Below are 51,824 nucleotides of genomic sequence, written 5' to 3'. Positions count from 1 at the left end.
AGAAAGCAATCTCAAATCAGTAAAAAGTTTTAGGCCTGTTGTTACAAAACAAACGCTAAAACAACTGTTTCCTACTTCTCTTCTCCCGTAAACAACCGTTCCAACTGTGAATCGGTGTAGTCTTCCACAAACCCGATGATGTTGTCATAGTCAGGGAACTCGTCTTTGGGGTGCATGGTGGTGATGACCAGACAATCCATACCAGCGTTCAGAGCGGCTTCCACGCCTTTGGGCGCATCTTCCAACACCAGGCAATCTTTGGGGGCAATGCCTAACTGCTCAGCGGCTTTCAGGAAGGTCTCAGGGTGGGGTTTGCTTTTGGTCACGTCATCGGCGCTCACCAAGGCGTTGAAGTAATGCCGTATATTCAGGTTGTCTACCACGAAATCAATGTTGAACGTGATGGCAGCGGTGGCAATGGCCATCTGGATGTTCTGCTCGGCGGCTCTTTTCAGGAAGGTGTCCAGGCCTTTGATGAGTCTGAGGTGCGAGATGTATGCTTTCTGGTAAATTTTCTCTTTTTGCACCGATAACCGGTCGGCTTCGTCCTGAGTGAAGCGGTCTTCCCCGAAGAAGCGGGCCAGAACTTCGCTGTTCTTGCCGTACATCTGGGCCGCTACCTCTTCGCGGCTAAAGGAGCCTTGTAAATCATTGTTCAGGATCTGGTGCCAAGCTTCAGTATGGAAGTCCATGTCGTCAATCATGGTGCCGTTCATGTCAAACAGAAACGCTTTGTAGGGGAGAGTATGCATGTAGGTGAGAATTTTAAGTTCTAGTAGGGGTACGAAGATTACAAAAAAGCGGGCCCTGTAAGAGCCCGCCTTCCTGCATTATCCTTTTCTGATTCTGCCCTGTTCTCCCGAAAGAGAGGCAGAATCAGCGGCTTATTTCGCTAACGCTTGCTTGCGCTCCATCACTTTTTGCACCGCTTTGATAATGTGCTCATCATCCAAACCGTACTTCTTCATCAATTGCTCTGGGGTACCGCTCTCGCCAAAAGAATCGTTCACAGCCACGTACTCCATAGGTAGCGGCGTAGTTTTTGCCAGTAATTGCGCGATGCTGTCGCCCAAACCACCCAAGCGGTTGTGCTCTTCGGCGCTTACCACGCAACCTGTTTTCGCCACAGATTTCAGAATAGCTTCTTCGTCCAGTGGTTTAATGGTGTGAATGTTGATGATTTCTGCGGAGATACCCATCTCGGCCAGTTTCTCCCCGGCTTTAATCGCTTCCCATACTAAATGACCCGTGGCGAAAATGCTCACATCAGTACCTTCGTTCACCATCCAGGCTTTGCCAATCACAAATTCCTGGTCGGCGGGCGTGAATACCGGAATCACCGGCCGGCCGAAGCGCAGGTACACCGGACCTTCGTACTCGGCGATAGCCACCGTGGCAGCTTTGGTCTGGTTGTAGTCACACGGGTTGATGACGGTCATGCCGGGCAGCATTTTCATCATGCCAATGTCTTCCAGAATCTGGTGCGTAGCACCGTCTTCGCCCAGCGTTAAACCGGCGTGTGAAGCGCAGATCTTCACGTTTTTGTCTGAATAGGCAATAGACTGGCGAATCTGGTCATACACCCGGCCGGTAGAGAAGTTCGCGAAGGTGCCCGTAAACGGAATCTTGCCGCCAATGGTCATACCCGCCGCAATGCCCATCATGTTGGCCTCGGCAATACCCACTTGCACAAAACGCTCAGGGAATTCCTTGATGAAATCGCCCATTTTCAAAGAGCCCACCAAGTCGGCGCAAAGGGCTACTACGTTTTCATTTTTCCGGCCGGCTTCCACCAGCCCCGCCCCGAAACCAGAGCGCGTGTCTTTAGATTCTGTATAAGTATATTTTTTCATTTTGATGTTTTCAGTTGAAGCCCCATGTAACAGGGCAATTAAAAGAGGAAGCTTTTCAGGCTGTTTTTAGAAAAGGAGCCCGAAAAACAGCGTTCTTACTCTAAAAAGCAGACTAGTAATCCTGCATGTTGCTGGTCAATTGACCGAGCGCAAGGGAAAGCTGCTCATCATTAGGTGCCACGCCGTGCCATTTGTGCGAGCCCATCATGAAGTCCACACCGTGGCCCATGTTGGTTTGCATCAAGATCATAATAGGTTTGCCTTTGTAGGCTTTGGCTTTGGCCAGTTCCAGGGTTTGGATCACATTGCCCAGGTCATTGCCATTCATTTCCATGACATCCCAGCCGAAAGCTTCCCACTTGGCGCGCAGATTCCCTAGATCCAGGACTTTGTTAGTAGGGCCATCAATCTGCTGGCCGTTCACGTCTATGGTAGAGATGAGGTTGTCTACTTTGTTGTGCGGCGCGAACAAGGCAGCTTCCCAAATTTGGCCTTCCTGCAACTCGCCATCGCCGTGCAACGTGAATACCAGCCCGGGATCATTGTTCAGTTTCTTGGTTAAGGCTGCGCCGATGGCTACCGACAAACCCTGTCCCAGTGAGCCTGAGGCGATACGTACGCCTGGCAGTTCTTCATGCGTGGTGGGGTGGCCCTGCAGGCGGGAGTCCAGCTTGCGGAAGGTCTTCAGCTCGCTCACGTCAAAGTAGCCGGAACGGGCCAGCACGCTGTACCAAACCGGCGAAATGTGCCCGTTGGAAAGGAAGAACAGGTCTTCGCCCTCGCCGTTCATGTTGAACTCAGGGGAGTGGGTCATGACCTTGAAGTAAAGGGCCACCAGAAAATCGGTGCAGCCCAGTGAACCGCCCGGGTGCCCCGACTGGCAACCGTGGACCATTCTTACAATGTCGCGGCGCACTTGTTTGGCCACCTGTTCCAGCTTGTCTAGCTGCATTGTTGCATTTTCTTCTGTTTGCATATCGTTTTAGTTGTCAAATTTTTCTGAGCCTCGGGCTGTGTTGTAGTACCGGGAGTAAGAATCTTTAAGCCTATAGTAAAGAGGTAAACTTGAATTGGTTACTAAAATAAGTGTAATAATAACAATTATTTTATTTAGGAGGTAATATCCGCTCCCAAATAAAGGTATAAACTTTTATGCAAACGTTGGCATAAATCACATATTTTCTGAAATCGGGACAAGAACGAACGTTGCACTCTCCTATAATTTGCGCTTTGGCGCCGAAGCTTTAGTTTAGCGGTATGACGGAATTTAGAATTATCACGAAAGCCTTTGCCGAGCTGTCTCCGCAGGAACTCTATGATTTGCTGCAACTGAGAAGCGCCGTGTTTGTGGTGGAACAGAACTGCGTTTTCCTGGACCCCGACGGGTTAGACGCGCCCTGCCATCATTTGCTTTTTTACCGAGGCGAGACCCTGGAGGCATATGCCCGTCTGGTACCAGCTGGAGTTTCTTACCCTGAACTATCTATTGGGAGAATTATCACCAGCGCTGCCGTGCGTGGTTCGGGTGTAGGGCAGCAGTTGGTGCAGAAAGCCATTGAAGAAACGTACCGGCTGTTCGGCCAAGGGCCGATTAAGATTGGCGCGCAGCTGTACGCAAAGAAGTTTTATGAACGCTTCGGGTTTGTGCAGTCCAGTGAGGTGTATGACGAAGATGGCATTGACCACATCAAAATGATTAAACCGTACCAGGCATAGTGCTGGCAAAACAGAGGGGGTTTGATTGGTTTTGAACTGTTTTCTGGCAAAGAAGGCTTAAACAGATGTCTTTGTGCTTTCTGACCTAGTCTGCTTGCCAGAATAGTAAAAATCAGTTTTAGGGCTATTTTTGCGGAAACAGCTTCAACGCGGAAGCAACAAGAAAGTTTTGGTTAATTGTCGGGCACTTTTTGAAACAGACACGTAAAAAGGAGACCGACGTAAACCAGGGCAAATCACATTTTTGACAGCTTTAAAGAAAAACAATATGGCACCACGCGGCAGTTTCGATGATGAATATGGTTACGATGAGGACGACCTCAAGGGTAATCACTTTGACGATGAGTTTTCCTTGGATGATGATGACGATGATCTGTTGGGAGACAGGGGCGGTTTCGGCGCAGACGATGACGAGGAGGTGAATCTTCCCTATGAGGGCGAACTCTTCAACGAGATGCTCAGCAAATTGCACGGCACGCTCATCATGTACGGCGAAGATGACCCTAAACTGATGGATCTACAAGCCGAGCTCCTGCAAATTGACGCTGACAAACTGGGCACCGCCACCGATGATATGTTTTATCTGGAGGAAGCCAGCCATATTGCCAAAATACTCAAGAAGCACGTGGGCGAATCGCCTAAAATCAAGGAGATCCATGACAACTTCATGAAAGACATTGTCCGTTTTAGTGATGAGTCTGCCGAAGGCCATTCTGGGGATTATTACCTGGAAGACGAAGAGTAGAAGGTAGGAATTTAAAAGAGAAAGCCCTTGCGAGCAAGGGCTTTCTCTTTTCTGAATAAAAAAGCAGGGCATCTGCATTTCAGCTTGTGGCGGTAGAGGCACCTTCCTGAAAGATTAGCTTGTTTTGACGCTCTTTTTCAAAAGTACCCTTAAAAAGGAAGAGGCACCTACTTGGTGCCTCTTCCTTTTTACATTTAGCTTTGGTTATTGCTTCACAATGCGGAGTACTGTCACCACATCATTTTCCCGTATTTTCACTAGATACGTGCCTACGGCTGCGTCTGACAGGTCTAGCTTCTGTACGGCGCCTCCTGTCATGGTTAATGTTTTTACCAGTTTTCCGTTTAGGGCATAGATTGTGATTTGCACGTCAGAAACAGACATTGGCGTCAGGTCCAGGTTGAGCACGTCTGTGGTTGGGTTGGGGTACGCTTTCACTACCACCGGGGCATTGTTGCTTTTGGTTTCCACGGCAATGGTCTTGCTGTACTCAAACTTTCCGTTGAAATCTACTTGCTTCAGACGATAGTAGGTGGTACCGGTGGCGGTTTTGCTGTCCAGGAAGTTGTAATCCCGGCGTACGTTGCTGTTTCCGGCCCCGGCCACTTTGCCAATGGCCTGGAAGTTCTTGCTGTCTGCGCTTCTTTCTACCTGGAAATACTCGTTCTCTTTCTCTGAGGCGGTTGCCCACTTCAGTTCTGTGCCGCCTTTCTGCGCCTTGGCGGTAAAGGTGAGCAAGGTTACCGGAAGCGGGGTCACCACCGCCGCTGAACGATAAGAGTATTCATCATTGGTGGTTTGTAAGGAGGCAGCTCGTCCTCCGTTGTCTGTATCGAATAAGTCAATCAAACCATCTTTATCTGTGTCATGGTAATAGATGCTGGTCTTGGTGAGGTAAGCAGGATAGCCATTGATCAATTGCAGCCAATAAGGTGTACCTGAAGCATCTTTTTCTGAATTCACGTACCAGCCTTTGGAATTAGCTTCCTCAAACAGGCGGGCGCGCTCCATCAGGTCGTCCTGGGAGACGCCATCGGCATTATCATCAAAGGCTTCTACGTAGTCCAGGGAAAAGTCTCCGTCGCTGTCCCGGTCCAGATAGTCTGGAATGCCATCTTTGTCTGTATCTACGGGAGAAATGGCTTGTCCGCCCGGGGTGGTGGGGTCATACCCGTCGCTTAGGCCGTCAAAGTCACTGTCTGTTCCCAGCCCGTTTATGTAGTTGTTGGTGGGTTGCGCTTCGTAGTTGTCTAAGATACCGTCATTATCAGAATCAATGTCTGTCTGGTCAACAAAGCCGTCGCCGTCAGTGTCAGGGTTGGGGAAGATGGAGATGCCATTGTTGGGGCCAGTTTGAGCCGCAATTGGCATTCCGTTCGCGCTTACAGGGCCTATGAAAATACCTTGGGCCGCGTTGTAATAAGGGCTGGTAGGTACTTTCCCTCCGTTTGCTTCTACCGCGTTCGGAATTCCATCTCCGTCCTTGTCAATGTCATAGCCTCTCATCAATCCGTCTAAATCCAAATCAAACACATCATTGATGTCATCATTGTTTTTGTCAACGAAAGCGCCATACACGGGGTGTACCAGATCTTTGTCTAAGAAGTTGGGAATGCCATCACCGTCATTGTCACCAAGTACGTTGAAGCCGGCATCTGTGGCCTCTGCCAGTACCCCGTCATTGTTGACATCTATGTCATCTTTGTCTGGCACTCCGTCGTTGTCCCAGTCACCTGAAATAGAATAGGTGAAGGTGCTCTGAGAGATACCGCCTACCACATCAGTAGTTTCAATGGTAAGGGTGTACGTGCCTGGTACCAGGGAATACTTATAGTCAACGGCTAGCTCGCCGTTGTTGCCCAGGCGAACTCCGGCAGGTAAGGTGCCATTGATTACGGTTGCGTTGGCAATAGGGCCATCTGGGTCTGTTATTGCCGCAAGAACTTCTCCTTCTTGCAACCTGAACATGTGTTTGTTGGCTTGTAATACTTGCGGTGTTGCCTCGCGGTCTACAGAGGTAATATATACCAGCGTAGTGTTGTTGCCGTTTTTACTGTTGCCGCCGTTAGGGTCAAACTCATTAGCCGCATATTTATAGGCTATGCTGTTCAATACGCCTATGGCGGTGGGCTGTGCCAGCAGGGTCAGATTTTTAGACTCATTGCTGCCCAGGTTCCCTATAGTCCAGATACCGGTGGCTGGGTTGATGCTGGTACCGGCGTCTGGTACTCCACTGCCAGGGACCAAGGTAAGACCTTCGGCTACTCCGGCGGCTATGACTACACCGGTAGCGGCGTCTGGGCCAGTGTTGGTAGCCGTGATGGTTACTTTATATTGACCACCTACATAATACGGACCGCTCACAATGGTGCTGCTCAAGGCAATGTCTGCCGAAGCTACGCCCTGGATGCTGGCTGTCTGGCTGTTGTTAGAAATGATGTTGTCATACTGGCCAGAGGCAACAACAGAGGCAGTGGTATTGAAAGTGGCGGCACTTTGTGATTTTACTTTGATTACCAATGTCTCAGCGTTCTCAGCGCCCGGTAGTATGTCAGAATCAAAGGTCCAACGGCCAGTGGCCGGATTGTACGTACCAGAGGAGGCGGTGGCGCTCACAAAAGTAAGACCGGCGGGAAGCTTATCTTCAATGACTACTCCGGTGGCGGCATCAGCGCTGTTGTTCTGTACCTTCACCGTGAACGTGGTTTCCTGACCGTTGTAGAACGTGGGACTAGCCGCTGTGTTTGTTACCGCCAGTTCGGCCACAGGTACTACATTGAGCAAAGCAACGGCCGTATTGTTTTCTGTTACGCCATCATATTCGTTCTGACCTGTGACGCCGCCGCCCAAGTGCAGCTCGCCCGTCTTGTTAGGAACGCCTTTTACTTCCAGGGTCTTAGATTCTCCCACGGCTAAGGTTCCCACTGTCCAAACACCAGTCATGAGATCGTAAGCCGTTCCGGCTGGAGCTACCAAACTACTAGGGATGAAGTTAAGGTTACCGGTGCGGGTGTCTTGCCCCACTAAGTTGGTGACTGCATCTGGTCCGTTGTTGGTTACCGTGATTCTGAAGGTAGCTTCTGTTAGGTTATGGTAGTACTTTCCTTCGGGATCATTGCTGGCGACTGTGATAGAAGTAGCCACCTCTGCCTTCTTGTGTACTAGAACAGCGGTAGTGGAAGTGTTGTTAGAAGTTACATTGTCTGCTTGCTCCGGTGTTCCTGTTCTGGTGGCGGTAAAGTTGTAGTTTTTGTCCCCGACAGCATTCAAGTCTACCATAGGTATACCTGTTAGGAACAATTCTGTAGAAGCGCCTGCTGCGAGCATGGGAATGGTCCATACTCCGTTGGAATAGGTTCCTACTTTAGGATTCACATTGTCTAACGTAAAGCCAACCGGCACTAGCGCACTTATGTTTACATTGGTAGCATTATCTGGGCCGGAGTTGGTTAATAATACCCTGAAAGGGACTGCATCTTTGGTGTAGTATTCAGGTTTAGGGGTGGAAACTGCCACGGCAATGTCTGCTGTGATCACACCAGAGCCAGCTTGTATGGAGTTAGAGGCACTGTTGTTGCCCATTACGTTGTCATACTCATCATGGGTCTGCGTGGCAGTGGTAGTGATGACCGCGCTTTCTTTGATAGTACCATTCACGGTCAAGGTAGCGGTTGCGCCGCTGGCTAAAGTGCCTACTGTCCAGACCAAGTCGCCGGAAACGGTATTGATGCTACCAGATCCCATAGAGACGTTTCCATTGCTAAAGGTCATAGCCGTAGGGAAATGGTCGGTGACCACTAGATTGGTGGCAGGGCTTGGTCCGTTGTTAGTCACTTTTACGGTATAAGTAACCGTTTCGCCATTCACGTAAGTAGGACCGGCAGAGGGAGAAACCGTGTTGGTGACGGCTACATCTGCGGTGGCTTTTACGGTAATGGTGCTGGCTGCGGTATTGTTGCTGCTTTGGCCATCATACTCTGTGTGGGTCTGGCTAGAGTTTAAGGTATAGCTTCCAGTAGCAGCGGCTCTAGCCGTTATGGTAAGTGTTTGAGAGGCGCCAGAGCCCATGGTGCCTACCGTCCAGGTACCGGTGCTAGCGTTGAAAGTTCCTAAGCTGGCAGTAGAACCCACAATCACCAAACCTGCCGGAATCTGATTAGCTACAGAAACATTGGAAGCATTGTCTGGTCCATTGTTTACCGCTTTGATGGTGTAGGTTACCAGTTCGCTTTGGCCTGGAGTAGGAGTAGACACCGCGCTGGTAACCGCTACATCTGCTGCCGGAGCCACTGTGATGGTATTGGAAGCAATGTTATTGTTGGCATTCTCGTCCAGTTCTGTCGTGCGGGTGTTCAATGAGGCCGTGGTGGTGATCGCTCCCAGAGAAGATGCTTTGGCAAGCAAGGTCAATGTTCTGGTTTCGTTCACGGCCAGGGCGCCTATTGTCCAGGCGCCGGTAGTAACATTATAACCCGTTGGTACGGTGCCTTGCAGTGTCAGACCGGTAGGTAGTTTGTCTGTAACTACTACGCCTGTGGCAGCGTTAGGCCCCAGGTTTCTGGCGGTAACGGTATAGGTTACAAGATCTCCGTTGGTATAAGTGGTCTTGTCGCTTACGTTCTTTACTTCAATATCAGCGGCAGCCTGAACGGTGATGGAAGCAGTGGCGCTGTTGTTGGTAGCCACATTGTCTGCTTCTGTATGGGTTTGGGTGGCAGTAGTGGTAATAGTGCCCAAAACTAGAGGTTTGGCTGTAAGAGTCAACGTTTTAGAAGCACCCACCGCTAATGAGCCCACATTCCATGCGCCTGTGCTGCTGTTGTAGTTGGTGGCATCTGATGAACTCACAAATTCTAGTTTGGTGAGGTCTAATTTGTCTGTTACCACTACATTGCTGGCGGCAATGGGGCCGTTGTTGGTAGCTGTAACGGTAAAAGTAAAAGGTTTGCCTATGGTGTATGGAGCGGTAGCAACTGTGTTGCTGACGGCCACATCTGCGCTACAGTCATAGGTGAAGGTGGCGCTTTGGGTAGTTGAAGCCGTGTAGCCGTACGTCCAGGTATTGACGGTTTTCAAGTCACCGGCCGTGGTGGTGGCAGAGCCCCACCGGTGTGCACCCGCGGAGGAGGAAACCCCAAACAACTCTGACTGAGGTGAAGGGAAGGAAGCTACAGGAAGATTGGAATCATCCCAGAAAAGGAGACCGTCATAGTTGGTGCCTGCCATTGGCCTAACATCCTGTACTCTGAAACCATCGGCATTCGCTTCGGCATCCCACACCGGGAAATGGATAGGGGCACTGTTGTTGCGGAAAAAGTAGTTAAGCGTAGTGTTTTTGGCTACCACCTGGTTCAATCCATTCAAGCCATTCCACTCAACCGTACGGGTGCCTTTGCCCCCGGTAGACTCTAGGAGTACATCGGCGGTGCCAGGCTGAAAGCCAGCTACTCCGTTCAGGTTAATCAAAACCAGGAAAGTGCTGCTTTCAGAAGTGTTTAGATTGAAGGTCGATTTACCGCCACTGGTAGAGGTGTTACAGCTAGAAGTTACGTCTACTTCAAACGTAGGAGCGGTGGCACTTGGCCAGATAGTAGGGTCTGGGTCATTCACGAAGTTGAATAACTCTGGATAATCTGTTTGGGCATTTTGGCTTTTTCTTCTTTCGGTGTCAGTTGTTCTGCCGGTTGTAGAGGTAGAACCAAAACGGTTGGTCACAAACCGGAAAAAGTTTTGCGGAGCAATACCTGCCAATTCTACTTTCTTAACAAAATATCTGTTTGCCTGATCCTCGCTGGGGATCAAAGGGTACATGTTGAAGTTCTTGGAAAATACGTTGGCAGTGCCACCCGCTGAGAAAGACCATAGTTTACTGCGCATACGTCCGGGTTTCTCAGTGCCTGTTGCGTCAATAACTGTGAAATCCCACAGATCATATACTGAGAAAAGCTGGCCGTCTGTCATGTTGGCTTCACCTACCTGGGTAAACTCTACCCAATAGTCTTGGTCGCTACCTGTACTATTGGTGAACCATAATGGCGTATATCCACCCGTGTTACGGGTAGTTGTGCCTTGTGTAAAGCTAGGGCCAATATTTGCTTGGGTGGGAGTGGCTATTACACCTGCCTGTCCGGTATTTAGCAACATTTGCCTAGTAGAACTCTGGTTACGCGTAAGCGTAGTGGTCTGCACAACAGTACCCACCTGATCAGAGCTGGAAGCTGCCCTTCTGATGGTGATGATTAAATCACCTTGATTGGCAGTGGTTTGGTCATGAAGAGCTCTACGGACGCCATACATTAAGCGCTCTCCATTCTTTACTCTAATATAGAGTCTATGATCTGCAGAGAAGCTAGCTCCGTTGCGGCTAAACGTAGAAGGCTTCAGGAAGCTCAAGGAAGTGATGGCAACCCCAGACGCACTAGGGAAGTTGGCGTCATGGGCCAGATAACCGGCCTTGTCATTGGCGGGATCTGTGAGGGGAGCCGTAGACGTGTTGGGGGTAAGTTGCTTTGATCCTTCACCGTGCATGGTGAGGGGAAGTAGAATCAAGGCGAAGACCAAAAGACGTAAAGTTTGGACCATAAAACTAATTTGAATTGGATAATCTATGTCTGTTTCTTCTTTGTTTGAAGGGAGAAAATGAAACAAAATATAGATTTGGTTAATGTTTTTGTCTCTTTATTTTTTGTTAGTGACGCAAATTTATGCAATTCATTTTAGTGTCTCTTCTTTTTCGATGAATTATATAAATTTAACGATGAATTGATTTTCAGCACTTTGTGAAGTATGAGGGTAATATTGGTGCTTATTTATGTGTTCTTTAAATATATAATAACTACAATATTTAAAATATAGGTTCTATTTTGGGCTGTAATTTATTTATATGATATTTTTTATTTTTAGAATAATTATATTAAATGTGTGATATTGAATAATATAAATCTGGTATGTTCTTGTGAGTGTTGTAATTGTGTTTTTAGGGCTTTGTCAAGTGCTTAGGAGTTTTCGGCCTGTTTTATGGAAAAGGAACCAAAAAGGAGCTGCTAGGCTGCGGCTATTTTTATGTCTTCTGCTTTTCCTGCGTTTTCTGGAAAACCACTCCGAAACAGAAAATCAACGGAAACTTATAAGTGACGTATTTGGAAAGATCTACTTAGTGGCTAGTGGGTTGCGGAAGCAGTCCTAGGCTAACTGCCTCGCTTGAGCCTACTCTACTGTCTAGATGAAGCTATGAAAGCATTCTATACCATTTTGCTGCTCTGTCTTTCTAATCTGTTCATGACCTTTGCCTGGTACGGGCACCTGTACTTCAGGAAATTTTCTGCCCTGCAGAAACTAGGCCTACTGAGCGTTATACTGATTAGCTGGGGATTGGCGTTCTTTGAGTATATTTTTCAGGTTCCGGCTAATAAACTGGGCTACTACGAGAACGGAGGCCCCTTTTCGCTGTTCGAGCTGAAGACCATGCAGGAGGTCATCTCCCTAACCGTTTTCACGCTGGTGACCGTGTATGTTTTCCGGACCGAGAAGCTGGCGTGGAACCATTTGGTAGGATTCGCACTGTTGATACTGGCAGTTTTCTTTGTCTTCAAAAAGTGGTAGACCAAGAGTGTCCCGTAGAATGGTTACCTTAGCCCATTCCTAATTGAAAGAGTACATGCAGACCGAAGAAATCTCATATCAGGAAAAAATTCGTGAACACCAGCTCAAGATAAAGCAGGTGTTCAGAGAGATGAGCAAAGTGGTGGTGGGGCAGCAATACATGGTCAATCGGCTGTTGATTGGCCTTTTTACCAACGGGCACATCTTGTTGGAAGGGGTGCCGGGGCTGGCCAAGACCTTGACCATCAACACGCTGGCCAAAGTATTGCACCTCAACTTTCAGCGTATTCAGTTTACCCCAGACCTGTTGCCGTCAGACTTGGTGGGCACCATGATCTATAACCAGAGTTCCTCAGAGTTTGAAGTAAAGAAAGGCCCTATCTTCGCTAATTTGATCTTGGCAGATGAAGTAAACCGCTCGCCCGCTAAGGTGCAGAGTGCGTTGCTGGAGGCCATGCAGGAGAAACAGGTGACCATTGGCGAGAAAACCTACCGTCTGGATTTGCCTTTCCTGGTATTGGCCACCCAAAACCCGGTAGAGCAGGAGGGGACTTACCCGCTGCCCGAGGCTCAGGTAGACCGTTTCATGATGAAGGTGTACGTGGACTATCTCTCCAAAGCCGATGAGCTGGAGGTTATGCGCCGCATGTCTAACCTGTCTTACAGCAGCACGGTGAACACCATCCTCACCAAGCAAGACATCTTTGACATCCGGAACGAAATCAACCAGGTGCAGATCTCGGAGACCCTGGAGCGCTACATCATAGAACTGGTGTTCGCTACCCGCCGCCCCGCCGATTATGACCTGACCGACTTCGCACAATACCTGCAGTATGGCGTATCGCCGAGGGCGAGCATTGCGTTGAACCTGGCCGCCAAAGCAGTGGCCTTCTTTGATGAACGGGATTATGTGCTGCCCGAGGATATTAAGGAAATTGCTTCAGATGTGCTTAGTCACCGCGTCATCCTGAACTATGAGGCTGAGGCAGACAATGTGCAAACTAAAGATTTCATTGAAGCTATTCTTAGAACGGTGCCCATTAGTTAAAGCGGTAGAGCGAAGCAAGACATTTTATAGAAAACGGAAAGAGCAGCCCTTTAGAGCTGCTCTTTCTGGTTTTAGGTTGTTTTCATGAAAGAAGGTTTAAAACAAAAAAAGCCCGCCATTACTGACGGGCCCTTTGCGCACGGGAGACTAAGCCGGGCGCAAAGTGATTGACTATCTCTATTATCTCACCCATATAGATAGTCAACCTTGTCTTTAAACTGATTAATAGTCTGTATTCTGTGGGTCAAAGTTGGTCCAGCCGGTAGTCCAGTTGGTGGTTCCGAAAGCTCCGATGTAAGCGGTGTTCTCAAAGCCAGTAGTGCCAGCGAAAGAAGCGCCGGTTAAGACCAGGGAGCCAGTTTGTGGTAAGTAAGGGGCAGTAGTAGCGAATCCAAGATCTGCCGTAGATCTGATGCTGTTTCCGTTTGAGGTGGTGTTGAACCAGGTGGTAGCATCAAAAGCTGAAGTAGAAGAAGAGGCTTTGTTGACCGCCGTAGTAGCGCCTGCACCTGCAATGACGGTGTTCATGATCTTAATGCCACCGGCTTGCGCGTATCCTTCTACTACAGGACCATCTAACGTTATTCCTTTGTTAAATCCACTGATCACCGAATTACGGATAGAAAGGCTGGTGCCTTTTTTCAGGTGAGCACCTTGTCCAAACTGGGCTCCTGTTGGCAGGTTGTTGCCCGGTCCTATAATGGTCACGTTAGAGAATGTAGCTGTAGTCAGGGGCGTTCTGACAGAGCCGTCTCCGTCATTGTCAGACTCAAAGCCATTAGAAGCTCCGCCAGTTGCCACGTCCCACATATTAGGATCGCTAATACCTAAGGCGTACTGTACTTTTCCGCTGAAACCATAGTCAGTATCAAACATATCATCGGTATTGCGGTAAGCAATCAGGTGTGTTGCTTTCACCGTGCCGCCAAACCACTCAAAGGCATCATCGCCCCCAAAGGAAACCTGTACGTGGTCAATCTTGGTGCCAGAGCCTACTGACCCCATGGTTAAGCCATTCAACTCTTTGTTTGGCTGCAAAGGATAGCCGGCGTATTCAATGCGTACATAACTGAAAACACCTGAGTTATCTGTGTCATCTTCCCCGCCGTAGTAAGCTAATGGGCCGCCTTCTACCTGTACGTTCTGTGACTGGTTGTTTTTTGCTTTCCCTAAGATTACCACGCCGCCCCAGTCACCAGGGGCACGGCTTCCTTTGGCTTGGTTAGAGGTAAACACAATGGGTTTCTCGGCCGTACCCTGCGCCATGATTTTGGCGCCACGCTGAATCAACAGGGTGCCTTGGGTTGCTTTTTCACCTTTGATAATAGTGCCCGGTTCTATGGTTAAGGTTGCATTGTTGTCTACATACACAAAGCCCTTTAAGGTGTAAACCGTGTCAGCATCCAGAGTTCTGTTAGCACCTATGGTGCCCTGCAGGTTTGCTGACCCTTTTACAGTTGGCGTGGGGGTGTCATCATCCTCGCTGTCATTGCACGAGGTAAAACCCAAAGCCAGGCCTGCTAAAAGCATAAGTGATAATTTACCTAAGTCTTTCATACTTGTTTTCTGAAAAGTGTTTAATTGGAATTAGTGAAAGGTAAGTCTTGGTTAGAAAGTGTAGCCCAGCGTGATAGTGCTGTACACCCCTCTGTTGAAGAGATAGATGGGCAGGTCTGAGGAACCTATTTTGCCATCTTGGTTTGTGTCTTCTTTGAAGCGGAATTTCTGGTTGAACAAGTCAGACGCCCCAACTTTCAGTTGCATTCTGTTTTTGAAGTTCTTGGTGACCGTTAGGTCTACCACATGGCGAGGCAGTTCATAGATGCTAGGGTTCCGCTCATCGCCTACCCGGTAGATTCTGGTGCCCAGAACGTTGTACATGAGGGAGTACTGCCAACCAGTTTCCTCATCTTGGAAGTAAAGACCTGTGTTCACAATGAATGGAGATTGCCCCATCATTTGTCTGTCCTGCACTTCATCGCCAGAGGCTTCATCTCCTACGTTCACCCGGCTGTGGATCAAGGAGGCATTCAGGACCAGGGAGTGATTCTGGATGAACTTGCTACCAGACAACTCTCTGAAAGACTTGCGTGCTTCTGCTTCAATTCCAAGGCTATTGGCGTAATTTCCATTCACGAAGGTGTAGTTGGTACCGGTGCCCGCCTCCAGTTTAGTCTCTATCGGGTTGATGAAGCGTTTGTAGAAAACACCCAGGGAGAGAAGTTCGCTAGCCGATGGGTAGAATTCATAGCGCATGTCCAGGTTGTGGATGGTAGCGGTTTTGAGCTCGTTATTTCCTCGTACCGAGGCGTTCTCGTTGAAGTCATAGAAGCTGAAACGAGCTTGCTCTCTAAATTCCGGGCGGTTCACGGTCATGCCGTAGGCTACCCGAAGTAAAGAGCGTAAACTGAAGTTATAGGCCACGTTCACAGATGGCAGGAAGTACAGCTTTTTCTCGTCTACCTCATAAGTGCCTGACTGGTCTGAAGTGGTTACCTGGCGCCAGTTGTACTCTGCCCGTACGCCGCCGTAGAAGTTGATCTTGTCAAAGAATTTCTTCGCGATGCCCGCGTAAGCAGCCCCTAGCGTGTTAGAAGCATCATACTTGTCGGCAATGGTGGTTCCTTCGTCAAAAATTAATCCGCTAGGGAAGGAGATGTTGCCAGGGGCAAAGATTTGATCCAATGGCAAATTAAGAATGCTCTCATCGGTTCTGCCACCAATGCCGGCGTTGCGCTTGTAGTTGAGGGTGCGGGCATTGAAATCACGGTCTTTCCTCTCGGCGTAAAACCCGATGTTCAGTTTGGGGGCATTCTCTACATCGGTAGAATCTGCGGCTTTGAAGAGGTGCTGCCATTGACCTTCGGCAATGTAGGCGCTTTCATTCAGGTCAGAGAAGAAGCGGGCGGCATCATACGGGGTAGACAAGGTGGACACTTGAACCCGGAACGGAGCTTCTGAACCAGCATCGCGTTGGGTGCGCACTCTGCGTAAGTCTGGCTCCTGACGGTTGATGAAGTTGTACCCTGCCGACCAGGTAAAAGTGTTCTTTTGGTCTGAAGTAGCGTGCGTGCCTTGTAACTGGCCGGTGTAGATGCTGCGGCTCTCGTAACGTAAGGCGTAATTCTGTTCTTCTTTCACGCTTCCAGTCTCGTAGTTGAATCCTTGGCGCACCGTGGTCTGGCTAATGCCTATTTGGTTGAACAAATTCCGGAATTCTATCTTGTTGTTCTCGTTTAAGCGGAGGGAGAAGTTCTGCAGCAAGCCAACCCGCACAGAATTACCGGATAATTGGTCGGTGTAGCTCCAGTTGGTGTCCACCTCGCCGTTAGCCTGTTGCTGCTGGTAGTCGTTGCGGATAGTGTTTTGGCGCAGGCGGGTGTTGCTGTACGTGATGGCAGAAATACTGGAAACCCGGTTGCCCGCCACATCAAAGACCCGGTTCAATCCAAGGTTCAGACGTAAATCTGGGGCGGCAGTGACTTTCTCCGGTTTCCAGGTGTTAGGCAAATCCAGGTTCTGGCCATATTGTGCCCGTTCTGCATAACTTAAGCTTTGGAACTTGGCGGTAGAAGGGAAGTTGCCAGGTAATTGACGAGTACCATTGTCAAATCCCAGAAAGTCGGTTTTGCTGCCCTTGTACGAGTAGTAGTTGTTGTTAAAGGTGGTACCGGTACGGTAGCCGGTTCCAATGCTGAAGGTGGTACTGTTTTCAGTTACCGCGTTTCTGGTAGTTACTTTGATTGCCCCGCCAGCAAAATCACCAGGTAATTCTGGGGCTGGTGACTTATAGATCAGAATTCTGTCTATGACGCTGGTGGGAAGTACATCAAATGAAAAGGCGCGTACATCTACTTCAGAACTTGGGGTGAGCACGTTGTTCAGCATCACAGAATTGTAGCGCTCACTCAAGCCCCGTACAATAATAAAGCGATTATCCTGAATGGTCACGCCGGGGATTCTTCTCACGGCCTCGGCGGCATCACGGTCCTGTGCCTTTACAATCTGCTCATTAGACATCCCGCTTACTACTATGTTGCTTTGCTTGAGGTCTTTGATGAGTGAAATATCATTGTTCACCTGGCGCTCGGCCACCACGGTTACTTCGCCCAGGCTATGGGCGTCATCCTCTAAAGCAGGATTGAGGGTGGTGGTTTTGCCGTCCTCAATGTTTACCCCCTCAAACGTCAGGGGCTTGTAAGAAACGTAGGTGATAGTGATTTTATAAGTGCCTGGAGCTAGTTTGAGGGAGTAGTTTCCGTCTATGTCAGTAGCGGCCACGTTTGCGGTAGTGGCAGATACGGTGGCTCCAATAATAGCCTCCCCGGTTTTCCTGTCTTTTACTTTTCCAGTGAGTGTGCCTGTTTGTGCGAAACCCGCCAAGGCAGTGCAAAGAAGAGAAAGGGTGAGTAAAAACGATTTCATGTCAGTAGTATTAGTCTCGCTGCAAAACTAGAGCGACCACTTTACCCCATGATTAACCCGTTGTTACCCTATTGTTACGTTTAGAAGCGAAATATTAAGTAGATGTTATGAAGGTTCCTTAAGGATATGGAAGAGGTGAATAGCAGCCCAGAAGCCTATTTTAAGGCTGTTTTTAAGTAAAGGGCTCCAAAAGGAAGAGGCTTGGATTTGGGAATAGTTAGCTGAGGCTTTCGCCTCACTGCAGTTACAAACTGCAGACCATGGCAGTCCAAGTCACAGACTTGAACCATGTTTTTGGGGAGTAATCTCTGAAGAAGAAAGGAATGCGTTAAAGACAAGGTATGCCTTGTCTCTACATTTTTACCAACACCATATTCCGCTTCTTTCCCTGTTCCAGTCTTTCCCGAGCACGCCTCGCTTTTGGCCCTGGAAAGGCAAAACTAAGCGCAAAGGACAAGGCAGGCCGAAAGGGCAGTGCGCGAGGGGAAGACGGGGCCTCGCGGCCGTGAGCGCTTACCACCAAAGATGAAACAAAACAGCACTTGCACCCACGCAAAAGACAGCCAAGCCAAGGGAACAGCAAACTGCATGCACCAGTCGCCACGCCAGCAGCAAACAAAATGCGTGCATCAACCACGCCCAAGAAGCAGATAACCAACAGGAACAACATAAGGCATACATCACAAAAAGAGACACGAAAATCCATGTGGCGCTCCAGTTTTCTCTTTACTTTCTCCAAAGTAACCCCAAATCATTCCACCCCAACGGGAATAATGACACAAATCATCCATCAGCATTCATTTGTGTTGTACCTTTGCCCCAAAATAAGAAGAAGTGCTGCTGAAAGAGGTTATCTACCTGATGCAAAAGGATTTTGTGCTGGAATGGCGGCAGAAGTATGCGTTCAACGGCATGCTCCTGTACGTAGGCAGCACGGTGTTCATCTGCTATCTCAGCTTCAGTTTGCGCTTTGGAGGACTGGAGGTGCCGGTCTGGAACGCCCTGTATTGGATCATTCTGCTGTTCACTGCGGTGAACGCCATTGCGAAGGGATTTGCTCAGGATAGCCGCGGACGCCTGCTCTATTATTATAGTGTGGTGAGTCCGCAGGGCGTGATTCTGGCGAAGATGATCTACAACGCGGCGCTCATGTTGGTGTTGTCGCTGCTGTGCTTCGGATTTTACACCATTGTGATCGGGAATCCGGTGCAGGACGTGGGGATGTTCCTGGTGACGATTGTCTTAGGAGCGATTGGGTTTGCCTCGTCATTGACCATGATCTCGGGCATTGCGGCCAAGGCAGCAAATACCGGTACGTTGATGGCGGTGCTGAGCTTTCCGGTAATGGTGCCCATGCTGCTCATGCTCATGAAGATGTCCAAAAACGCCATTGACGGACTGGACCCTTCGGTGAGTCTGGACGAGGCGCTGACTTTACTGGCGATAAACATGATTGTGGTCACCGTGTCTTATATTCTGTTCCCGTACTTGTGGCGCAGTTAAAGGCGTTAAAATAGAAAACTAAGGTAAAAACGAATGAAGCTTACTTGGTGGAAATGGCTGACGATTGCCCTGCTGCTGTACACAGTAGTGATGGGTATGCTGAGCGAAGTGCCCCGTCTGGCTATTCTGAACGAAACCATCCGGAACCTGTACTTCCACGTGCCCATGTGGTTCGGGATGATTTTGATCTTGCTCGTTTCCGTGGTGTATTCCATAAAATACCTCAGAAACCCGCTTAGCAGAAATGACATCATCGCTTATGAGGCGGCGAAGGTGGGCATCTTGTTTGGTGTGCTGGGCATTGTGACCGGCATGGAGTGGGCACGTTTCACGTGGGGCGAATTTTGGAGCAATGACCCCAAGCAGAATGCCTCGGCCATCGGGCTCTTGATTTATTTCGCCTATCTTATTTTGCGGGGTTCTTTCCAAGATCATCAGCAGCGCGCGCGCATTAGTGCCGTGTACAACATCTTCGCGTTTGCGGCGCTTATTCCGCTTTTGTTTATTCTGCCGCGCCTCACAGATTCTCTGCACCCAGGCAACGGCGGAAATCCTGGTTTCAACTCCTATGACTTGGACAGCCGTCTGCGGGCCGTGTTTTATCCGGCCGTGATTGGGTGGACTTTATTAGGAGTTTGGGTGGTGCACCTTCGCACCCGTTTGGAAGTTTTAAAGCAACGATTCTATGAAAATGCATAAATGGCTCCTGATGCTGCTCCTGACGTGGGCGGCTGGTTTCTCAATGCCTGCTTCGGCGCAAAACGCAAATGAGGGAGGTTCCACCATTGAATACACGTCAGCAGACAAAGCTGCTTCCTCTCCAGAGATGGCCGATGTGATGCGCCGTGACGGCAAGATCTACATTGTAGTGGCGGTGTTGGTGAGCGTGTTGCTGGGAATTCTCTTCTACTTAATCAGCTTAGATAAAAAGATTGGCAAGTTAGAGCGTGAACTTCGGCAATAAAACCTGTTCTACGCCTGTTTTTATGGAAACGGCTTTAAAACAGAACGCCGGTTTGCAGAAACATAAAAGACCTGTAAGCGGATTTAATTTTAAATAAGTGTTGTTAAAGAGGCGGGAAAACTCGCCTATGCTTGAATAACCTATGAAAAGAATACACATCATCGGGATTTTAGTGATTGCGGTGGCTATCATGATCATCATGTCTACCGCCTCAGACGCCAGTGTTTATGTTCCTTTCTCTGAAGCCCAGGCGCGGGCCAAAGAAGGAGATGACACCAAAGTACACGTAGTGGGTCGCCTGAAGAAAGACGAAAAAGGCCACATCATAGGCATGAAGTATGACCCCACGCTGGACCCCAACTACTTCTCCTTCGTGCTGGTAGACACCAACCGCGTGGAGCAACAGGTAGTGTACTACAGCCCTAAACCCCAGGATTTTGACCGCTCTGAGCAGGTGGTAATTACCGGTAACATGCAGAAAGATGTTTTTGTAGCCGATAAGATTTTGCTTAAGTGCCCTTCTAAATACACCGAGAACGAGGTGAAAGTAGAAACGGCAAGCCTTTAACTATAGTCCTGAGTGCTGAGTCTTGAGTCCTGAGTTAAGATATCATTCAAGCCAAGCCTGTACTCATTTGTGTTATTGTTTATTTATCAGAGTGAATCGTTCCGGTTTTAGGTATTTCAGACTCAAGACTCAGAACTCAAGACTCAAGACTCAAGACTCTTTATAATGGTTAATACTTTAATTGGTGATTTAGGTCACTACAGTGTCATTCTTGCTTTCGTGACGGCGCTGGTTTCCGCTATTGCGTTTGCGTTTGCTGCCAACGCCAAAGAGCTTACCCCTGAGCAGAAAGATTGGAAGAAATTGGGCCGAGGCGCTTTCTTTGTGCACGTGGCCGCTGTTTTCGGCATCATTTTCTGTCTTTTCAATATCATTTACGCGCACCGCTACGAGTACCACTACGCGTGGAGTCACTCTAGTAACCATTTGCCGGTGCATTACATGATTTCCTGTTTCTGGGAAGGCCAGGAAGGTTCTTTCCTGCTCTGGATTTTCTGGCATGCCATGCTGGGCTTGGTGCTCATCAAGTTTGCCGGTAAAAAGTGGGAGAGCCCGGTTATGGCGGTTTTCTCCTTCGTGCAGTTGTTCCTGGCGTCCATGATTCTGGGCGTGGTGATTGGTGATCTGAAAATCGGGTCTTCACCGTTCATCCTGATGCGGGACTTCATGACCGATGCCCCGGTGTTCCAGATGGACCCTAACTTTGTTCCCAAAGACGGTACCGGTTTGAACCCGCTTCTGCAGAATTACTGGATGGTGATTCACCCACCGGTGTTGTTCCTGGGCTTCGCTGCTACGTTGGTGCCGTTTGCCTTCGCTATAGCCGGTCTCTGGAAAAAAGACTTCTCTACTTGGACCAAACCCGCTTTGCCTTGGGGCTTGTTCGCTGCCGTAGTATTGGGCGTGGGCATTATGATGGGTGCTTACTGGGCTTATGAAACCCTGAACTTTGGCGGTTACTGGAACTGGGATCCGGTAGAAAATGCCGTGTACATTCCGTGGCTGGTTTTGGTAGGCGCTATTCACACCTTGCTGGCGTACCGCAAGAGCAGAACTGCGTTACGTGCTACCTTCATCCTGTTCATCACTTCTTTCCTGCTGGTGTTGTACGCTACGTTCTTAACCAGAAGCGGTATTCTGGGGAACGCCTCGGTGCACTCCTTTACTGACCTTGGTCTGTCTGGCCAGTTGTTCACGTACTTGGCGGCCTTTGTGGTCTTGGCCATTGGTTTGCTGGCATACCGCTGGAAAAACATTCCGGCTACGGAGAAAGAAATCGCAACGTATTCTGGTGAGTTCTGGGTATTTATCGGCGCAGCCGTGTTGTGCTTGGGTGCCTTCCAGGTACTGGTGACTACCTCTATTCCGGTGTACAATGCTTTCATGGGCTTCATTGGCGTGAAAACCAACGTGGCGCTGCCCGCCGACCAGATTGCGCACTACACCAAATTCCAGATGTGGATGGGCATTGCCATTGCCCTGCTCACGGGTACCGGCCAGTTGCTTTGGTGGCGGAAGAACAGCGAGGGAAACAAGTTCTCTGAGCTGTTCATGGTGCCATTGATGCTGACCGCTTTGTTTGCTGCCCTTATCCTGTTGGTGAGTAAAATGGGCTACATTGAGCGCATTGACAACCCAGTCTACATTCTGTTGCTGCTGGCCTCTCTATACGCGGTATTCAGTAACCTGGGTATTCTCCTGGGCGTGCTCCGGAAGAACGTTTCTATTGCGGGTGGTGCCGTGGCGCATATTGGCGTGGCCTTGATGCTCATCGGGATTCTGTTCTCTTCTGGCTATTCTAATATTATCTCCAAGAACATGTCTGGCATGGTGTACGCCCGTGAGTTTGGCGATGACATTAACCGCGATAACGTACTGTTGTGGCGCAACGCTGGTACAGACATGGGGCCATACAAGGTAACCTACAAAGGACAGTACTTAGAGGTAGATGGCCTGCCAGATTATGTAAACAAACAACAACTGTTCCGGATAGAAGATGAATACAAGGCCATTGCCCGCGGGCCGCTGAAGGACGGCGACAAAGTGCTGTACACCTCCGGCGATACCGTGAATATCTATCCGGAGAACACGTACTACGAAGTTGAATTCAAGAACCGGGAATCTGGTGAGGTGTTTACCTTGTACCCAAGAGCCCAAGTAAACCCAGAGATGGGCTTGCTGGCTTCACCGGATATCAAGATGTTTGGGACCAAAGACCTGTACACGCACGTTTCCACCATTCCAGACCCGAACGAGGAGAAGGAGTGGGGCGAGCTGAAAGAGTACCAGGTAAAGATTGGCGATACCATTTTCGTGAATGATTATGTAGCGGTGCTGCACGGCATTGAGCAAGCCAAAGACACCCTGCTCCTGAACCTGAAACCCGGTGACATAGCCGTTCAAGCCGATATGCAGGTATTGGGCGAGCGCCGCACGTACCACGCGCACCCAATCTATGCCATCAGAGACCGCATGGTGGGCCGCGTACCCGAAGAGATTGAAGACCTGGGCCTCCGGATTATGCTCATGAGCATTGACCCAGAAAAAGGTGCGTTTACCATCGGCATCAACTCTACCCAGAAAGACTACATTATCCTGAAAGCGATGGAAAAACCGTTCATCAGCGTGCTCTGGATTGGTACCTTGATCATGAGCCTCGGGTTTGTGATGGCCATTGTGCGACACTACAAAGACGGAAAAGGTGGCAATGCCCCCACGCCTAAAGGCCCCGCCGGAAAAGTAGCCGTAAAACGCGAAAAGCAACTGGCATAAGTTTCTCAACAGATAAAAAAGCCGCGAAAGAAAACTTTCGCGGCTTTTTTATGTCCTGCTTTTTGCCTGTTTTGGTGAAAGTAACCCTAAAAGGGAGTTCCATAGAAAAGGTAGTGGGCAGAAGAGAAAAGCCTTCCGCAGAAACCTGTTAACTTAGAACCTTTAGCACAGCAGTAGAAAATGAAAGTCGGAATTATAGGCACGGGCAACGTAGCTACCCATCTGGTGAAAGGCTTGGTCAACGTAGGCATAGACATCCCCGTTATTTACAGTCGAACACTGGCCTCAGCGGAGGTTCTCGCGCAACACGCACCCCAGGCTACAGTGACCAATGCAACAGATTTCCGGGAGTTGCCGCCCGCGGAGGTGTATCTGTTGGCAATTCCAGACCAGGCGCTTTCCTCTTTTCTGCTAAATGGCCTCTTTCCGGAAAACGTGCTGGTGGCTCATACATCCGGCACGCAGTCTTTGGAGTTGTTGTCTTCTTTGCCGGGAGTGGAGAGAGGTGTTTTCTATCCCTTGCAGACCTTCAGCAAAGAAAAAGACGTAGACTGGAAGCTGATTCCCATCTGCGTGGAAGCTTCTTCTACAACGGCAGAGCAAACATTGTTACAGTTGGCAACGGTGTTGAGCGAGCAAGTGGTACCTATGAACGGCGAGGCCAGACGGAAACTGCACGTAGCGGCGGTGTTTGCCTGTAATTTCACCAATCACTTATGGGGCGTGGCGCAGGACCTGTTGCTGAAAGCTGAATTGCCCGTAAACCTGCTAGAACCCTTGGTACAGGAGACCGTGCAGAAAGCGTTTCAGTTTCCGCCGTTTACAGTGCAAACCGGCCCGGCCCAGCGCGGTGATTTAAACACGATTGAGGCGCACCTGGAGTTATTGCAAGAGGAGCCGCTTTACCGGCAGCTTTACCAGATACTCACAAAAAGCATTCAAACCGTAGCTCAAAATGAGCCGTTTTCAGGAAAACAGGCGTAAAACGGATGGTGTCTTGGAAGGAACTGCTTCAAACCGTTCAGGTTTTGTTTAGGGCGGTTGTATGCCTACCTTTGCACTTTAATAATCCACAGGAATGAAAGTAGTAAATATCACATATAAGTTCATGGACGGCAAGCCCGACGAAACCCACTTGGGGGCCGAAGGCGAATCTGTGCTGGACGTTGCCTTGAATAACGGGATTCAGTTACAGCACAACTGCGGCGGCGTGTGCGGTTGCAGTACGTGCCACATCTACGTAGAAACCGGCATGGATGACCTCCCTGAGATCACTGATGCTGAGGAAGATTTCATTGACCGTGCCGTAAATCCCCGTATCAACTCCCGGTTAGCCTGCCAGTGCGTGGTGCAGGGCGGTCAGGATCTGGTCATTACCATACCCAAACAAGATTTCTTAGGCCATTAATCTGTATAGTTATTAGTTGTCAGGAGTAGAGAGAAAACCCAAACATGGCTTCTCTACTAGCTAACCACTGACAACTAACAACCAACAACTAACAACTATAAAAAGAATGAGTAATCTATACGAACCACCTATGAAGTGGGGCGACCATGAAGACATTGCCATGGCGCTATATGAGAAATTTGGAGATGAGTTTGGCGAAAACAAAATCTACCGCATCCGGTTCACAGATCTGCTGGAATGGGTGTTGAGTCTGCCCAACTTTGAAGGAACCCGCGAGCAAGCCACTGAAGGTCACCTGGAGCAAATTCAGGCCAAGTGGGTGTATGAGTGGCGCGATAACCAATAACCCCACGCATTTCCGCCTTATTTTTGCTAAAATAGCGTAATAACCTAGTTTGAGTTTCTCTTTCTGATGTCCTAACCATGCAAGCACTTCCTGACTTCAAGAATATCACCACGTTTATCTTTGACGTGGATGGCGTTTTGACAGACGGCAGCCTGCTGTGCTTCTCTACCGGAGAGCAGGCGCGGGCGTTCAACATCAAAGACGGCTACGCCATCAGGCACGCCCTCAAGAAAGGCTACCGCGTGGCCATCATTTCGGGCCGCAATGAGCCGGGTGTACGCAAACGGCTGGAATCTCTGGATGTGAAAGACATTTACCTGGGCTCAGAAAACAAGCTGGATACTTTTCAGAATTACGTCTATTATTACGGAATTGATCCCGAAACGGTAGTGTTCATGGGCGATGACATGCCAGACCTGGAAGTGATGCAACACTGCGGCATTTCGGCTTGCCCCGCCGATGCGGCCATAGACATCTGTGACATTTCGCAGTACGTGGCTACCGCCGAGGGCGGTAAAGGAGCAGTGCGCGAATTGATAGAGATGGTCATGAAGCTGCAGAAACGTTGGTAATAGAAACCGTATTTATACGCCTGTTTTTCAAAAATTTATAAATAAAGTTTGCTTTTTGTATAATAATCCTATATTTACAGAATCATTCATTATTTCAATTTTTAAATTTTTATGAAAACAGGAACTGTTAAATTCTTCAACGAATCCAAAGGCTACGGCTTTATCACAGAAGAAGCCACCAACGAGGACTTTTTTGTTCACATTACCGGCCTCAATGGTGTCCAGATCCAACAGCACGACAAAGTAGAGTTCGACACCAAAGAAGGTAAGAAAGGTATCAACGCGGTAAACGTGAAGAAAATCTAACACTTCTACGCATCATACTCATTTTGCATTCTCATTGAAAAGCCCCTGGAACAGGGGCTTTTTTTATAGGTGGATTTTTAACCGTAACTTCCGCTTTCTATCAATCCCTGTGAAGCAATTTTTAGCTCTTATTCGGTTTCCCAACCTGATTATCATGCTGTTGGCTCAACTCATGGTGCGTAAGTTCCTGGTCTTTCCGGAACGGTCGTTTCTGGAGGCGCTGTCCTGGCCATTCGCTATTCTGGTGGTGGCCACCCTTTGCATTGCGGCCGCGGGGTACATTATCAATGACTATTATGATGTCAAGATTGACCTGATCAACAAGCCAGAGAGGGTAGTGGTGGGCAAAGCCCTATCCCGCCGCAAGGCCATGATGATTCACCTGTATCTGTCTGCGGCGGGCGTGTTGCTGGGCGTGTTGATAGGGTGGCGCATTGGGGCGGTGCTGCTGGGCGTGGCATTGCTGCTGTGGGGGTATTCGGCGCAGTTTAAGAAACGTCCGTTCATTGGAAACCTCACCATTGCGCTGCTGTCGGCGGTGATGGTGTTGGTGGTGCCGTTGCAGGCCGGGCAACCATCACTGGCGGCCTGGGCTTACGGCGTTTTTGCCTTCCTTATCTCATTAGTGCGCGAAATCATCAAAGACATGGAAGACGTGCCCGGCGATGCCTCTTTCCGGTGCCGCACGCTTCCCATTGTCTTGGGTTTGCCGCAGACCAAGTGGATCTTGTATCTCCTAATAGGGCTATTCCTGATCTATACTGGCTTCGTCATGCTCCATCGTTTGCAGGAGCCGTTGTTTCTGGTTTATCTTTTTGTGGGGGTGGTGCTGCCCACGTTCGTCCTGCTCCGGCAGATCTTCTTCGCCGATAGGAAAAAGGAATACGCGCAGTTGAGTAGGCTTTGTAAAGCCATTATGGTAGTGGGCATCTGCTCTATGATGGTGCTGCGGTAAGCCAACCTAAACCAGAAGAGCAATGGAAAGGCGAGGCACTCGTTTTACCCGTGTTTCAGGGAAAACAAAGCAAAAACAGGCTGAATCTGTGTACCTTTGAGTATGACGCTGTCAAAGATAGTCAGGTGTGTAATGGTGCTGGGCGCTCTTTGGTGGAGCCTGGGAGTTAATGCCCAATCAGGTCAACTGCCGCTGGGCGGGTGGCAGGTGCATGTGCCCAACCACCGGGCCAAAGCGGTGGCAGAAACGCCTTCTTCGGTGTATTGTGCTACGGAAGACGGTTTTTTCCGCTTGCTCAAAGAAGACAATACGCTCCAGAAACTCTCCCGCGGAGATGGCTTCAGTGACGTCAACCTCACTACGCTCACCTATGACTCTGTAACGGCTACGCTGGTAGTGGCCTATGAGAATACCAACCTAGATCTACTCAAGGACGGAAAGGTACATAACCTCACGGAGCTCCTCCGCAAACCTATGACGGGGGCCAAGATCATCCATCATCTCTATACCCATGACAAAAAGGCCTACGTGTCTACCTCCTTCGGGCTGGTAGTGGTAGATCTGGTGAAGCTGGAAATCAAAGACACTTACAGCAATTTGGGTGCCCAGGGCGAGGCCGTGCAGGTGTTCTCTTCCACTGTCTTGCATGACAGCCTGTACATTGCCTCTTCCAATGGCCTGATGGCCGCGAACCTGAACAACCCCAACCTACTGGATTTTCGTAGTTGGCGCCGGTTTGATGCCTCCCACGGGCTGCCTTTCGGGACAAGCGCAGACGCTATCAAAACCATGGCTGCTTTTGAAGGTGGCGTGTACGCCGGTGTAAATGGAACCGGGGTATATCGGTTTAACGGAAGTACCTGGAGCAAAGCAAGCTTTTCCACGCAGGATCATCAGTTTAGGTCCATGAAAACCAACGGGAAAAGGTTGCTGATCTCGGGAGTACAGGAAGTGCTGGAGGTTTTTCCCACGGGACAAGCTTCCCGCCTGGTTCAGCCTTTGTTTCAGAACCTGCGCATGGCCATTCCTGCCCGAGCGGGCGGTGTTTGGGCGGCTAGTTATGAGAAAGGATTGGTGCAGGTGACTACCGCCGGAGCTATTGCCCACGTGCCCAACGGTCCGGCTTTTGTAGATGTGTTTAGTGTGTATGCCGAACGAGGGTTGTTCACCGTCTTAGGTGGGGGCTACAGCCAGGGCTATCTGCAACGTTCTTCCACGGCGGGGTTCTACCAGTACCAGAACGGCCAATGGACCAGTTACAATGTGGCCAGCGGCGGCCAGTTTCCCCCAAACGCCAGAGATTTGGTCATGGCGCGCCGAAACCCGGTAAACGGGAAGTTATACATTGCCAGCTACGGAGCGGGCTTGCTGGAGTGGGACAACCTGAACCAGGTCAAACTCTACAACAACACCAATAGTCCTCTTCTGAGCGCTCTTGGCGCGAGTGACCGAGACTTTATAAGAGTGCCGGGGATTGCCATTGATGCAGCGGGTAGTGTGTGGGTCACCAACAGAAACCAATTAGCGAATGCACCAGGGTTGTTCGAACTGAAGCCGGATGGCACCTGGAAGTCGCACCCTTTTTCAGGCTACAACTTAGGTAGCGGGCTGGACAAGGTGGTAGTGGATGACAGCGGCTACAAATGGATCACCATCAGTACCAATGGCAATGATGCCGGCATGATTGTCTATGACGATCTTTCCGCTAAGTACGCGTACATTGGCGGAGCCGGACAGGGTGGTTTGCCGGGCAAACAAGTGTTTACGTTAGCGGTAGACCTGCAAGGCGAAGTCTGGGCGGGCACCAACAACGGGGTAGCGGTCTTCAGCAGTACCCCAGATATTTTTACCTCTTCCTACGCGGGGGCCTATCTGCCCATCTATGAACGCCGCCCGTTGCTGCAAGGGCAAGTGATCAGAAGCATTGCCGTTGACGGCGGTAACCGCAAATGGATTGGTACCGATACCGGTCTGTGGCTTTTCAATGAAACAGGCGAAGAGATGATCCATAACTTCACCATTAAAAACAGCCCTTTGCCGTCTGATAAGATCATAGACATTTCCGTAGATCATTCCACCGGTGAGGTGCTGATTGGGACCGAAGGCGGCATTGCAGTTTTCAGAGGAACTGCTACCCGCACCGAAACAGTAAACAAGAATTGCCTGCAGGTCTTCCCTAATCCCGTGCGCACCGGGTTCACTGGGAACATTGGTATTTCTGGAGTGCCTGATAATGGTTGGGTGAAGATCACAGACGTAGCCGGGTTCCTGGTGTTTGAAGGCAAAGCAGCGGGCGGCACCTTTGCCTGGCACGGGCGTGATTATAACGGCCGCAAAGCCAAACCCGGCGTGTACCTGGTCTTCGCCTCTTCCGCTGACGGAACACAGACATGCATGACTAAAATAGCTGTGCAGTAAACATCTTTTGGCTATCCTTGAAGAATGTGAGGCGATCTTCGACTAGCGCGTCTTCGTATCAGGAATCAGAAATTAAGACCCATCTATGCTGGTAAAAACCCGTGGTATTGTCCTGAACTTCATCAAATTCAAAGAGTCTTCCATTATTGTCCGCATCTACACAGAGGAACTGGGGCTGCAGAGTTACATTGTGAACAGCGTGAGGAAGAAGGGGAGTGCCTCGCGGATTGCTCTGTTCCAGCCTTTCACCTTGTTGGATATGGTGGTATATCCGTCGGGGAAAGGAGGCCTTACCCGTATTTCTGAGTACAAATGCAGCCATCCGTTTTCCACCGTTCCGTATGACATTAGGAAGAGCAGCATCCTGCTGTTCTTATCTGAGATGGTTTCCAGAACGGTGCGGGAAGAAGAGGAAAACCGGCCCTTGTTTCACTTTCTGCACCACGCCATTCTGTTGTTTGACCAAATGGAAACCGGGTTTGAGAACTTCCACCTGGCTTTTCTGATACAACTAGCCAATTACCTGGGATTTGGCGTTCCCTCGGCGGAAGAGGTGATTACCCAAGTAGCGTTTGAGACCAGCGGTACAAGTGGGGTAGCAAACAATCTCATGCAATTGCAGCAATTGGAGCCTTACCTCAAAGAGGTCATCAAAGATGCCGAGGCCGCTCAACTCCCCAACGGGAAAGTACGCCGCGAACTGCTGCAATTGCTGGTGCGCTACTTCCAACTGCATGTAGACCAACTGGGGGAAATCAAGTCTTTGTCTGTGCTGTCAGAGGTTTTGAGTGACTAGCAGATTTTGCGGGTAGGGGTAGGAACGCTGCTTTTATATTGCCTGCGAGTCTGCTGGTGGTTCCCGGCGAGTCTGGAGACTCGCATCATCTTTTGTCACGAGACTGGAGTCTCGCGCCAGTGCTTTGTAAACTTGTGATATCTTAGAGACTGCACAAGTTTTCGCGTTTTTCACCTGTTTTCTGTAAAACAGCTCCAAAGACCTCGTCCTGTGCGCAGCTCCTACGAGTGTCTGTGCCAGTACCTTTTAGAGCTCTTTTCCGCAAAATAGCCTTAGAACGCAAAGGTTGGTTGGCGCAATGGCAGTACGGGTACGGCACAGCAGCCTTTTAGGAGTGGGGGAGTCACAGGCACTCCTTTCAGATAAGACAAAAAAGAAGGGCCTCCTAATGTAGGAGGCCCTTCTTTTTTGTCTTATGCTTTTACAACCGTTAGAAGTTGATCAGGTGCACGTCAAACATGATAGGAGTGTTTGGCGGGATGTTTCCATTTCCTCTAAGGCTATACGCCAAACGAGAAGGAATCAGGAACAACGCTTTCTCTCCTTTTTGCATGAGGGCCACCCCTTCATCCCAACCGGGAATCACTTGTTTCTGGCCCAGCGTAAACTTAAAGGTTTGCGCCCGGTCATAAGAAGAATCAAACTTCTGACCTCCCTGGATAAACTTACCTATGTAGTTCACTTCTACCTGGGTACCAGCCGTAGGTTTGTCGCCAGTACCTGCTTCTTTCTTTATATAGTAAAGTCCCGAGGCAGTTTTGGTGAAGTTTGTGATGTTGTTTTGCGTAAGATAAGCCGTAATGATCTCATCTTCCAATTTAGCTTGGGCCTCATGGTCAAAGTTGGCATAGGGATCATAAGGGTCGTACTGCTCTTCGCAAGAAAAAGTGAAGAGTAAGCACAGTCCCAGCATCCATTTCCACAAACTACTTATTTTCACTAACTGTTGCATACACGTATGAATTACATGCCTGGGCCAGCAGGACCCATAGGGCCAGCAGGTGCTGCCGGAGCATCTTTGATATCTACTAATTCCACATCAAACCGCAGGACAGAGTTAGCAGGTAAATCTGCACCACGGGCCATAGAGCCGTATCCAAGCGGAGAAGGAATCAACAAGGTGCCTTTGCTGCCTTTGTTGAATTGCTTGATGCCTTCTTCCCAGCCTTTGATTACCTGTCCTTGTCCTAACGGGAATTCAATAGGGTTGCCACCGTTAGATTTGTCTGAAGAGTCAAACTCTTTGCCGTTCAGCAACGTGCCTTTGTATTTTACGCTTACCACTTTGCCATCTGTGGCAGTAGGGCCAGTACCTGGTTGGGTAATAGCATAGTACACGCCAGAAGGAGTTTTCTGTACCTGTAAGTTTTCTTTCTTCACGTAGTCCTGGATGAGTTTCTCATCAATAGGAGCTTGTTTAGCAGCACGGGCTTCCATTTCTTTCTGCTGACGCTCCATCATTTTAGGATAGTCGGCCATGGCTTCCTGCTCGGTCTGTAAGTTGATCGCTTTCACGAAGAAGGTCAGGTAGCTGCCTTTCTCAATGAATGGAGGAAGTGGTTGTCTGAACGTCTTGGCGAACAGCGTATCGGCGTTGATTCTGAATACGGCGCTATCGCCTTTGTCCAGCATCAGGAACGCTTCTTCAATGCTTCCTTTGTTAGGAGACGGCACCATTTTGATCTGGATAGGCATTGCGTTGTCTTTGGTGCTGAACAGCAAAGAATCTTTGGCGTTGCGGTATTCCATCTCAAAGCTCATTACTTTGTCAAGCTTGGCTTTGTAAGCGGCAGAGTCGGTTTTAGCTTCTTTGATCTCATATTCGCCTTCTTTGTTCTGGGAATAGAGTTTGTATTCTAACCCAGAAGGGGCTTTCACAAATTCATCCTTGCCCAGGTTTTTGCAAGAGAAGGAAAAAACGGCCACCGCCATAGCAGGCAGCAGGTACAGTGATTTTTTGAACATTGGTTTTTAGTTAATTAAGCGTCTTTAAGGGTTTAGTTTACCAGTTGTTCCGCGTATTGCGGTAATAGACTCACAAATTTATCAACTGTTTCGTTCAGGGAAACATAGGAGATTCCGCCAGCGGCGTTTTTATGGCCGCCGCCGTTGAAATGCGCCCGCGCGAACTCGTTCACGGAGATGTCGCCCACTGACCGGAAAGAGATTTTGACCGCCTCCTGGCGTTCTATGAACAGGGCCGCGAACCTAACTCCTTCAATGGAAAGGGCGAAATTCACCAACCCTTCGGTATCACCGGTCTGGGAGTTATAGGCTTTCAGTTCTTCGGCGGTGACGGCAATGTAGGCGGTATTGAATTCCCGCATTACGGTCAGTTTGTCTTTTAGCACGTAGCCTAAGAAGCGCAGACGCGTCTCTGAGTAGCTGTCATAGATGTTGCGGTGCACTTTGCAGATGTCAATGCCGTTGTGGAGCAGGTCTGCAATAATCATGTGCACGTTGCGGGTGGTGCTGGAATGCCGGAAAGAACCGGTATCTGTCATAATACCCGCGTAGAGGCATTCCCCAATGGCCACATCTATCAGGCTCTCATCACCTAGCTCACGAATGACCTCATACACGATTTCCGCCGTGGCGGCCGCGTTAGTGTCTGAGAACATGATGTCGGCGAAGTCTTCGGGCTGCAGGTGGTGGTCAATGAGCACTTTGGTGCCAGTGGCCTGGGCAATGTACCCGCCCAGCTCATTGATACGGCTGAGGGCACTGAAATCCAGACAGAAAATGGCTTCGGCCTCTTTGATGATGGCCTGGGCCTGAGCATCAGTCTTGGAGCTATATACCAGCACGTCTTCATTGCCGCTCATCCAGTTCAGGAAAGAGGGGTAGTCTGACGGGGTAATCACCTGCACCTGGTGCCCTTTTTTCTTAAGGTAGCCGGCCAGTCCCAGTGAAGACCCCAAAGCATCCGCATCCGGTTTATGGTGCGTGGTGATCATGATCTTCTTAGGAGACTCTAAAAGCTCCTTTAGCGCGTTGATTTGCTGCATTGTAAACTCACGGTCCGCTTTAAAAAAAATAGCGGATACAAGCTGCAAAATTCTGAAGAATTCGGGTACAAACCAAATAAAATCTGGGAACAGCCCAACATGCCGGTATTTTTACCGTACAAAATGGGTTTTGGCTCAAAGTATGCTACTTTTGCGGGCTCAACTCCTATTTAAACCGATAACCAAATAAGAAAAATGGCTGGAAACGTAACGTTCACCATGATTAAACCAGATGCCGTGCAGGACAACCACATTGGCGGTATCACCAAAATGATGGAAGAGGCTGGCTTTAGAGTAGTAGCCATGAAGAAAACGCGCCTTTCTGAGGAGCGTGCCGGCCAGTTCTACGAAGTGCACAAGGAGCGTCCTTTCTACGGCGACCTGGTAAAATACATGAGCTCTGGCCCTATTGTGGCTATGATCCTGGAGAAGGACAACGCCGTGCTGGATTTCCGTACGTTGATTGGTGCCACCAACCCAGCCCAGGCCGAGGAAGGAACCATCCGGAAGATCTACGCCAAATCAATGGAAGCCAACGCCGTTCACGGTTCTGACTCTGATGAGAACGCCCAGATTGAAGGAGACTTCTTCTTTGGCGCTGACGAGCGTTTCTAAGCTCTTTTAGAGAAAAGATAGCAAAAACGCCTGGCTGCAAAGCCAGGCGTTTTTTTGTGGGTGTGTTTTAGGGCCCGTTTCCAGAAAGAGGTCCTGAAACCATTGTTTATGTGTCCTGTTAATATTTGGCGTTGTTAAACTGGCCTCCCGAACGGTCAAAAGCCATCATGAGAATGTAACTGGTCATGGCGCCAACGGCAGTACCCAAAATCACGACCGAGCCCATCACCATTAAAAGCGGCAACCGGAAGCCGAAGTAGTCCTGGTTTTGAAGTACCCCAGCATAGCCAGGATTAAGAAAAATAGCGTGGAAAAGAATGAAGGCTGCATAAAGTCCGGCGCCTACTAAACCCACCAGGAAGCCAATGGCTAACCCAGGGAGATAAGGCGGGTGCCTGTGCAGGGCATCATAATTTCTTTTAAGGGCATTAATGGCCAGTATCACCGCTATCAGGATGAAGATATTGCTGGCAAAGCGAATCAGTTCGCTGTCTTGTAAACCAATAAAATTGATTGCCAGGTAATAGACAATCATTGCAATAGCGGAAAGGATTCCGTACTTAATACCAATGCTTTGTGGTGAGGTGGTTGCCATAGATTCCATTCTTAATGGTTGGAGTGTGCAAGTACCAAGGAGTCTGAACAAACGCTTTTTCTGAGGAGCGAAAAAGTACGATGGGCTTTGATAAATACGTAAAGATTTACGTTTCGGCTACCAAACGTGGGGAAACAGCGGCTTTTACGGTAATCTACCTTCATAACCGCCATCTACGCGGTTATGTTTAGCTAAAAGTTTTACCTGCCGCACGTTCCATTCTTGGAGAAACTATCTTATCTTTTCCTGAAAATGGAGAGCTTCTTTAGAGGTGTTTTTCAGAAAAAAGGCGGTAAACAAATGCTCCAATGCTTTGCTTTTTTACAGCCGGAAGCCTGCAATAATCCTTCTCCCTGACAAGGCTCTCAGCTAATCATATTTCAGGTCTGTTTTCCGCTAAAGACATTAAAAGCAAGCATTCTAGTTAACCTAAAATCGAACCAAGTTTCTACTATTTGAGAATCTATCTACTTATTTATTCCCCTGCATGCGAGCTCGTTTTCTCTGTTTTCTGTTGGTCTTTGCTGGTCTGCTTCAGCAGCAAAAGGCTGCCGCGCAGGCGGTGCCGGTCACTATCTTCTATGACGAGAATGGCCTTATCACCAACAAACCCAATGCCGCCTTTATCAGGGTGGCGTCACTAGATACCGTGGCCTTTGTTTTCAAGGGAACGGTGTCAGATTACTACCCCAACGGCAATCCGTACCGCCATTTGACATATGGGGAAACAGGCAAAGAAGGAGCGTTCCAGCTTTTCTATCCAGACAAAACCCTGGACCGGCACGGCTTTTTTGTGGCAAACGAACCCGCCGGTAAATGGAAGTTCTATTACCCAGACGGTAAACCCCTGCAAACGGTAGAATTTCTGCCCAGCAAAAACTATAGCCTGCTGGAATACTATGATTTCTTAGGCCGACCAGTGGTGAAAGACGGCACCGGGCGCTGGGAAACCACCAGCCGAATTGCCGTAGGCACTATGTACATGAACCTGCTTTTGGAGGGAGATTGGGAAAACGGGCAGAAAACAGGCAAGTGGCTGTTTATGCAACCAGATGGGAAAAAGATTTTTGAGGAGGAGTATGAAAACGGCGTTTTCAAGAAAGGACGCCTGTATGACCAAGCCGGCAAGAACGTTGTCAAGACCAACGTAGACCAGGAAATAGAAAAATGGCCGTTCCTTACATCGTTAACTGAACTGGAAAAGATGTCTTACAACAGAACTGTGTTTTCTACGAAGGAGAAGGCCTTGAATTACATGCTACGCAAGGAGTACCTGTTGCCCGTTGACCCCACCACCGTAGTTTCTGCCCCAAAAGTGGAAAAACCAGCTGAGTTCCCCGGTGGTCAGGCGGCCATGTTTCGGTTTATGGCGTCAGCTTTCAAGATGCCCTCTGAGGATGTAAGAAAGGAAATTGACGGAACAGTTGTGATTTCATTTGTGGTGGGGATTAACGGAGAGTTACAGGACGTGAAGGTTGTCAAATCGTTGACATACGCTATAGACAAAGAGGCGATGCGAGTTGTCAAAATGATGCCAAAATGGAACCCGGCCACCCAAGACGGAGTTCCGGTGCCTTACTCCTTTACAGTTCCCTACCGTATCAAAACTACACGTTCTGTACGCCGTTTTTGAAAACCTTCCTATTTAATATGTTTCTTCCGCGTTTTCTACCTCTTGCCGTTCTTCTCTTACTCATCTCCTTTATTAGCTTGGGTCAGCAAATTTCCACTGCTACCTATCAGCAACAGGTAAACGCATATCGCGCCCACGAAGACAGCGTGTTCAAGTTTGGCGAGGACTCTCCTTTAACCTCAGAAGCCAAAGCCAACTTCAAAGGACTAGCGTACTTTCCCGTAGATGAAGCCTATCGCGTAAAAGCCAGGTTTGTACGCACGGCCCAGGAAGCTATCTTCAAAATGCCTACTACGGGTACCCGAAACCCAGAATATGTAAAGTACGGAGAGCTGCACTTCCGCCTGAAAGGCCAACCGTTAAAGCTGCATGTGTACCAGAACCAGGAACTCATCAAACAGCCCAAGTACATGACGTACCTGTTCATCCCTTTTACCGATGCCACCACTGGTCAGGAAACGTATGAAACAGGCCGGTACTTAGACTTCTCCATTCCTATGGGAACCGATAGCGTGTGGGTAGATTTTAATAGAGCCTATAACCCGTACTGCGCCTACGGCGATGGTTATTCCTGTCCCATTCCGCCTAAAGAAAACAAACTGCCGGTGCGCGTGGAGGCAGGAGTAAAAAATTATGAGAAGGAGGGGAGCAAGGATGCTGAAAGTGATAATGAAATATATGCTGAGAGCATGCCAGAGTACCCCGGTGGTCAACAAGCTATGATGGAGTTTTTTTCTAAAAGGCTCAAATTGCCAAAAGCTGTAAGAAAGGGGAAGCTGCTCGGCACGGAAGTAATCTCCTTTGTGGTGGGGCCAGATGGAACTGTAAGCGATGTGGAGAGCATAAGCTCCGTACATCCAGATATGTTTGCGGAGACAAAGCGGGTAGCACTTTTAATGCCGAAATGGAAACCTGGAGTGCAAAATGGCCGGGCTGTAAGCGTTAGATATAGAATGCCCTTGTATATCAGATACAATAGATAACTTTCTTTCCTCTGTCATCTTGTAAGGACCTGGCGGGCGGGCCAGAAAGGCATGTGTGAGCGCTTCTGCCGTTCGCCACCAAGATCCTTGCAGGATGACAAAAAATCTCTTTTAACTTGTCCTCCTACTTATTTATTCCTCATCCTCCGGATGCTCGCCAAACACGCGCAGCACCCAGCGGGGCAAGAAGAAAGAACCCAGAATCAAGTACAAGTAGTAGGTCACTACGCGATACAACAGCACAATCACCGTGGTAAAACGGCCCAGAAACTGCCCGAAGAACGTAGGGAAAGCGACTTCGGCAATACCGGCGCCCCCGGGGGTTACGGCTACCAACAGTACAATCTTGTAGACCATGTTGCGCGAGAAAATGAGCACGTGGTCATGGAAACTGATATCTGTGAAGGCAGCAATAAGGCAGTTGATGACAAAGTAGCGGGCCGTCCAGACAAAGGCGGTGCTAAGGGCGGCATTCATCCAGTACCCGAACGTACTGCCCTTCAGTTGCTGCGAGGCCCATACCAGTTCATTCCCGTTTTTGTAGGCACCTGGTCTCCACCGGCGGGTTAATCTGAAAGAAGTGGCCCGTAAGAAAAGTCGCTTCACCGCCACAGGATTGATTAAGAGGCCATACGCCATCAAGAACGCGTAAAAAGCGATAAGCAAGTAACTGATGCCGAAAGCAATCTCCAGGCTGCTGGTGACGGAAAACTCCATGGCAGAAACCTCCGGAAAAATATCGCCGGCGGTAATCAGGAACACCAGCGGCACGGCTATGATGTAGTACAGGTTGTCCATCATGGCTGTGACCATCACGTACGCCAGGGATTTGCCCAAACTAAGGCCTTCTTTGTTCAAAATGAACGCCGCCACAGTAGAGCCGCCAACTACAGAAGGCATCACGCAGGAGGCAAACTCCCAAAGCATGATCACGTCCAGGCTTTTGCGCCAACTCAGGAATTTCTCAGTCACGTACCTGATGCGGTAAATGTAGCCGAAGTCCCGTACCATGAGCACCACCACCGTCATGACCAGCCAGAAAGGTTTGGCGTTGTAGAGCGGCGTGAAATCCATGGAGGCGCTGTCACGGTAGAACATGTACCCGATTACACCCAAACCAATCACCACGGGAATTAAAATGCGTTGCGGCGTGAAGTACGAGAGCAGTTTCTTACGATTCAGATCCATGGTCAGTGATTGTCAGGTGCTGGTGTTCAGAATAAGGTACAATACGGAAATTATTGAACCCATCGGCAATCTCCAGGCCAATCTCGTTGAGCTGGAGTAAGTCTAATATGGCCAGAAAATTGAAGATTAGCCCAATCTTGTCGGGGAAGGCCTTCAGCAAGTCTGTGAAATGCACTTCGCCCTGCGCACTCACCCGGCTCTTGATATAGGTGCGTTGCTGGTCTATGGTGTAGGGATACGTGACTACGGTGTGTTTGGGTCGGTTCTGTTCGTCCTCGTACCGCTGCATGGCCTTGTGGAAAGACTGCATGAGGTGGTAGAGGTTCAGGTCTTTGAGCTCGTACTCCAGTTGGTGTTTGGCGGCAATCTTGCTCAGTTCGGCATCAGTGTTGCCGCGTTCTTCCTGTTGCAGGCGCACGTCTTCCAGCAGACTCAGGTCGCCCAATACTTCTTTGAAACGCTTGTATTCCAGCAGGTGCTGCACCAGTTCCTGGCGGGGGTCAATCTCGTTGCCTTCTTCGTCTTTCTCAAAACGGGGCAGCAGCATCTTGGCCTTAATGCGCATGAGTGTGGCGGCAGTGAGAATGAAATCGCTGGCCACCTCCATGTTCATGGTTTCCAACTGCCTGATGTACCCCACAAAATCATTGGTGATCTGGAAGATGGGAATATCATGGATGTCCAACTCGTCGCGCTCAATAAAGAAGAGCAACAGATCAAACGGGCCCTCAAAGAGCGACAGCTTTATTTCAAAACTCACGTGTGGCGGTACGGCATTGGTTTAGCTTCAAAATTACGGATTAGTAACGCCATCTGCCAACGTTTGCCGCAGAAGAACCTGTTTTTGAGGTGATTTCTGGAATTTCGACCTAAAACATAGAAAGGAAGGGAATTTGCAACCAATACTTGGAACCTAGGTTGCGCCGTTTCTATGAATAAGCCAAAACAGAAAGTACCGCCTTAAAAGCTGCGGTTATGTTGTTTCAAAGCCGTTTTTCAGGAATCAGAATAAAAATGAACTCTCTGCGGGTAGCACAAAAAATAACCTCTCAGAAAAAATTCTTAATTTTACCTTTTGACTGAAGGTAGCTACGTATAAGAGCTTGGTTGAATTTTGTTTACGAAAGACAAATTTCAAATAGACTCTGCGCTAAAACTTTCAGCGGCGTACGTTGTTGCAATACTATCCACCCAAGCACACATCTATGATAATTGAACCCGGAGAACTGTTGGCCAAGATTGACTCGCCAGCAGATTTGCGTCAACTGCCCGAAGACCAGTTGCTGCAGGTATGCCAGGAATTACGGCAGTTCATCATTGACAATGTGTCTATTTACGGCGGGCACTTCGGGGCGAGTTTAGGGGTGGTGGAGATGACCGTGGCCCTGCACTACGTGTTCAACACGCCGTATGACCAACTGGTTTGGGACGTAGGCCACCAGGCGTACGGCCACAAAATCCTGACCGGCCGAAGAGATAATTTCCATACCAACCGCAAGTTTGGTGGTATCTCTGGCTTTCCTAAAAGGAAAGAAAGCCAGTACGATGCCTTTGGCGTAGGACACTCCAGTACTTCCATCTCGGCGGCACTGGGCATGGCCGTGGCTTCGCAATACAAGAAAGAGTTTGACCGCCACCACATTGCCGTCATTGGAGATGGTTCTATGACCGCGGGGATGGCCTTTGAGGCCATGAACCACGGCGGTGCCTCAGACGCCGATTTGCTGATTGTCCTCAACGACAACTGCATGAGCATTGACCCCAACGTGGGCGCGCTCAAAGAATACTTAACTGATATCACCACCTCGCGCACCTACAACAAAGTGCGGGACGAAATCTGGAACATTTTAGGCAAAATCAGCAAGTTTGGGCCCAACGCCCAGCAGATTGTTGCCAAGGTGGAAAGCGGCATCAAAGCCACGCTGCTGAAACAGAGCAACCTGTTTGAAAGCCTGAATTTCCGCTATTTCGGGCCAATTGACGGGCATGACGTGAATCATATGACCTCGGTCTTGAAAGACCTGAAGAAAATACCGGGCCCAAAAATCCTGCACTGCGTGACGGTGAAAGGAAAAGGGTTCGCGTTAGCCGAAAAAGAGCAAACCAAGTGGCACGCGCCCGGCTTGTTTGACAAAGTCACCGGCGAAATCTACAAAGTACACCATACTACCCCGCAGCCACCCAAGTACCAGGACGTTTTTGGGCATACGTTGCTGGAAATGGCCGAGAAGAACGAGAAAATCATGGGCGTGACCCCGGCTATGCCGAGCGGTTCTTCCATGAACATCATGATGAAGGCCATGCCAGATCGCGCCTTTGACGTGGGCATTGCCGAACAGCACGCCGTCACGTTCTCGGCGGGCTTGGCTACCCAAGGATTGGTGCCATTCTGTAATATCTACTCCAGCTTCATGCAACGTGGCTATGACCAAGTAGTGCATGACGTGTGCCTCCAGAACCTGCACGTAGTGTTCACCCTGGACCGCGCCGGTTTCGCCGGGGCCGATGGACAGACGCACCATGGTTCTTATGACATTGCTTTCATGCGTTGCATCCCTAACATGGTGGTGTCTTCGCCCATGAACGAGCAGGAATTACGTAACCTCATGTACACCGCCAGCCAGGACGGCATGGGACCTTTCACCATCCGTTACCCACGCGGCGAAGGCGTGATGCCCGAGTGGCGCACTCCGTTGGAGGTGATAGAAGTAGGTAAAGGCCGCGTGATTCAGGAAGGTGAGGAAGTAGCCATTCTCACCATTGGCCACATAGGAAACTACGCCGTAGAGGTCTGCCAAAACCTGAAACGCGATGGTCTGCGTCCGGGGCATTATGATATGCGCTTCGCCAAACCCTTAGATGCCGAAATGCTGCACCACATCTTCCAGACCTACGACAAAGTAGTAACCGTGGAAGATGGTTGCCTGCAAGGCGGCTTCGGCAGCGCCGTTCTGGAATTTATGGCCGATAACGGGTACAATGCGCAGGTGAAACGCCTCGGGATACCAGATGTGGTTGTGGAGCACGGTTCCCAAATGGAACTGCACCGCCTCTGCGGCTTTGACCCCGCTGGCATTGAACGCACCGTGCGTGAACTGATGGATGTAGCCGTGCGGGTGTAAAGACCTTCAAACTGATAAGAGCAGACCTCACAGGTTTTCATAACCTGTGAGGTCTTTTTGTTTTAGGCTAATTTCTGGAAATGAAGCTGAATTCCGAAAAGATAAAAGGAAGTTATCTGCCTTACTGATGATAGCAGTGGAAATATTAACTACTTATGACTATTGGATTATAGAAAGTCCGGAAATGGAAGTACCTTTTCAATAAAAACTGAGATGAATATGCCAAGTTTCTGGATAAAATCAATATTGCTTTCTTCGGGTATTTTATGCTGTATCTGGTATTTAAGTTTTTTATTTATAATGAATTACTTAACTGCGGGACCAGTATCAGGAAGAGGCTTGCTGTTTTATGCGGGCGCTGTGTTGCATTTCAGTATAATCCTTATTTGTATTTTATACTGGGTGGGAAGAGTAACGTATTGGAAACGTACTGGTAATTGAATGAGTTGATTCTTAACCATTCCTGTCTTTGCCCTCAATCCCGTAAACAAGCCAAAAACAAAGATCAAATGACCAATACCCCTCTTGCCTATACCGAAATCGGCACCGGTCCTGCTATCGTTTTCCTGCATGGTTTCTGCGAAAACAAAGACCTCTGGACCGATTTCGTCAAACCCCTTGTGCACCAGTTCCGGATTATCGCTCTGGATTTGCCCGGCCACGGCGAAAGCCCGATGACCGATGATTTCTCCATGGAAAACCAGGCGCGGCAGGTACAGGAAACGTTGCAAGCTCTACAAGTGGAGAAATGTCTGTTAGTAGGGCACTCCATGGGCGGCTACGTAGGTATGGCCTTGGCCGAATTATTTCCCGAGTTGCTCTACGGATTGTGTCTTTTCCACTCCAGCGCTTTGCCTGATTCTGAGGAGAAAAAGGAAAACCGGAACAAAACCGCTGCCTTTGTGCAAAAGCACGGCATAGAAAAATTCATGGACACGCTGGTAACCCCGCTGTTCGCTGAAAGCAACCGTGTTTCCTGTAAAGACGCCATTGCGAAATTGCAATCCATCGGGAAAGCCACCCCTTTGGCCACCATTCTGGGCTGCCTGGAAGCCATGCGTGACCGTCCAGATAGAAGTGCAGTGCTCAAGACTACCGTACTTCCTGTCTTTTTCCTGGTAGGTAAAGAAGACCCGGCCGTGCCGTTAGAAGCAATCCTGCAGCAGTGCCATCTTCCTGAGAACAGCATGACGTATTTTATGGGACATGTAGGTCATATGGGCATGTTTGAAAGTACCGCCCTCACCCGCCAAGCGCTGCTGAAGTTCGCGGAGACCCTGTACCCCGCCGATGCCCAGCGGTACCGCAGTGCGAATTCATTCTAAGTCTAAAGTGGAAGCTCAGTTATTTACCGGAATGTGCCTTTGCCTGTAATGGTGTATTCTCCATTTTCCACTATGCTGTAAACGGTACAAGTGAAAGTAAAGGACTTTGCTCCCGTTTTCGTGATACTGCCCCCGGCTTAGAAGCCATGAAAATATTGTCAGCGCTGATGATGGCATATGTGCCTCCAGAGGGTTGTTTCCATTCATCACTAAAAGCAAAAGTGCCGCTGCTGGCAGTAGGTACATTGCCTAAAATCATAGTGTTGGTTGCCACAGCAGTATTATGAATGCTAATGTCCATACCAAAGTTGCCTATTCTCGATGCGGGGGAACCAACGCAGAAGCCCGTGAATGTTTTCCCGGCCAGCGTAAATTCTCCGGTGAATTCATCAGGAGTTGCCTCACTTTCATCATCACTGCCGCACTGGGTAAATACTAGCAAAGTCAAAAACAGGAAGAATATTTTAGCTTTATTCATGATTGAATTTCTATTATTTGATAAAATGGAGAAAGAGTAACGACTTTAAGCGGAACAATGTAGAGGCTGTTCCTAAGTGAAAGTCCAGGCTGTAGCTAGTAGTGGGAATGCGTGATACAGGAAAACAATTTCCTATGGCAGGTGCCGAAGTGGCCGTAGATCATGTATTGAGAGGTGAAAACAAGGTAGAAGTTATTTTAGGCGAGTACAATACTAACTATTAGGTAATTGGGTTAGAAAAGTGCCTGTTTCGTTTCCAGACAAGTTTGCCAAAAGAGATTGTGGATGTTCTGGTATCCGGCTAGCAGAGCCGCTAGGCGAAACTTGTTGGCTATAAGACAGGCAAGCTGTTTAGCCGTTATTTTCCAGAAAGTAGCCGCTAAACGGCGCTTCTTTTTTACGGGAAAGCCAATTTCAGAGCGGGAAGCGACAACCTCTGCTTCACGTTTCGTTAACTCCTGTTTTTCCGCTACTTTCAGACTTTTAAATACAATCCTATTCGAACAAAACTACTCCTGTACACCTTATGCTACGCAAATCCTTGTACCCACTCATGCTGATGGGGCTTTTGAGCCTTCCGGCGGTGGCTCAGAAAAAAGAAAAGCAACCTGCTGCCACGCCTGCCAAAGTCCGTTTGCAAGGGTATGAGCAACGGTTACAACTGCAGAAAAACTCTCTAGTAAGCAATCTGCCGTTCCGCAACGTAGGGCCAACCGTGATGAGCGGGCGCGTGGTAGATGTAGACGTGAATCCGGCAGATCCTACCAATTTTTATGTGGCCTACGCCTCCGGCGGATTGTGGCACACCACCAACAACGGCATCTCCTTTGAACCACTCTTCAGCAATGAGACCGTCATCACCATCGGGGACATCAGCGTTGACTGGAAAACCAACACCATCTACCTGGGAACCGGCGAGGCCAACTCCAGCCGCTCTTCTTACTCGGGTGTGGGTATCTACAAAAGCACCGATGGCGGCAGAACCTGGCAGTACAAAGGCTTGCCGGAAAGTCACCACATTGGGCGCATCATCCAACACCCCACCGATCCTAACACGGCCTGGGTAGCGGTCTTGGGCCACTTGTACTCGCCTAACCCAGAGCGCGGCGTCTACAAAACCACCGATGGCGGCACTACCTGGAAGCACGTCTTGAAAGGCGGCGATGATAACACCGGAGCCGTGGATTTGGTTATTGACCCGTCTAACCCCAATACCTTGTACACCAGCATGTGGCACCGCGAGCGCCGCGCCTGGAACTTTGTGGAAGGCGGCAGCACTTCTGGCGTGTTCAAAAGCACCGACGGCGGCAACACCTGGCAGCGCATCACGGGTGGCAGCAGCGGTTTCCCGGCTACCGAAGGCATCGGACGCATTGGCTTGAGCATTTTCCCACAGAACCCTAACATCATCTACGCCAGCGTAGACAACCAAGACCTGCGCAAAGACGTGAAACCCGCCGTGGCTACGGGCAACAAGCTGCGCAAAGAGCAATTCAAGGATTTCTCTAAAGAAGACTTCCTGAAGATGGATGATGCCGCCATTAACACCTTTCTGGAGGAGAACAACTTTCCGCGCCAGTACACAGCCAAAACCGTGAAGGAAATGGTGAGTTCAGATAAAATCAAGCCAGTAGCGCTGTCAGACTTCCTGGTGGATGCCAACTCCATGATGATTGAAACGCCCGTAACGGGTGCGCAGGTCTACCGCTCAGACGATGCCGGCAAGACCTGGAAGAAAACCCACGAGGGCTACATTGATGACCTTTACTATACCTACGGCTATTATTTCGGGGTAATTCGGGTGTCGCCTTTGAACGCGAACCACGTGTACATTCTGGGCGTGCCGCTGCTGAAATCAGAGGATGCGGGGAAAACCTGGCGTGAGATTGGCGGCGATAACGTGCACTCAGACCATCAGGATCTATGGGTGAGCCCTACGCGTCCCGGTCACCTGGTGAACGGCAACGACGGCGGCATCAACATCACGTATGACGATGGTAAAACCTGGTTCAAAGCCAATACGCCAGCGGTAGGGCAGTTCTATTCCGTAACCGTAGACATGGCGCAGCCTTACAACGTGTACGGCGGCTTGCAGGACAACGGCGTGTGGGGCGGCCCCAGCACCTACCAGGCCAGCTCCGCCTGGACCGACAACGGCCGTTACCCGTACCAGCGCTTAGGCGGCGGAGACGGCATGATGGTGCAGGTAGATTACCGCGATAACAACACCGTGTACACCGGCTCGCAGTACGGCGCCTATTACCGCCTGAACAAGGCCACAGGGCAACGTTTGTCCATCCAACCCAAGCATCAACTAGGCGAGCGTCCGTTGCGCTTCAACTGGGAAAGCCCAATCCTTCTGTCGCGCCACAACCAGGATGTGCTGTATTTCGGGTCAAACCGTTTCCACCGCTCCCTGAACAAAGGCGAGAACATGGAAGCCCTCTCGGGAGATTTGACCAAAGGCGGCCGCAAAGGCGATGTAGGCTACGGTACGTTAACGACCATTGAAGAATCGCCAAAACGGTTCGGATTGCTGTACACCGGTTCAGACGATGGCCTCATCCACGTAAGCCGTGACGGTGGTTACAACTGGACCAAGATCTCCGATAAACTTCCGCAGGACATGTGGATCAGTGGATTGGCCGCTTCGGCGGAAAACGAAGGAACCGTTTACGCTACTTTGAACGGCTACCGCTGGGACGATTTTAACCCTTACCTGTTTGTATCCAATGACTACGGAAAGACCTGGAAGCAAATTGGCAAAGATTTGCCAAAAGAGCCGCTAAACGTGGTGAAGGAAGATCCTAAGAACACGAACATCTTGTATGTAGGTTCTGACAACGGCTTGTACGTGTCATTTGACAAAGGGCAGACTTTCCAGGCCATGGGCGGCGATGTGTTGCCAGCGGTAGCGGTACATGACTTGGCTATCCATCCGCGCGAGAATGATCTGGTGGTGGGCACGCACGGCCGGTCATTGTACATCGCTAATGTGTCGCTTTTACAGCAATTGACGCCAGAGGTGCAGAAGAAGGGAGTGCATGCGTTTCAGATCACGCCGCCGCCGTACACAGAACGCTGGGGGCAGAAGTTCGGGGCCTGGGATCAGCCTTACACGCCTTCCTTGACTATTCCGTACTATGTGAATGCAGCCGGTACCACCACCGTGCGCATCAAAACCGACAAAGGCCAGGTGCTCAAAGAACTGAAAGACCAAAGCGAGCGCGGCCTGAATTATGTGGCGTATGACCTTACGTTGGAAGCCGCCAACACCGCTGCCTATGAGCAGGTCCTGAACGAAGGCCGCAAAGGGGGTGAGCCGGTAAAAGTAACGCCTGCTGCGAATGAGCAGTTGTACCTGCGCCCCGGTAAATACGTGGTGGAAATAGAGGCCAACGGAAACAAAACCTCACAGGAATTCACGCTGAGAGCCCCAGAGCGCCGAGGCAGAGAATAACCTGATATTCGCTTTAAAAAGAACTTCCGCTTTGGGCCTGTTTTAGAGAAAACAAGCTTAAAGCGGAAGTTCTTTTTTAAAGGCAATGAAACGAAGGATTTAGCCTGTTTAAGTTTATAAATCTGAAGAAGAAGTAGTGCTGCTGCCGTCTGTATCCCCAAAGAAGTGTTCTTTGATCAGGTGCAGGGCATCTGCCTGGGTGAGGGGTTTTGACAAATGGCCGTCTACATCTGGAAAATCTTTGAGGCGGTGCAAGTCATAGAAACTAGCCGAGGAAGACAAGGCAAACAATTTTTTCGCCTTGCGCTCCGGAGACAGGTGCTGGTAGCGTTCCAGAAAATCGAACCCATCCATCACACTCATTTTTATATCCACCAGAATCAAATCTAACGGGAATTCAGACTCCAGATGATCGGGGCTGCTGAGGTAGGTTAGGGCTGCCTGTCCATCGGTGACCACATCAATCTGCTGCGCAATCTCGGCCTTGTTGAGCACGCGGGTGTTCATGTAATTCGTGATGTCATCGTCGTCAATTAACAAGACACGGTTAATCTTTTCCATGGGTGGGGCGCTTTGTTTCCGGTAAAGGTACTGTATACGCAGAAAAGAGGACCCAGGTAAAAGAGAATCTCGACCGGTGAAAAGCCCATGGCCTTCACAATGCCGCTGCAAGGCTGAATTCAACGAAATAGTCCTGGTTTTTGAAGCCGATGAAGCACCCCCGATGAAGCGGTGTGCAGACCGAACGAAGAGAGAATCAGCCGATTTCTATGGAGAAGCAAGCGAAAAGGAGTATCTTCCTGACGCTTAAAGAGGGAAACCGCGCTTTTACTTTATTCACCTCCTATTCCATGAACTTGAACTTAATGAGAAAAGGCACCCGCCTTCCGCTTTGGTGTGCCTTTAGTATAGGATTGTTTTCCGCCTGTTCTTCTGAAGGAACAACCAAAGAAACTACCGGTGCCCAGCCCGCAGTAGCCGCTACCAGTTACCGTCCGCCCGCCGACTCGGCCAAAAATGCCGTTGTTTCGGCCCCCACCGATTCTACCGCCGCCGGTGATTCTGCCGCTACCGTACCCGCCGAGGCTCCCATCAGAGATGAAGCCGCCGACAACCCAGGAGCCATTCTTCCGCACAAGCGAATTGTTGCCTTTTACGGAAATCCACTCTCTAAACGCATGGGTATTCTGGGCGAGATTGCCCCTGAAAAAATGCTCTCCAAACTGGACGGCGAAGTGAAAGCCTGGCAAGCCGCTGACCCCAGTACGCCCGTACAGCCCGCGCTCCACTTAATCTTTGTGACGGCGCAAGGCAAACCAGGCAAAGGCAATACCTACCGCCTCAGAATGAGCGACCACCTGGCCGACACCGTGATTGCCTGGGCCGCCAAAAGAAACGCTATTGTGTTCCTGGACATCCAGATTGGGCAAAGCACCGTCCAGGATGAGTTGCCCCGCCTGGAGCAGTGGCTGAAACTGCCGCAGGTACATTTGGGCATTGACCCTGAGTTCGCGATGAAAAACGGAGCCGTACCGGGCCGTAAGATAGGCACTCTGGACGCGAAGGAGATCAACTACGCCACCTCGTTCCTGAATGACATTGCCGTAAAGTACAACCTTCCTCCCAAGATTCTGGTGGTACACCGCTTTACCCAGCGAATGGTCACCAACTACAAAGACATTCAGCTTAGACCCAACGTCCAGTTTGTGATGCACATGGACGGCTGGGGCGACCGGGTCCTGAAGAAGAGTACTTACAACGCTTACATCAAAAAGGAACCCGTACAGTACACTGGTTTTAAGATCTTCTATTACAATGACACTAAAAAGCCCGGCTCCAAGTTGTATTCGCCCAAAGAAGTGCTGGCCCTCACCCCCAAACCCATGTACATTCAGTACCAGTAGGCTTCTAAGTTAAAGAGCCGAAACTGGCTTGATTTAGAAAAAGTAAGGCAAAAACAGAAGCGGCGCTCTTGGAGCGCCGCTTCTGTTTTTGCCTTACTTTTTAGATTATAGGCCTAAAATCTGGATGCCTACAGCTCTGGATTGGTCAGAATCTCAGTAGTTGGAATTGGAATGAGGTAACGGGAATCTGAAGGAGCAATGGAGGCCAGAGTGGTAGCGCTACCGGCTCCTCTTGACATGATGGGCTGGCCTGTTCTATACAAGTCATTTGACCTGAAGCCTTCGCCCAGCAATTCAATTCTTCTCTCCGTTAGAATCGTATTCACAAGGTCCGTTTGGTTTGTTGGCGCATACACCCAGGTTGGATCTGAACGATGGTGCACGGCCAAAAGTAAAGCCAAAGCACGCGTCTGGCTTCCAACGCGGGCCTCTGCTTCTGCCAGATTCAGTAATACCTCAGAGTACCGGATCAATGGAACCCAACTGGTGAACGGAGAAACCCCAGACCATTTGGTTAAAAGCGGCACACTGCCGTAAGTGGCGGTACTGGTAGCCGTAAGTGCCGTTTTACGGGCATCTGTTGCTCTAAACTGCGGGTTGGCATAGATACCGGTGGTTGTGTTCAGGTAATACTCCACGTTACCGGCATTGTAGTAATACCCTATCTGGTTCTGGGTACCGGGCGCATCTGTATCAGTGAAAGGCGCTGACAAGATAGACTCCGTGGTGATGAAGTTAGAGAATACGGTAGCAATGTTGGCCTGTAACTGATGCTGCACCGAAGCCGCTCCGCCTACCGTGGCAGGAGCCGTGAAAGGTGCCGCAGCAGAAACAATCTTATTTCCCTCGGTGATCACGTCTGCGTAACGGCCCATGGCCAGGTACACCCGGCTCTTAAGCGCAATAGCCGTGGTCTTGTGGGCCCGAGTGGTATTGAGCGTCGCATTGGCGTAGGCGCCAGGCAAACCGGCTTCCGCTTCATTCAGGTCTTTCAGAATCTGGGCATACACCTCGGCAACTGTGCTTCTTTTCAAAGCATTGTTGGCGCTTGAGGTTTCGGCCTGAAGCCTGAGCGGCAAACCCGGAGAAGCTCCGTTATCTGCTACGTAGGGCTTGGCGAACATCTGCACCATGGAGAAGTACGCTAACGCTCTTACAAACTTCGCCTCTGCGGCATAGGCCGTGGCATCTGCCGCCGGCACTTTGTCTGTGTTGGCGGCAAGTCCTGCTAAGAAAATGTTGGACCGGTTAACGGTAGAATAGCCTCTGGACCAAAGGTCTGCTATGTAAGAGTCATCGCCGCCTACGGTAAAGTTGTACACCGGTAAAGCAGTTACCCCGTTGGAGGTACGGTTCACAAATTCTTCGGTGCGCACATCATTGTAGATCTGGTACCGACCACCCAAAATACGAGCGTGTTTCAAGGTAGCATATAAGCCATTGACCTGCGCCACTACCAGTGCGGGAGTGTCAAAGTTGCTTCCCTCAAAAACAGCGGTTTCAGGAACGGCATCCAGAAAATCGTCACCGCAGGACGACATCATTGGGGCGAGTGGCATGCTTAGTAACGCAAGCCGAATCAGATACTTCTTGCTTGGGTTTGTGTTGAATATTTTCATCTTATGATATCGAATTAATTAGAAACCTAGGTTAACCCCAAATGTGAACATTCTGCCTTGTGGCACCGAGTTACGCTCAACCCCTGGGGCAATATTGGAAGCACCGTTTGTAGAGATCTCAGGATCTGAGCCTTTGTAATTAGTGATCAAGAAGGCATTGTCTACCTGCGCGTACACTCTCAAAGAGCTTACCCCTGATTTTCCGAACAAAGCAGTTGGCAATCTGTAGCCCAGCACCGCATTCTGCAGACGCAGGAAGTCGCCTTTCTGTACGTTGGCATCAATTGGGAAAGAAGAACCGTTAGACACGTTGTCGCCATACACGGCACGCGGAACGTCTGTGTTGGGGTTTTCTGCGGTCCAGGCTCTCAGTACATCAGTGGAGTTGTTCCAGATACGTTGATCTCTTAAACCTGCCTGGGTACCATTGTAGATGTAATTGCCGCCAGAGTAGGTGAGCAGCACACTCAGATCAAAGTTGCCATACGTCAGGTTGTTGGTGAAACCACCGTACCACTTAGGTAACGTGTTGCCGGCAATTTGGGCATCGGCACCAGATACGGCCGGGGCGCGGCTTCCGTCCAGGAAGGTCCATGGAATGGGGGAACCGTGTGAGTACTGCACCTCACGGCCATCTTTGTTGATGAAGATTCTGCGGCCATTCTCTGGGTTGATACCAGCGGTTTTTACCACATAAAGGCTGCCTACCGGGTAGCCCACTCTGGTGATGTTGGTTGTCTCTGTATCACTGGTAAGACCTAAGATAGGAGTGGTTTCATCTACCAGAGAGGTTACTTCATTTTTGTTGAAGGTAATGTTGAAGTTAGTGCTCCATTTGAATTTGCCAGACTCCAAAGGAGTAGCGTTCAAGGTGAACTCCCAACCTTTGTTGTACATAGAACCAATGTTCTGTAAGATGGAGTTGCCGGGAATACCTTTAGAAGGGGCTTGTGGCACGGCCAAGATCAAACCGTCAATGTCATTGTTGTAGTAGTTTGCCTCCAGACTAACTCTGTTGTTCAAAACGCCTACTTCAATTCCTATGTTGGTTTGTTTACTGGTTTCCCAGGTCAGTTCTTCGTTTCCGGCCTGGGTGAACTGTAAGCTGGCAGCGGTTCCATACAAACCACCAGAGTATTGCGTGTAAGCCGCGTAATCTGAGTTCAGGTTACCGTTACCCACGCGTCCCCAGCTACCTTTCAATTTCAAGTTAGTGATGGTGTTGGCAAGCGTAGAGTTCTTGAAGAATTCTTCCTCTGCTACGGCCCAGCCCACAGATGCCCCCCCGAAGTTACCCCAGCGCACTCTGTTGGCCAGAGCCGAATTACCGTCTCTTCTGTAGTTGGCGCTAAAGAAGTACTTATCTGCGAAGTTGTAAGAAACGCTGGTCAGATACGCTTCATACACTCTTTTCCCAATGCTTCCGCCGGCGGTGTTAGTGCCAAAGGGTGCCTGGAAATCATCTAACGTGGCAATAGAAAGTCCCTGGCGGGTAGCCCACCAGTAGTTGTCATCTATTTGCTGCGCATCTGAACCCACCAGCACAGATACATGGTGGTTGTTGGCAAAAGTAGTTTGGTACTGTAATGTATTTACCCAGTTCCAGTTCTCTCTTCTGTAGTTTGAGTTTGTGGCTAAACCGCCTTGGTTGAAACCGTCACCGTTAATGGGGTTATAAAACAGTTTGTTTTCAGTGTTGCTCAAATCATAAGAGTAAGTTGTTCTGAAGGTAAGCCCTTTGAAGATGCTTAAGTCTGCGCCAATGTTGGCTACCATTCTGTTGGTTTCAGAAGTCTGACGGTCTTTGTCTAGAAGAACTATTGGGTTGTAATAGGTCTGCACGTAAGGGCTGATGTTAGCACCATTGCCCAGCGCATTGCCGCTTAGGTTGTAGGTT

At 49.6% G+C, this 51,824-nt stretch carries 40 protein-coding genes (1 of these 40 running past the window's edge); 24 read left to right on the top strand and 16 right to left on the bottom strand.

Features of this window, described 5'->3' with window-relative positions:
* Nucleotides 1–71: 71 nt before the first annotated feature.
* The 3 genes from ACY0JR_RS08930 to ACY0JR_RS08920 all read right to left on the bottom strand — a co-directional run bounded on the left by ACY0JR_RS08930 (nt 72) and on the right by ACY0JR_RS08920 (nt 2,829).
* Nucleotides 72–752, bottom strand: a complete 681-nt coding sequence (locus tag ACY0JR_RS08930; RefSeq protein ID WP_462633638.1) for an HAD family hydrolase — start codon at nt 750–752, stop codon at nt 72–74.
* A gap of 132 nt (nt 753–884) precedes the next feature.
* Nucleotides 885–1,853, bottom strand: a complete 969-nt coding sequence (locus ACY0JR_RS08925; protein WP_462633637.1) for a transketolase family protein — start codon at nt 1,851–1,853, stop codon at nt 885–887.
* Nucleotides 1,854–1,965: 112 nt separating this feature from the next.
* On the bottom strand, nt 1,966–2,829 hold the full coding sequence (locus ACY0JR_RS08920; RefSeq protein WP_462633635.1) for a transketolase: 864 nt from the start codon (nt 2,827–2,829) through the stop codon (nt 1,966–1,968).
* 281 nt (nt 2,830–3,110) lie between these two features.
* Between ACY0JR_RS08920 and ACY0JR_RS08915 the strand changes: the two genes are divergently transcribed.
* Nucleotides 3,111–3,569, top strand: coding sequence for a GNAT family N-acetyltransferase (locus ACY0JR_RS08915; protein ID WP_462633633.1), 459 nt, complete (start codon nt 3,111–3,113; stop codon nt 3,567–3,569).
* A gap of 268 nt (nt 3,570–3,837) precedes the next feature.
* Nucleotides 3,838–4,314 (top strand): hypothetical protein, encoded by a 477-nt coding sequence (locus tag ACY0JR_RS08910; protein ID WP_462633631.1) that lies wholly within the window; start codon nt 3,838–3,840, stop codon nt 4,312–4,314.
* 204 nt (nt 4,315–4,518) lie between these two features.
* On the opposite strand, the gene ACY0JR_RS08905 is transcribed toward ACY0JR_RS08910, so the two are convergent.
* Nucleotides 4,519–10,896 carry a T9SS type A sorting domain-containing protein gene (locus ACY0JR_RS08905; protein ID WP_462633629.1) on the bottom strand — a complete coding sequence of 2,126 codons (6,378 nt, stop codon included), beginning with the start codon at nt 10,894–10,896 and terminating at the stop codon, nt 4,519–4,521.
* 648 nt (nt 10,897–11,544) lie between these two features.
* On the opposite strand from ACY0JR_RS08905, the gene ACY0JR_RS08900 reads away from it, so the two are divergent.
* Both ACY0JR_RS08900 and ACY0JR_RS08895 read left to right on the top strand, forming a co-directional pair.
* Nucleotides 11,545–11,916: a DMT family protein gene (locus ACY0JR_RS08900; RefSeq protein WP_462633627.1), complete on the top strand. Its 372-nt coding sequence runs from the start codon at nt 11,545–11,547 to the stop codon at nt 11,914–11,916.
* A gap of 55 nt (nt 11,917–11,971) precedes the next feature.
* Nucleotides 11,972–12,964 (top strand): AAA family ATPase, encoded by a 993-nt coding sequence (locus ACY0JR_RS08895; RefSeq protein ID WP_462633626.1) that lies wholly within the window; start codon nt 11,972–11,974, stop codon nt 12,962–12,964.
* 222 nt (nt 12,965–13,186) lie between these two features.
* Here ACY0JR_RS08895 and ACY0JR_RS08890 read toward each other — a convergent pair whose 3' ends face one another.
* The gene (locus ACY0JR_RS08890) at nt 13,187–14,494 is read right to left on the bottom strand and encodes a T9SS C-terminal target domain-containing protein (protein ID WP_462633624.1); all 1,308 of its coding nucleotides are present in this window, start codon (nt 14,492–14,494) and stop codon (nt 13,187–13,189) included.
* A 78-nt stretch (nt 14,495–14,572) separates the two neighbouring features.
* On the bottom strand, nt 14,573–17,389 hold the full coding sequence (locus ACY0JR_RS08885; protein WP_462633623.1) for a TonB-dependent receptor: 2,817 nt from the start codon (nt 17,387–17,389) through the stop codon (nt 14,573–14,575).
* 861 nt (nt 17,390–18,250) lie between these two features.
* Here ACY0JR_RS08885 and ACY0JR_RS08880 point away from each other — a divergent pair.
* From ACY0JR_RS08880 to recO, 13 genes are all read left to right on the top strand, one after another.
* Nucleotides 18,251–18,892 carry a heme exporter protein CcmB gene (locus tag ACY0JR_RS08880; protein ID WP_462633641.1) on the top strand — a complete coding sequence of 214 codons (642 nt, stop codon included), beginning with the start codon at nt 18,251–18,253 and terminating at the stop codon, nt 18,890–18,892.
* 33 nt (nt 18,893–18,925) lie between these two features.
* Complete coding sequence (gene ccsA / locus ACY0JR_RS08875) at nt 18,926–19,591, top strand: cytochrome c biogenesis protein CcsA (protein WP_462633621.1); 666 nt, start codon at nt 18,926–18,928, stop codon at nt 19,589–19,591.
* The gene (locus ACY0JR_RS08870; protein WP_462633620.1) at nt 19,578–19,856 is read left to right on the top strand and encodes a CcmD family protein; all 279 of its coding nucleotides are present in this window, start codon (nt 19,578–19,580) and stop codon (nt 19,854–19,856) included. Before ccsA (ACY0JR_RS08875) ends, ACY0JR_RS08870 begins: the two co-directional genes overlap by 14 nt.
* Nucleotides 19,857–19,998: 142 nt before the next feature.
* Nucleotides 19,999–20,424 (top strand): cytochrome c maturation protein CcmE domain-containing protein, encoded by a 426-nt coding sequence (locus ACY0JR_RS08865; protein ID WP_462633619.1) that lies wholly within the window; start codon nt 19,999–20,001, stop codon nt 20,422–20,424.
* A 165-nt stretch (nt 20,425–20,589) separates the two neighbouring features.
* Nucleotides 20,590–23,196: a cytochrome c biogenesis protein CcsA gene (ccsA, locus tag ACY0JR_RS08860; protein WP_462633618.1), complete on the top strand. Its 2,607-nt coding sequence runs from the start codon at nt 20,590–20,592 to the stop codon at nt 23,194–23,196.
* 180 nt (nt 23,197–23,376) lie between these two features.
* Nucleotides 23,377–24,180: a Rossmann-like and DUF2520 domain-containing protein gene (locus ACY0JR_RS08855; protein ID WP_462633617.1), complete on the top strand. Its 804-nt coding sequence runs from the start codon at nt 23,377–23,379 to the stop codon at nt 24,178–24,180.
* A 94-nt stretch (nt 24,181–24,274) separates the two neighbouring features.
* Nucleotides 24,275–24,604, top strand: a complete 330-nt coding sequence (locus ACY0JR_RS08850; protein ID WP_181304673.1) for a 2Fe-2S iron-sulfur cluster-binding protein — start codon at nt 24,275–24,277, stop codon at nt 24,602–24,604.
* 106 nt (nt 24,605–24,710) lie between these two features.
* Nucleotides 24,711–24,950 carry a Fe-S cluster assembly protein IscX gene (gene iscX, locus ACY0JR_RS08845; protein ID WP_462633616.1) on the top strand — a complete coding sequence of 80 codons (240 nt, stop codon included), beginning with the start codon at nt 24,711–24,713 and terminating at the stop codon, nt 24,948–24,950.
* A 77-nt stretch (nt 24,951–25,027) separates the two neighbouring features.
* Nucleotides 25,028–25,522, top strand: a complete 495-nt coding sequence (locus ACY0JR_RS08840) for a KdsC family phosphatase (RefSeq protein ID WP_462633614.1) — start codon at nt 25,028–25,030, stop codon at nt 25,520–25,522.
* 111 nt (nt 25,523–25,633) lie between these two features.
* Nucleotides 25,634–25,828, top strand: coding sequence for a cold-shock protein (locus ACY0JR_RS08835; protein ID WP_048919204.1), 195 nt, complete (start codon nt 25,634–25,636; stop codon nt 25,826–25,828).
* A 109-nt stretch (nt 25,829–25,937) separates the two neighbouring features.
* Nucleotides 25,938–26,783: a geranylgeranylglycerol-phosphate geranylgeranyltransferase gene (locus tag ACY0JR_RS08830; protein WP_462633612.1), complete on the top strand. Its 846-nt coding sequence runs from the start codon at nt 25,938–25,940 to the stop codon at nt 26,781–26,783.
* A gap of 102 nt (nt 26,784–26,885) precedes the next feature.
* The gene (porZ, locus tag ACY0JR_RS08825) at nt 26,886–29,201 is read left to right on the top strand and encodes a type IX secretion system anionic LPS delivery protein PorZ (protein ID WP_462633611.1); all 2,316 of its coding nucleotides are present in this window, start codon (nt 26,886–26,888) and stop codon (nt 29,199–29,201) included.
* 85 nt (nt 29,202–29,286) lie between these two features.
* A complete protein-coding gene (gene recO / locus ACY0JR_RS08820; protein WP_462633610.1) occupies nt 29,287–29,997 on the top strand; it encodes a DNA repair protein RecO in 711 nt (236 codons plus the stop codon).
* A 430-nt stretch (nt 29,998–30,427) separates the two neighbouring features.
* Here the strand turns inward: recO and ACY0JR_RS08815 are convergent, their stop codons facing one another.
* From ACY0JR_RS08815 to ACY0JR_RS08805, 3 genes are read right to left on the bottom strand one after another with little or no spacing between them, the layout of a single operon-like run.
* Nucleotides 30,428–30,949 carry an FKBP-type peptidyl-prolyl cis-trans isomerase gene (locus ACY0JR_RS08815; protein ID WP_462633609.1) on the bottom strand — a complete coding sequence of 174 codons (522 nt, stop codon included), beginning with the start codon at nt 30,947–30,949 and terminating at the stop codon, nt 30,428–30,430.
* A gap of 11 nt (nt 30,950–30,960) precedes the next feature.
* Nucleotides 30,961–31,962, bottom strand: coding sequence for an FKBP-type peptidyl-prolyl cis-trans isomerase (locus tag ACY0JR_RS08810; protein ID WP_462633607.1), 1,002 nt, complete (start codon nt 31,960–31,962; stop codon nt 30,961–30,963).
* A gap of 32 nt (nt 31,963–31,994) precedes the next feature.
* On the bottom strand, nt 31,995–33,005 hold the full coding sequence (locus ACY0JR_RS08805) for a DHH family phosphoesterase (protein WP_462633606.1): 1,011 nt from the start codon (nt 33,003–33,005) through the stop codon (nt 31,995–31,997).
* 195 nt (nt 33,006–33,200) lie between these two features.
* On the opposite strand from ACY0JR_RS08805, the gene ACY0JR_RS08800 reads away from it, so the two are divergent.
* The gene (locus tag ACY0JR_RS08800; RefSeq protein WP_462633605.1) at nt 33,201–33,620 is read left to right on the top strand and encodes a nucleoside-diphosphate kinase; all 420 of its coding nucleotides are present in this window, start codon (nt 33,201–33,203) and stop codon (nt 33,618–33,620) included.
* Between the two features lie 118 nt (nt 33,621–33,738).
* On the opposite strand, the gene ACY0JR_RS08795 is transcribed toward ACY0JR_RS08800, so the two are convergent.
* The gene (locus ACY0JR_RS08795; protein ID WP_462633603.1) at nt 33,739–34,215 is read right to left on the bottom strand and encodes a hypothetical protein; all 477 of its coding nucleotides are present in this window, start codon (nt 34,213–34,215) and stop codon (nt 33,739–33,741) included.
* Nucleotides 34,216–34,702: 487 nt separating this feature from the next.
* On the opposite strand from ACY0JR_RS08795, the gene ACY0JR_RS08790 reads away from it, so the two are divergent.
* Nucleotides 34,703–35,848 (top strand): TonB family protein, encoded by a 1,146-nt coding sequence (locus ACY0JR_RS08790; protein WP_462633601.1) that lies wholly within the window; start codon nt 34,703–34,705, stop codon nt 35,846–35,848.
* Nucleotides 35,849–35,925: 77 nt separating this feature from the next.
* A complete protein-coding gene (locus tag ACY0JR_RS08785) occupies nt 35,926–36,831 on the top strand; it encodes a DUF1684 domain-containing protein (RefSeq protein ID WP_462633600.1) in 906 nt (301 codons plus the stop codon).
* 132 nt (nt 36,832–36,963) lie between these two features.
* Here ACY0JR_RS08785 and ACY0JR_RS08780 read toward each other — a convergent pair whose 3' ends face one another.
* Nucleotides 36,964–38,019, bottom strand: a complete 1,056-nt coding sequence (locus ACY0JR_RS08780) for a lysylphosphatidylglycerol synthase transmembrane domain-containing protein (protein ID WP_462633599.1) — start codon at nt 38,017–38,019, stop codon at nt 36,964–36,966.
* Nucleotides 38,003–38,779: a segregation and condensation protein A gene (locus tag ACY0JR_RS08775; protein ID WP_462633598.1), complete on the bottom strand. Its 777-nt coding sequence runs from the start codon at nt 38,777–38,779 to the stop codon at nt 38,003–38,005. Before ACY0JR_RS08775 ends, ACY0JR_RS08780 begins: the two co-directional genes overlap by 17 nt.
* Nucleotides 38,780–39,224: 445 nt before the next feature.
* On the opposite strand from ACY0JR_RS08775, the gene dxs reads away from it, so the two are divergent.
* The gene (gene dxs, locus ACY0JR_RS08770; RefSeq protein WP_462633597.1) at nt 39,225–41,141 is read left to right on the top strand and encodes a 1-deoxy-D-xylulose-5-phosphate synthase; all 1,917 of its coding nucleotides are present in this window, start codon (nt 39,225–39,227) and stop codon (nt 41,139–41,141) included.
* A gap of 509 nt (nt 41,142–41,650) precedes the next feature.
* Nucleotides 41,651–42,466, top strand: a complete 816-nt coding sequence (locus ACY0JR_RS08765; protein WP_462633596.1) for an alpha/beta fold hydrolase — start codon at nt 41,651–41,653, stop codon at nt 42,464–42,466.
* A gap of 70 nt (nt 42,467–42,536) precedes the next feature.
* Here the strand turns inward: ACY0JR_RS08765 and ACY0JR_RS08760 are convergent, their stop codons facing one another.
* Nucleotides 42,537–42,944, bottom strand: a complete 408-nt coding sequence (locus ACY0JR_RS08760; RefSeq protein ID WP_462633595.1) for a hypothetical protein — start codon at nt 42,942–42,944, stop codon at nt 42,537–42,539.
* A gap of 526 nt (nt 42,945–43,470) precedes the next feature.
* On the opposite strand from ACY0JR_RS08760, the gene ACY0JR_RS08755 reads away from it, so the two are divergent.
* Nucleotides 43,471–46,404, top strand: coding sequence for a WD40/YVTN/BNR-like repeat-containing protein (locus ACY0JR_RS08755; RefSeq protein ID WP_462633594.1), 2,934 nt, complete (start codon nt 43,471–43,473; stop codon nt 46,402–46,404).
* Nucleotides 46,405–46,518: 114 nt separating this feature from the next.
* Here the strand turns inward: ACY0JR_RS08755 and ACY0JR_RS08750 are convergent, their stop codons facing one another.
* Nucleotides 46,519–46,965 (bottom strand): response regulator, encoded by a 447-nt coding sequence (locus tag ACY0JR_RS08750; protein WP_462633592.1) that lies wholly within the window; start codon nt 46,963–46,965, stop codon nt 46,519–46,521.
* A gap of 290 nt (nt 46,966–47,255) precedes the next feature.
* Here ACY0JR_RS08750 and ACY0JR_RS08745 point away from each other — a divergent pair, with 290 nt between their 5' ends.
* Nucleotides 47,256–48,308, top strand: a complete 1,053-nt coding sequence (locus ACY0JR_RS08745; protein ID WP_462633591.1) for a hypothetical protein — start codon at nt 47,256–47,258, stop codon at nt 48,306–48,308.
* Between the two features lie 128 nt (nt 48,309–48,436).
* Here the strand turns inward: ACY0JR_RS08745 and ACY0JR_RS08740 are convergent, their stop codons facing one another.
* The gene (locus ACY0JR_RS08740) at nt 48,437–49,867 is read right to left on the bottom strand and encodes a RagB/SusD family nutrient uptake outer membrane protein (protein ID WP_462633589.1); all 1,431 of its coding nucleotides are present in this window, start codon (nt 49,865–49,867) and stop codon (nt 48,437–48,439) included.
* A 78-nt stretch (nt 49,868–49,945) separates the two neighbouring features.
* Nucleotides 49,946–51,824 carry the 3' portion of a SusC/RagA family TonB-linked outer membrane protein gene (locus tag ACY0JR_RS08735; RefSeq protein ID WP_462633588.1) on the bottom strand. Its footprint extends 1,244 nt past the window's final position, so 1,879 of the gene's 3,123 nt are visible here — the last part of the coding sequence; its start codon lies off the right edge, out of view — the gene reads right to left on this strand; its stop codon occupies nt 49,946–49,948.

The sequence above is a fragment of the Rufibacter sp. JT3400010 genome, assembly GCF_054956755.1.
The sequence above is the reverse complement of the archived record's forward strand: the minus strand, read 5'-3'. Positions and strand labels throughout refer to the sequence as shown.

What these genes read in the sequence shown, in the direction of transcription:
- ACY0JR_RS08850 (WP_181304673.1), top strand. Translation starts at nt 24,275, where the DNA reads ATGAAAGTAGTAAATATCACATATAAGTTCATGGACGGCAAGCCCGAC.
- recO (WP_462633610.1), top strand. Translation starts at nt 29,287, where the DNA reads ATGCTGGTAAAAACCCGTGGTATTGTCCTGAACTTCATCAAATTCAAA.
- dxs (WP_462633597.1), top strand. Translation starts at nt 39,225, where the DNA reads ATGATAATTGAACCCGGAGAACTGTTGGCCAAGATTGACTCGCCAGCA.
- ACY0JR_RS08805 (WP_462633606.1), bottom strand. Translation starts at nt 33,005, where the DNA reads ATGCAGCAAATCAACGCGCTAAAGGAGCTTTTAGAGTCTCCTAAGAAG.
- iscX (WP_462633616.1), top strand. Translation starts at nt 24,711, where the DNA reads ATGAGTAATCTATACGAACCACCTATGAAGTGGGGCGACCATGAAGAC.
- ACY0JR_RS08865 (WP_462633619.1), top strand. Translation starts at nt 19,999, where the DNA reads ATGAAAAGAATACACATCATCGGGATTTTAGTGATTGCGGTGGCTATC.
- ACY0JR_RS08835 (WP_048919204.1), top strand. Translation starts at nt 25,634, where the DNA reads ATGAAAACAGGAACTGTTAAATTCTTCAACGAATCCAAAGGCTACGGC.
- ACY0JR_RS08895 (WP_462633626.1), top strand. Translation starts at nt 11,972, where the DNA reads ATGCAGACCGAAGAAATCTCATATCAGGAAAAAATTCGTGAACACCAG.
- ACY0JR_RS08910 (WP_462633631.1), top strand. Translation starts at nt 3,838, where the DNA reads ATGGCACCACGCGGCAGTTTCGATGATGAATATGGTTACGATGAGGAC.
- ACY0JR_RS08745 (WP_462633591.1), top strand. Translation starts at nt 47,256, where the DNA reads ATGAACTTGAACTTAATGAGAAAAGGCACCCGCCTTCCGCTTTGGTGT.
- ACY0JR_RS08920 (WP_462633635.1), bottom strand. Translation starts at nt 2,829, where the DNA reads ATGCAAACAGAAGAAAATGCAACAATGCAGCTAGACAAGCTGGAACAG.
- ACY0JR_RS08905 (WP_462633629.1), bottom strand. Translation starts at nt 10,896, where the DNA reads ATGGTCCAAACTTTACGTCTTTTGGTCTTCGCCTTGATTCTACTTCCC.
- ACY0JR_RS08740 (WP_462633589.1), bottom strand. Translation starts at nt 49,867, where the DNA reads ATGCCACTCGCCCCAATGATGTCGTCCTGCGGTGACGATTTTCTGGAT.
- ACY0JR_RS08810 (WP_462633607.1), bottom strand. Translation starts at nt 31,962, where the DNA reads ATGTTCAAAAAATCACTGTACCTGCTGCCTGCTATGGCGGTGGCCGTT.
- ACY0JR_RS08855 (WP_462633617.1), top strand. Translation starts at nt 23,377, where the DNA reads ATGAAAGTCGGAATTATAGGCACGGGCAACGTAGCTACCCATCTGGTG.
- ccsA (WP_462633618.1), top strand. Translation starts at nt 20,590, where the DNA reads ATGGTTAATACTTTAATTGGTGATTTAGGTCACTACAGTGTCATTCTT.
- ACY0JR_RS08930 (WP_462633638.1), bottom strand. Translation starts at nt 752, where the DNA reads ATGCATACTCTCCCCTACAAAGCGTTTCTGTTTGACATGAACGGCACC.
- ACY0JR_RS08840 (WP_462633614.1), top strand. Translation starts at nt 25,028, where the DNA reads ATGCAAGCACTTCCTGACTTCAAGAATATCACCACGTTTATCTTTGAC.
- porZ (WP_462633611.1), top strand. Translation starts at nt 26,886, where the DNA reads ATGACGCTGTCAAAGATAGTCAGGTGTGTAATGGTGCTGGGCGCTCTT.
- ACY0JR_RS08925 (WP_462633637.1), bottom strand. Translation starts at nt 1,853, where the DNA reads ATGAAAAAATATACTTATACAGAATCTAAAGACACGCGCTCTGGTTTC.
- ACY0JR_RS08795 (WP_462633603.1), bottom strand. Translation starts at nt 34,215, where the DNA reads ATGGCAACCACCTCACCACAAAGCATTGGTATTAAGTACGGAATCCTT.
- ACY0JR_RS08760 (WP_462633595.1), bottom strand. Translation starts at nt 42,944, where the DNA reads ATGAATAAAGCTAAAATATTCTTCCTGTTTTTGACTTTGCTAGTATTT.
- ACY0JR_RS08815 (WP_462633609.1), bottom strand. Translation starts at nt 30,949, where the DNA reads ATGCAACAGTTAGTGAAAATAAGTAGTTTGTGGAAATGGATGCTGGGA.
- ACY0JR_RS08780 (WP_462633599.1), bottom strand. Translation starts at nt 38,019, where the DNA reads ATGGATCTGAATCGTAAGAAACTGCTCTCGTACTTCACGCCGCAACGC.
- ACY0JR_RS08750 (WP_462633592.1), bottom strand. Translation starts at nt 46,965, where the DNA reads ATGGAAAAGATTAACCGTGTCTTGTTAATTGACGACGATGACATCACG.
- ACY0JR_RS08800 (WP_462633605.1), top strand. Translation starts at nt 33,201, where the DNA reads ATGGCTGGAAACGTAACGTTCACCATGATTAAACCAGATGCCGTGCAG.
- ACY0JR_RS08885 (WP_462633623.1), bottom strand. Translation starts at nt 17,389, where the DNA reads ATGAAATCGTTTTTACTCACCCTTTCTCTTCTTTGCACTGCCTTGGCG.
- ACY0JR_RS08880 (WP_462633641.1), top strand. Translation starts at nt 18,251, where the DNA reads ATGCAAAAGGATTTTGTGCTGGAATGGCGGCAGAAGTATGCGTTCAAC.
- ccsA (WP_462633621.1), top strand. Translation starts at nt 18,926, where the DNA reads ATGAAGCTTACTTGGTGGAAATGGCTGACGATTGCCCTGCTGCTGTAC.
- ACY0JR_RS08890 (WP_462633624.1), bottom strand. Translation starts at nt 14,494, where the DNA reads ATGCTTTTAGCAGGCCTGGCTTTGGGTTTTACCTCGTGCAATGACAGC.
- ACY0JR_RS08900 (WP_462633627.1), top strand. Translation starts at nt 11,545, where the DNA reads ATGAAAGCATTCTATACCATTTTGCTGCTCTGTCTTTCTAATCTGTTC.
- ACY0JR_RS08790 (WP_462633601.1), top strand. Translation starts at nt 34,703, where the DNA reads ATGCGAGCTCGTTTTCTCTGTTTTCTGTTGGTCTTTGCTGGTCTGCTT.
- ACY0JR_RS08915 (WP_462633633.1), top strand. Translation starts at nt 3,111, where the DNA reads ATGACGGAATTTAGAATTATCACGAAAGCCTTTGCCGAGCTGTCTCCG.
- ACY0JR_RS08870 (WP_462633620.1), top strand. Translation starts at nt 19,578, where the DNA reads ATGAAAATGCATAAATGGCTCCTGATGCTGCTCCTGACGTGGGCGGCT.
- ACY0JR_RS08755 (WP_462633594.1), top strand. Translation starts at nt 43,471, where the DNA reads ATGCTACGCAAATCCTTGTACCCACTCATGCTGATGGGGCTTTTGAGC.
- ACY0JR_RS08765 (WP_462633596.1), top strand. Translation starts at nt 41,651, where the DNA reads ATGACCAATACCCCTCTTGCCTATACCGAAATCGGCACCGGTCCTGCT.